At 27.1% G+C, this 50,213-nt stretch carries 35 protein-coding genes and 1 tRNA gene; 18 read left to right on the top strand and 18 right to left on the bottom strand.

Going from position 1 to position 50,213, the window contains the following annotated elements:
- Positions 1–64 precede the first annotated feature (64 nt).
- A complete protein-coding gene (locus Q0K52_RS05740; protein WP_297297398.1) occupies positions 65–1,078 on the top strand; it encodes a GntP family permease in 1,014 nt (337 codons plus the stop codon).
- A 16-nt stretch (positions 1,079–1,094) separates the two neighbouring features.
- Positions 1,095–1,925 (top strand): MBL fold metallo-hydrolase, encoded by an 831-nt coding sequence (locus Q0K52_RS05735; protein WP_297297397.1) that lies wholly within the window; start codon positions 1,095–1,097, stop codon positions 1,923–1,925.
- A 71-nt stretch (positions 1,926–1,996) separates the two neighbouring features.
- Here Q0K52_RS05735 and Q0K52_RS05730 read toward each other — a convergent pair whose 3' ends face one another.
- Positions 1,997–3,826: a CDC27 family protein gene (locus tag Q0K52_RS05730; RefSeq protein ID WP_297297395.1), complete on the bottom strand. Its 1,830-nt coding sequence runs from the start codon at positions 3,824–3,826 to the stop codon at positions 1,997–1,999.
- A gap of 570 nt (positions 3,827–4,396) precedes the next feature.
- On the opposite strand from Q0K52_RS05730, the gene Q0K52_RS05725 reads away from it, so the two are divergent.
- The 5 genes from Q0K52_RS05725 (at position 4,397) to Q0K52_RS05705 (ending at position 10,092) form a co-directional block, all read left to right on the top strand.
- Positions 4,397–5,014, top strand: a complete 618-nt coding sequence (locus Q0K52_RS05725; protein WP_297297393.1) for a carboxymuconolactone decarboxylase family protein — start codon at positions 4,397–4,399, stop codon at positions 5,012–5,014.
- A 153-nt stretch (positions 5,015–5,167) separates the two neighbouring features.
- Positions 5,168–5,419: a DUF167 domain-containing protein gene (locus tag Q0K52_RS05720; RefSeq protein WP_297297391.1), complete on the top strand. Its 252-nt coding sequence runs from the start codon at positions 5,168–5,170 to the stop codon at positions 5,417–5,419.
- Positions 5,420–5,493: 74 nt separating this feature from the next.
- Positions 5,494–7,761 (top strand): tetratricopeptide repeat protein, encoded by a 2,268-nt coding sequence (locus tag Q0K52_RS05715; protein WP_297297389.1) that lies wholly within the window; start codon positions 5,494–5,496, stop codon positions 7,759–7,761.
- Between the two features lie 336 nt (positions 7,762–8,097).
- Positions 8,098–8,700 (top strand): SMC-Scp complex subunit ScpB, encoded by a 603-nt coding sequence (scpB, locus tag Q0K52_RS05710; RefSeq protein WP_335759328.1) that lies wholly within the window; start codon positions 8,098–8,100, stop codon positions 8,698–8,700.
- Positions 8,701–8,826: 126 nt separating this feature from the next.
- Entirely contained in the window at positions 8,827–10,092 is a 1,266-nt protein-coding gene (locus Q0K52_RS05705) for a pitrilysin family protein (protein WP_297297384.1), read from the top strand.
- Positions 10,093–10,231: 139 nt separating this feature from the next.
- Here the strand turns inward: Q0K52_RS05705 and hisC are convergent, their stop codons facing one another.
- On the bottom strand, positions 10,232–11,290 hold the full coding sequence (hisC, locus tag Q0K52_RS05700; RefSeq protein WP_297297382.1) for a histidinol-phosphate transaminase: 1,059 nt from the start codon (positions 11,288–11,290) through the stop codon (positions 10,232–10,234).
- A 316-nt stretch (positions 11,291–11,606) separates the two neighbouring features.
- On the opposite strand from hisC, the gene Q0K52_RS05695 reads away from it, so the two are divergent.
- The 6 genes from Q0K52_RS05695 to creD all read left to right on the top strand — a co-directional run bounded on the left by Q0K52_RS05695 (position 11,607) and on the right by creD (position 23,401).
- Positions 11,607–13,454: a methyl-accepting chemotaxis protein gene (locus tag Q0K52_RS05695; RefSeq protein WP_297297380.1), complete on the top strand. Its 1,848-nt coding sequence runs from the start codon at positions 11,607–11,609 to the stop codon at positions 13,452–13,454.
- A gap of 254 nt (positions 13,455–13,708) precedes the next feature.
- Positions 13,709–15,541: a methyl-accepting chemotaxis protein gene (locus tag Q0K52_RS05690; protein ID WP_297297378.1), complete on the top strand. Its 1,833-nt coding sequence runs from the start codon at positions 13,709–13,711 to the stop codon at positions 15,539–15,541.
- Positions 15,542–15,795: 254 nt separating this feature from the next.
- Positions 15,796–16,644: an Rpn family recombination-promoting nuclease/putative transposase gene (locus tag Q0K52_RS05685; RefSeq protein ID WP_297297376.1), complete on the top strand. Its 849-nt coding sequence runs from the start codon at positions 15,796–15,798 to the stop codon at positions 16,642–16,644.
- Positions 16,645–16,788: 144 nt separating this feature from the next.
- A complete protein-coding gene (gene flgK / locus Q0K52_RS05680; RefSeq protein WP_297297374.1) occupies positions 16,789–18,702 on the top strand; it encodes a flagellar hook-associated protein FlgK in 1,914 nt (637 codons plus the stop codon).
- A 221-nt stretch (positions 18,703–18,923) separates the two neighbouring features.
- Positions 18,924–21,758 carry a methyl-accepting chemotaxis protein gene (locus Q0K52_RS05675; RefSeq protein WP_297297372.1) on the top strand — a complete coding sequence of 945 codons (2,835 nt, stop codon included), beginning with the start codon at positions 18,924–18,926 and terminating at the stop codon, positions 21,756–21,758.
- A 275-nt stretch (positions 21,759–22,033) separates the two neighbouring features.
- Positions 22,034–23,401, top strand: a complete 1,368-nt coding sequence (creD, locus tag Q0K52_RS05670) for a cell envelope integrity protein CreD (RefSeq protein WP_297297370.1) — start codon at positions 22,034–22,036, stop codon at positions 23,399–23,401.
- Between the two features lie 86 nt (positions 23,402–23,487).
- Here the strand turns inward: creD and Q0K52_RS05665 are convergent, their stop codons facing one another.
- The 6 genes from Q0K52_RS05665 to Q0K52_RS05640 form a co-directional block, all read right to left on the bottom strand.
- Positions 23,488–24,873, bottom strand: a complete 1,386-nt coding sequence (locus Q0K52_RS05665) for an MATE family efflux transporter (protein WP_297297368.1) — start codon at positions 24,871–24,873, stop codon at positions 23,488–23,490.
- Positions 24,874–25,626: 753 nt separating this feature from the next.
- Positions 25,627–27,228: a peptide ABC transporter substrate-binding protein gene (locus Q0K52_RS05660; protein WP_297297366.1), complete on the bottom strand. Its 1,602-nt coding sequence runs from the start codon at positions 27,226–27,228 to the stop codon at positions 25,627–25,629.
- Positions 27,229–27,619: 391 nt separating this feature from the next.
- Positions 27,620–28,960 carry an adenosylmethionine--8-amino-7-oxononanoate transaminase gene (gene bioA, locus Q0K52_RS05655; RefSeq protein ID WP_297297364.1) on the bottom strand — a complete coding sequence of 447 codons (1,341 nt, stop codon included), beginning with the start codon at positions 28,958–28,960 and terminating at the stop codon, positions 27,620–27,622.
- A gap of 124 nt (positions 28,961–29,084) precedes the next feature.
- Positions 29,085–29,747 (bottom strand): dethiobiotin synthase, encoded by a 663-nt coding sequence (bioD, locus tag Q0K52_RS05650; protein ID WP_297297362.1) that lies wholly within the window; start codon positions 29,745–29,747, stop codon positions 29,085–29,087.
- 28 nt (positions 29,748–29,775) lie between these two features.
- Entirely contained in the window at positions 29,776–30,777 is a 1,002-nt protein-coding gene (gene bioB, locus Q0K52_RS05645) for a biotin synthase BioB (protein ID WP_297297360.1), read from the bottom strand.
- Between the two features lie 15 nt (positions 30,778–30,792).
- Entirely contained in the window at positions 30,793–31,779 is a 987-nt protein-coding gene (locus Q0K52_RS05640) for a biotin--[acetyl-CoA-carboxylase] ligase (protein WP_297297358.1), read from the bottom strand.
- A 375-nt stretch (positions 31,780–32,154) separates the two neighbouring features.
- Here Q0K52_RS05640 and Q0K52_RS05635 point away from each other — a divergent pair, with 375 nt between their 5' ends.
- On the top strand, positions 32,155–32,610 hold the full coding sequence (locus tag Q0K52_RS05635; protein WP_297297356.1) for an Hsp20/alpha crystallin family protein: 456 nt from the start codon (positions 32,155–32,157) through the stop codon (positions 32,608–32,610).
- 102 nt (positions 32,611–32,712) lie between these two features.
- On the top strand, positions 32,713–33,135 hold the full coding sequence (locus Q0K52_RS05630; RefSeq protein ID WP_297297354.1) for an Hsp20/alpha crystallin family protein: 423 nt from the start codon (positions 32,713–32,715) through the stop codon (positions 33,133–33,135).
- A gap of 133 nt (positions 33,136–33,268) precedes the next feature.
- On the opposite strand, the gene Q0K52_RS05625 is transcribed toward Q0K52_RS05630, so the two are convergent.
- The 5 genes from Q0K52_RS05625 to Q0K52_RS05605 form a co-directional block, all read right to left on the bottom strand.
- The gene (locus Q0K52_RS05625) at positions 33,269–34,558 is read right to left on the bottom strand and encodes a dicarboxylate/amino acid:cation symporter (protein ID WP_297297352.1); all 1,290 of its coding nucleotides are present in this window, start codon (positions 34,556–34,558) and stop codon (positions 33,269–33,271) included.
- A gap of 201 nt (positions 34,559–34,759) precedes the next feature.
- Complete coding sequence (locus Q0K52_RS05620) at positions 34,760–36,028, bottom strand: MATE family efflux transporter (protein WP_297297350.1); 1,269 nt, start codon at positions 36,026–36,028, stop codon at positions 34,760–34,762.
- A 247-nt stretch (positions 36,029–36,275) separates the two neighbouring features.
- Entirely contained in the window at positions 36,276–37,244 is a 969-nt protein-coding gene (locus tag Q0K52_RS05615) for a beta-ketoacyl-ACP synthase III (protein WP_297297348.1), read from the bottom strand.
- Positions 37,245–38,076: 832 nt separating this feature from the next.
- Positions 38,077–39,555: a DUF4026 domain-containing protein gene (locus Q0K52_RS05610; protein WP_297297346.1), complete on the bottom strand. Its 1,479-nt coding sequence runs from the start codon at positions 39,553–39,555 to the stop codon at positions 38,077–38,079.
- Between the two features lie 89 nt (positions 39,556–39,644).
- Positions 39,645–40,343, bottom strand: a complete 699-nt coding sequence (locus Q0K52_RS05605) for a M48 family metallopeptidase (RefSeq protein ID WP_297297344.1) — start codon at positions 40,341–40,343, stop codon at positions 39,645–39,647.
- 480 nt (positions 40,344–40,823) lie between these two features.
- On the opposite strand from Q0K52_RS05605, the gene Q0K52_RS05600 reads away from it, so the two are divergent.
- Positions 40,824–42,665 (top strand): methyl-accepting chemotaxis protein, encoded by a 1,842-nt coding sequence (locus Q0K52_RS05600; protein ID WP_297297341.1) that lies wholly within the window; start codon positions 40,824–40,826, stop codon positions 42,663–42,665.
- Positions 42,666–42,711: 46 nt separating this feature from the next.
- Here the strand turns inward: Q0K52_RS05600 and Q0K52_RS05595 are convergent, their stop codons facing one another.
- Positions 42,712–43,080 carry a heavy-metal-associated domain-containing protein gene (locus Q0K52_RS05595; RefSeq protein ID WP_297297339.1) on the bottom strand — a complete coding sequence of 123 codons (369 nt, stop codon included), beginning with the start codon at positions 43,078–43,080 and terminating at the stop codon, positions 42,712–42,714.
- A gap of 161 nt (positions 43,081–43,241) precedes the next feature.
- Between Q0K52_RS05595 and Q0K52_RS05590 the strand changes: the two genes are divergently transcribed.
- Positions 43,242–43,862, top strand: a complete 621-nt coding sequence (locus Q0K52_RS05590) for a hypothetical protein (RefSeq protein WP_297297337.1) — start codon at positions 43,242–43,244, stop codon at positions 43,860–43,862.
- An 8-nt stretch (positions 43,863–43,870) separates the two neighbouring features.
- Positions 43,871–43,943, top strand: a tRNA-Thr gene (locus Q0K52_RS05585).
- A 94-nt stretch (positions 43,944–44,037) separates the two neighbouring features.
- On the opposite strand, the gene Q0K52_RS05580 is transcribed toward Q0K52_RS05585, so the two are convergent.
- The 4 genes from Q0K52_RS05580 to Q0K52_RS05565 form a co-directional block, all read right to left on the bottom strand.
- Positions 44,038–45,492, bottom strand: a complete 1,455-nt coding sequence (locus Q0K52_RS05580) for an HD domain-containing protein (protein WP_297297335.1) — start codon at positions 45,490–45,492, stop codon at positions 44,038–44,040.
- Positions 45,493–45,569: 77 nt separating this feature from the next.
- Positions 45,570–45,944 carry a YkgJ family cysteine cluster protein gene (locus tag Q0K52_RS05575; RefSeq protein WP_297297333.1) on the bottom strand — a complete coding sequence of 125 codons (375 nt, stop codon included), beginning with the start codon at positions 45,942–45,944 and terminating at the stop codon, positions 45,570–45,572.
- A gap of 42 nt (positions 45,945–45,986) precedes the next feature.
- Positions 45,987–48,650, bottom strand: a complete 2,664-nt coding sequence (locus tag Q0K52_RS05570) for a hypothetical protein (protein ID WP_297297331.1) — start codon at positions 48,648–48,650, stop codon at positions 45,987–45,989.
- A gap of 6 nt (positions 48,651–48,656) precedes the next feature.
- On the bottom strand, positions 48,657–49,397 hold the full coding sequence (locus Q0K52_RS05565) for a hypothetical protein (protein WP_297297329.1): 741 nt from the start codon (positions 49,395–49,397) through the stop codon (positions 48,657–48,659).
- Positions 49,398–50,213: the final 816 nt, after the last annotated feature.

Raw genomic sequence — 50,213 nt, 5'->3', positions numbered from 1 at the left:
CGAAGTCCGCAGAGCGTGTGCGGCGGGAAAAAGTTGACTAAAAAAATGACAAAGTTAAAAATTTTTGGTATATATAACTGGAATACCGGTATTCTGCGATTCAGGATTTGTAATTTTATCACCTATATCAAAGGCATTAGCTTCAAGATCAAAAATATCATTGGCTGTTATGGGTACTGCATTAAGCGGAGGATTATATGCTACACATTGTTTGGTTCCTCCTACACCTGGCCCTATAGCAATGGCTGGAACTTTAGGTGCTAATTTAGGATTAGTTATTTTAGTTGGACTTCTTGTATCAATACCTTCTGTAATAGCTTCTATTATCTATGCTAAAAAAGTGGCAAGCAAAATATATATAGATGCTAATACTGAAGATAATGTTGATGATTTGATGGATAAATATGGTAAACTTCCTGGAGCTTTACATTCATTTTCTCCTATACTTCTTCCTATAGTATTAATAGCTTTAAAGTCTATAGCTGATTTCCCTTCAGCACCTTTTGGAGATGGAGCAGTAAAAACTTTCTTCTCTTTTATAGGAACACCTATTATAGCACTTTTGCTTGGAATATTTTTATCTATGACACTTCTAACAAAAGTGAATAAAGATGAAATATTATCTATTATATCTGAAGGTATAGTAAATTCAGCTTCTATATTGGCAATTACTGGAGCAGGCGGTTCTTTTGGTGAAATATTAAAAGCTTTGCCTATTGCTGACATATTAAGCAGTTCTTTGCTTCAATTTAATATAGGAGTTTTCCTTCCATTTATAATTGCTATGTTATTAAAAACAGCTATGGGGGCTTCAACTGTTTCTATGATAGTAACCTCATCTATGATGCTTCCTTTAATGGGTACTTTAGGATTTACTTCAGAGATACAAAAAGTTTTAGTAATAATGGCTATTGGTGCTATGACAGTATCACATGCTAATGACTCTTATTTCTGGGTAGTTTCTCAATTCTCTAATATGACCCCTCAGCAGGCTTATAAATGTCAAACAGGTGTTACATTGGTTCAGGGTTTGACAACTATCATAATAGTATTTATACTTTCTTTAATATTTAAATAATTAAGGAGTTTATTGTATGGTGTCTGTAACTGTTTTAATGGAAAATAGTCCTGCTGTTAATAAATCTCTAAAATATGAGCATGGACTTTCTTTATTTATAAAAACACCAAAAAATAAAATATTATTTGATTTTGGATCAAGCGATATATTTTTATATAATGCTCAAAGAATGGATATAGATTTAAATGATTTAGATGTAGTTGTATGCAGTCATGGTCATTATGATCATAGCGGCGGTTTTGCTGATTTTGTCAGTAAATATAAAATAAAAAAGTTTATAACTGGTGAAGGTTTCTTTGAGCCTAAATATAGAGCTGATGATTCAAAGTTTGCATATATAGGTAATCCTTTTAATAAACAGCTTTTACTAGACAATAATATAGAACATATCGAATGTAAAGATGTATACAAGATAGATGATAATTGTTATGTATTTAGCGGTTTTAAAAGGACTACTCCTTATGAAGAAGCATCATCAAATTTTGTATGCGGAAATTTAAATGAAGATATGAAAGTTGATAATTTTAATGATGAAATTTGTTTAGTTATAAAAACTGACAATGAACTTTGTTTATTAACCGCATGTTCTCACCCCGGAATAGTTAATATGGTAAAATCTGTAGGTGAATATTTTAATTCTAATGTTACAAGCATATACGGCGGAATACATTTAGTAGAGGCTGATGGTGAAAGAATAAAAAATACAATTGCAGATATGAAGAAATTAGGATTAAAAAAAGCAGGTTTTTGTCATTGTTCCGGAAATAAGGTAAAAGAAGTTGTAAAGAATGATGATGCTATAGAGTCTTCAGATTTTTGTACAGGCGACAGTATAATTATTAGATAGTTATTTGGTTTATTTTAAAATATAAAAGGGCTGCATAATTTTTGCAGTTCTTTTATATTTTAAATATTATTTTATAAATAATTTTCCATTAATTTCATCAATATAAAATAAAGCTCTATATCATAATTTTTATAATAAGATTTCATTAAATTTAATATACAAACAGAAGTGTATTCAAAAGCATTTTCTATATTATCGACTATTCTTTTTATATTTTCTTTATCATTATTATCTATAACATCACAATAATATATTTCTTTACTATTTTCCAAATTCTTTTCTATAGCTTTTTTTACTATCTCTTTATAGTATAGGAAATTATCTATATTAAAAGAATCAAAATATAAATAAGGCTTTTTTTCTGTATTGGAAGAATATAAATGATATAAATCTGACTTTTCTATATCTTGGAATAATATATTAAAAAAGTTATTAATATCTTTCTTCTTTGAATCACAATCATTTCTATTAGTTTTGGTATTATTATCACAAAAGCCTAACATAGTATTGTATATCATTTTTACATGCTGTTTATTTTCTACTTTTTGTGGTTTTATAACTTCAGTAGATGCTGAGGCTGTATTTTTGTATGAGAATGTTTTGAAATAGTTATTATAATCTTCTTTCATCTTCTTCAGATGTAAATTATGATTTTTCTCTTTTTGTTTTTCCTGCTTTAATAATATTTTATACTGATTCATATATTCATGATGTTTATCTTTTTGCCCCATCTCTAAATATAGTTTAGCCATCAATTTATATGTTTCAGATTCATTGTCTTTAAGATCCATAGAATTTTTCAAATAAAATAATGCTTTTTTATGATTGCCTATTTTTAAATAAGAATCTCCAAGCCATAATGATATTAAATAATTATCTTCATCATTATTTAGTTTTATTGATTTTTCTAAATATTTTATAGCTTCTTCATATTCGCTGTCTATGTAATTAATATATCCTATCCAATAATATGCCAAATAATTATTTTCATTATTGTTTTTTTCATTTATTTCTATAGATGATAATAAATAATGTATAGCATTCTTGTAGCTTTCTGTTTTAGCATAGCATATTCCAAGATATAAATAGTTTAAATATTCATGTTCTTGTACTTCTGATAATTTTATAAAGCATTCTAATTCATAATCTATATCATTATCATATCTTATAGCTATTTCTCTTGCCTTTTCAAAGCATTCTTCGGATAAACTTTCCTCATCTATAACTTTATATAGCAGCCCTAAAGTAAACCAAGTATCAAATTCATTATCTTTTAATTTTACAGATTCACTTAAATGTTCCAATGCCTTATCATATATTTGAAGAAGAAAATATGTATTTCCCAAATAATAACGGCTTAAATAATCATCATCTTTGAATTGTACAGATTTTTTTAAATATTCAACAGCATCATTATAATTTTTCAATTGAATGTAGCAATATCCTACATATCTATATACTAAATGATCCTCTATGCCTACTGCTTTTGATAAATATCTTAATGCTATACTGTAATATTTGTCATTAGTTCCTATTTTAGCATAGGTAATGCCTAACCATAAAGAATAATATTTATTTGTGCTGTCTAATTTATATGCACTTTCAAAACATTCCAATGATTCTTCTAATGAGTCGAATATGTCATAACATCTTCCCATATAATATTTATACATAGCCTTATTTACACTAGATTTTTCTAATGAAATGGCTTTTAAAAAATACATCATTGCTATATCGTAGCGGTCTAATTTATAAGAGCAGTATCCGGCTTTAAATATAGCTTCTATATTATTAGGGTCAATATTATTTAAAATATTGCTGCATAAATTAAAAGCATCATCATAGTTTTGATTTTGTATATATTCATCAATTTCTTGTAAGTATTTACTTATATTATTCATAATCTCACTTTAAAATAATTAGGGTAGTATTATAAGATATAATTTGATAAATTTAAACTACTCATGTATAATTATAACAATAACTATGAAAAAATAATCATTAATTCTTTCTATAAAAGATAATATTTTTTAAATTTTTTATATAAATTCTATTAATAATAATTTTATGATTAATAATATATACCTAAATAACTATATTTTGTTAAAAATAATTTTTTTTAATTTTAGATATCTGCAGGGCTTTGCCCCGCACCCCAGTTCTTTTACCGAGTAGGTACCTTTCGGTATTGGTATAAAAGAACCAAAACAACTTCATTTTTTACCTAAAACTAGGGTTTTATACCACATATTTAATACATATTCTTAAAATATAAAGTTCTAGCAATTGCGTTTTCGCAAAGCGTATCCGAGCTTGTCGAGGATATAGCTGCTTTTTTGTGCAGAAAAAAGTAGATAATTTTATATAAAGTCTATCAGTTGACAAACTTAAAAATTTTCAGTATATATAAATTTTATTAATAAAAATAAAAATTAATAATAATATAATAATTCAAAATGGATAATTTAATAATGGACAATATAAATTTTGATATACAAAGTACTAAAGATAATTACTTCAAAAGTTCAGAAGAAGCTTACATTAATCCGCCTAAGAAAATACCATTCTTTTTGAAACTGCCTATGTGGATAGCTAAAAAGAAAGTGAAAAAAGACTTACTTCTTCCAAAGATTTTGGCTTGGAATCCTAAAACTGCAATAAGTTCGGGTGTAATGGAGGCACTCATAACTCATGATGATAAAGAAGTACCTAAAAGGCTTTTGAAACTTATAAGGATACAGATTTCAATAGATGTGGCATGTCCGTTTTGTATAGATATGAATAGTTTTGAATATGATAAAGAAAATGTAACCGAAGAAGAAATAAAATATTTACAAAATAAAGATATAGATTCCTGCCCGACTATGTCAAATAAGGAAAAGATTGCTTTAAAATATATTTCAACTATAACGAAAACGCCTGTAATAATATCCGAAGAATTAATCACAGAAGTAAAAAAAGAGTATTCAGAGCGTGCTATATTAATATTAGCTTCCACTGCGGCACAGGTTAATTATTGGGCTAGGCTTATAAGAGGTTTAGGAGTTCCTACTGCTGGTTTTACTAATATATGTAAAATTAATAAATAGGTCAAAAATATTATAAATTATGTTTTGAAATAAATAATCAATATAAATGATATTAATAATTTCTCTTATATTGTATTTATATAAGTTATATTGACAAAAGAAATATTATAAGTTTTAATAAAAATATAATAAACAAAATGATAACTATAATATATGAACCTAGAAGTTAAAGTAACAGCGGGAGCTAAATCCAACAGTTTTAAATTCGAGAATGGGGCCTATTCCATTCGTATTATGGCTAAGGCTATAGACGGTAAAGCCAATAAAGCTATAATTGATTTCTTGGCTGATGAGCTTAATATCAAAAAAAGAGATGTTGAAATATTAAAGGGTGAGAAAAGCAGTAAGAAAATTATTGCTATTAATATTGATGATAAGTCACTTAAAGAGTATTTTAATAAATAAAAAATTGCATTTTAATGTTGACATAATATACATATTCATTGTAAAATATCTATATATTTGTATATGAGGTTTTTATGTATAATACAAAAATGGATTATCTTTTAAATGAAGCTTCTATCCGTATGAACAATGAAGATTATGATCAGACATTAGAAATTCTTGATGTAATATTAAAAAAAGTCCCTAAAAATTACAGAGCGAATTTATATAGAGGACAATTATGCGTAGAGCTTAAAGAATATGAAGACGCTATAAGATATTTTGAAGAAGCTAGAAAAGTAGACATAAAAACTTTCAAATCATATAATTTATTGGGTATAAGTTATCATGCTATAAAACAGTATGATAAAGCTATAGAATGTTTTAATGAAACTCTAAAAATTACTCCGAATTCTTATAAGGCTTATAATTTACTTGGAATAAGCTATTTTGAAAAAAAAGATTATACCAAGGCTATAGAATATTTTAATAAGGCTATAGAGATAAATCCTAAATATGATAAGGCTTATAATAATTTGGCTTTATTCTATTATAAGCATAAAAAATTTAATGAGGCAATAGAGTTCTTTGAGCATTCAAAGTCTTTAGATGAAATGGTTTTCAAAGCTTATGATATGCTTGGAATGAGCTATTACAAAATAGGCAATTATGATAAGGCTATAGAATGTTTAGCTAGATTTTTACAGTATAATACAAAATCATATAAAGTGGCTAATACATTAGGAGCGGTTTATTCTTTCTTAAAAGATTATGATAATGCTATAAAATATTTTAATAAGGCTATAGAGATAAATCCTAAATATGCAAATGCCTATAATAATTTAGCTTTAGTTTATTTCAATAGAAAGATGTTTGATAAATCAGCTTTATATTTTGATAAGGCTAAAAGATTAGATTTGAATGCATTTACCGATTATAATAAACTTGGAATAAGCTACTATTCTAAAAAATATTATTATGAAGCTATAGAATGTTTCCAAAAAGTTATAGAAAAAAATCCTAATGCTTATAAGGCTTATAACTTTATAGGTATATGTTATTCATCTAATGAAGAGTATGACAAGGCTATAGAATATTTCAATAAATCTATAGAAACTAATGACAGATACTACAAGGCTTATAATAATTTGGCATTGGCTTATTATAATTTGGGTTATTATGATAAGGCAGTAGAGAATTTCAATAAGTCTTTGGATATTAATATAAATAATCCTGATTCCTATAATGGTATAGGTTTAGCTTATTATTATTTGGGTGAAAAAGAAAAGGCTTTAATTTATTTGAATAAGGCAGTAAGTATTAATCCTTCATATACAAATGCTTATGAGGCTTTATTTAATATATATTTTGATTTTGAAGAATATGACAGTGCTTTATATTTTGCCGATAAGGTTATGGAGATAAAACCTGATGTATCATTTAAATATTATGACAAATTAATTGATATATGCTTCATTAATAAACAGTATGATAAAGTTATTGAGTATTCTAAAAAAACTGATAAAGAAATTGATTATAATATACTTGCTTTATCCTACTATCATTTAAAAGACTATGATAATGCTTGCATATATTACAATAAATTAATAGAAAGAGAAAAATCATCTTTCAAATTGTATAATAATTTGGCTATTATTTATTATTTGAAAAAAGATTATGAATCACTTTTAAATACATATAATAGCTATATAGATAACTTTGAATTAAGTAATGTACAGTTTGCAAGCTATAATATATTTTTATTATCTTATACTTTATTAAGAAACAATATAATAAAGTACAGCGACTTCTTATCTTTATTTGAGAAATCTTTGAATAAAAGTATAGAACATTATAAACTTCATAATTCAAATGTGAATTCAAAATTATATAAAAGTATAGTTTATAATACAGATTCGCTAAAAATATTATTAGAGCATAAGATTCAATCAATTAATTCTTTGGATTTTCTATTCGGATCAATAGATGATAATAAATTAAAAGCTGTAAAACCTGTAATAGAGAAGTTAAAATTATCTTTATTTGATAACTCTATAACTGATTTAGATAATCATACTATATGTGTAGAATATTATTCAGAAAATGCCACAGTAATAAATATTAACAATTATAATCAAAATAATATTTATGGTAAAAGTGCTAAGTTTATAAATGATATAGATGAAATTCATTATGAGTCTTTGATTTCAATATTCAATTCAGAAAGCAGCGTAGCTTTATTAGACGGAGATATAAAAATAAAAGCGATATATTTCTCTAATGACTTTGATGATGCAGATATAGAGATAATCAGACGCATAATAAATGATGAAGATATAAAACTCTATAAATCAGACATTTAAAGAAATATTATATTATTTTGGTATAATAAAGTTATATATACATAAATCATAATTGTAAAATAACATTTCAGCATATAAGATTAGTATATAATAATGCATATAAATTTAATAAATGTATAAAAAAATTCCAAATATAATTAGATTTACATAACTCATATTAAATAAATATGCATATTCTTGAAAAAAGTTTCAACTATGTTATAATTTCGATATATAAAATAAAAAAGGATTTTCATTTTATAGGATATAAATATTATGGACGAAATTAAAGAAACAAAAGAAATTACTGCAGTAGAAGAAAGTACGGAATCAAAAGAAAACAATGAAGCTGTAAGCATGGAGGCTCAGGCTGAAAACAAAACATCAGAAAAAAATGCTTTTGAATTAGACGATTCTATACTTTCTAACAGAGAAGAATTAGAAAAAGTTATGGAAGCTATCATCTATGTTGAAGGCAGCGTTCCTATAAGCAGACTCAGAACTCTTTTTAAATGTGAGAACTCTGATATAAGAAACTATATAGAAAGCATCAATGCTAAATATAGAAGTGCTAATAGTGCTATAGAAATACTTGAAGTAGGCGATTCTATTATCATGACTATCATACCTTCTACGTTTGGTACATTATCGGCAATATATGATAAGAAGCGTAAGAAAAAAATTTCAAAAGCAATGCTTCAAACTTTATCTATCATAGCATATAAACAGCCTTTAACTAAAGCTGAAATTGATGATATAAGACAAAGCGACAGCGGATATCATTTAAGAGCATTGATGGAAGACGGTTTCATTACTTGGAAAGGAAGAAAGGATTATTTGGATAAGAGACAAACTTATGGAACTACAGATAAATTCTTAATTCATTTCGGCATCAATAGTTTAGATGATCTTCCAAAATTAAGAGAATTAAAAGATTTAGAATTTAATAAAAACGACTAATATATTTTATTAAGGACTTTGCTAAAAAATAGTAAAGTCCTTATATCTATGCTTATATCATTTTTATAATTATACTGTCGAAAATTATACAATTAATAAATAATATAAAAATTTTATGGAAAAAACATGGTAAAAAGATTAACGCTTGAAAATGGAATTAGAGTTGTCTTAGAGAATATGCCTATATTAGATACAGTTTCTATAGGCTTTACTTTTTTGACAGGCAGTGCTAATGAGAGTAAAGAGGAAAACGGATACACTCATTTTATAGAGCATATGCTTTTTAAAGGTACTGATACTATGACTTCTAAGGATATTATTAGAAAAATAGAAGGTGTAGGCGGTATATTTAATGCTTTTACTTCAAGACATTTAACTTCTTTTTATATAAATATAATATCTAAATATTTTGACAGAGCTATAGATACTTTAGAAAATGTTATGCTTCATTCTGCTTTTAAAGAAGATGATATAAACAGAGAGAAAAAAGTTATCATAGAAGAATTAAAAATGTCAAATGATACTCCGGAGGAAATATCAGCCAATCAATTCTTTGCTGCTGCTTATAAGGGCACATCTATGAGCTTTCCAATAGGAGGAACTATTAATAATATAAAAAGTATTAATAGAGATAAATTATATTCATATTTTAAAGAGCATTTTAATTCTAATAATTTGATTATTTCTATAGCGGGCAACTTTGATATAGAAACAATAGTTGACAGACTAGAAAAAATCAAATTGCCTAAAAAAAGCCCAACAGTTAATGGGGATTTGCCATTTTACTATAAAACAGTTACTAAAGAAAAACAGGAACTTCATCAAGTATATTTTTCTCTTATTACTCCTTCATACAGTGCAGCAAATAGTAAAGAAAGATATGCTATGAATATAGTTAATGATATATTCGGCGGAAGTTCTTATTCAAGATTATTTCAGGCTATTAGAGAAAATAAAGGACTTTGTTATAATATATACAGTTATAATTCAAGTTTCATCAATGGCGGTAGTTTTGAAATACATGGTTCTACAAGTTTGGATAGATATGAAGAAACTATAGAAAGCATATATGCTGAAATAGAAAAACTTATTAATGATAGAGTATCAGAAGAAGAACTTGAAGAAGCAAAAGAAAGTTATAAAAGTTCTATGGCATTTAGTAAACTTAATGCCGAATTCATAATGAATAAGAATGCCAGAAGCGAATTATATTTATCAAAGTATGTTTCATTCAAAGAAATTTATAATTCAATAGATAGAGTAGATTTGAAATTAGTTAATCAAGTTATTGATGAAAAACTAATAAATAAAAAATTCTTTTTAACATCAGTAGGTTCTGAAGGTACAAAAGATATAAGTAATGCTTTGAGTAAGAAATTGAAACTTAATTAATTTATTTATATTTATTAAAGCAGTTTTTATTATTAGATTTTGGGTATTTTGATTTTTTATCCCTCATTATAGTATCAAAACTATAGCGAGGGACAAAAATCTGCAAATATATTTTTTATAACTATATAGCAAAATAATTTTATTTAATTATCTCTTTTATCTTTTCTATAAATATATTCATTTCTTCATCAGTACCTATTGTTACTCTTATATAATTATCTATTAATCTAGTTTTGAAATATCTTACTAATATTCCTTCTTCTCTTAATTTTAGATAAATATCTTCAGCAAATTTATTTTTATGAGATATGAATAAGAAATTTGATTTAGAATCAGGTACTATAAATCCTAATTCTTTTAATATAACTTTTGTTTTTTCTCTAGTATTTATAACTTTATTTACGCTTTCTTCAAAATAAGCTTTATCTTTCATAGCTTCTATTCCGGCAAGTATTGAAAGTCTGTTTATAGTATATGAATTGAAAGAGTATTTAATATTTTTAAGTCCTTGAATTAGATATTCATTTCCAATAGCAAAACCTAAACGCATACCAGCTAATGCTCTTGATTTTGAAAAAGTTTGTATTACAAGCAGATTATTATATTTTTCTGTGAGTTTGTAGGCACTTTCTCCTCCAAAATCTATATATGCTTCATCTATTACTATTATATGGTTTTTATTAGTAGAGGCAATTTCTTCTATTTGAGAAAGGCTTAATAATAAACCAGTAGGGGCATTAGGATTAGCTATAAATATTCCGGAATTTAAATTCTTATAATCATTTATATCTATAGTAAAATCATCTTTTAAAGGTATTTGTACTTCTTTTAAATCAAAAAGTTTAGAATAAACAGAGTAAAAACTGTATGTAATATTAGGATAATAAATTTTATCTCCTTTATTGAAAAAAGCCATAAAAGAGAATGCCAATATTTCATCGGAACCATTTCCTATAAAAATATTTTTTTCATTTATATTGTAGAATTTTGATATTTCTTTTTTTAAATCTGAAACATTAGGATCAGGATAAAGTCTTAAATCATCAAAGTTTGATTCTGTTATAATTTTTTTTACAGCATTAGATGGAGGATATGGAGATTCATTTGTATTTAGTTTTATATATTTTTTATCTTTAGGCTGTTCTCCTGGTGTATATGGTTCTATAGATTTTGCTTTATTGCTTAAAAAATCACTCATAAAAAATCCTTTACATACTAATGGAAGTATTATTATATAAGATATTTTGTTTTATAACAATAATTAATTATCGATATTTTTTTGTATTAAATTGAAAATAGTATGAAATTATCAATGTAAACCGAAAATTTTTTGATTTATTTTAAAAAAATCAAAAAAAATTTTGAAAAATAAATTGACTTTAGGGTGTTAATTGTTAAATTAGTGGTAGTTAAATAATAGTGTTATCGATTTCAAATAAGCAATAAAAATAAAATTAAAAAAAATAAAAATAAACAATAATAAAAAACAAAAAAACAAAAAGAGGTTTTCATCTATGAAGAAAATACACAGCTTATCATTCAAAGTCCCATTTATAATTAGTTCTATTATTTTAATTACAATAGTTACATTGGCTTTTATTTCCATCTGGTCTTCATCAAGAGCCATAAGAAAAGCGGCATTGGAAGGTTTTTCTGCTACGGTTTCAGGTTATTCATCTATGATAGATATGGTGCTTCATGAGCAGAAATTAGCAATAGCAACCTATGCTCAGTCAGCAGCATTAGCTAATGGTATATTGAGAATGGACGATCCTGCAGTACAAAGTGAAGCTTTAAAGAGATTAAAAGATTTTGCTTCAGTAAATACTTATGCTATAAGTATAGGATTAGCAGATATGGAAGGAAATGTGTTGCTTGATAGTTCTAATCCTAAACTTGTAGGAGCTTCTATAGCAGAAATTCATAAACATTTATTTTCGTTTATGAAGTCTAATAATTACAAATTTTCTTTTGATAATTACACAAGTATATCATCTACTACAGGCGGGCAGGCTTTATTGCTTTGCGGAGGATTAAAAAATTCTCAAGGTAATTTTGTAGGTTTGATTTATATAAATTTAGATTTAGAAAAAGTAAATAAAGACTTTATCGGAAATTTAGATATTAACGGACGTATAACAGTTGCTAACAGAGATGGAAACGTTATCTTATCATCAGACAGTGAACGTATAGGAGGAAATTTGCCTGATGTTTACAGCATAATAAAAACAACAGATAAAGGAATAATAGAATCATATACTTATGAAGGTTATGAAGGCAAACGTTCTGCAGCTTATGAAAATGTTGATTTAATGCCTTGGACTGTTGTATTTGCTAAATCAGATAGTGAGATATACAAAGAAATAAAGTACACTATTCTTCGTACTGTAATAATTGGACCTCTTTTCATAATATTATGTACTATGTTAGTATTTATGTATATCAAAAGTATAACAAAACCATTAAATGAATTGGTTGATATATCAAAAGATATTTCTAACGGAGATTTGACATCTACTCATAGAAGCGTACAGCGTAAAGATGAATTAGGTGTTCTAGCTAACTCTTTCTTCGATATGAGAGACAGACTTGCAGATATTATAATCAAAGTTAGAACTTCAGCAGATGAAATAAGAATGAATGCAAAAGAGCTTTCTCAAGGAAGTGTAGATTTATCAAGACGTACTGAAGCTCAGGCAGCAAGCTTGGAAGAAACAGCTTCTTCTATGGAACAAATGGCTTCTACAATTAAATCATCAGCAGATCAATCTATACAAGGTAATAAGATGATGATAGATTCAAGAGATGCTATTCAAAGTGCCGGCGATATAATATTGGATACAACTAAAAATATAGAAGAAGTTTATGATGCTAGTACTAAGATTAAAGATATTACTAAGATAATAGAAGACATTGCTTTCCAAACTAATATATTGGCTTTGAATGCGGCAGTAGAGGCAGCAAGAGCCGGAGATATGGGGAAAGGTTTTGCTGTAGTAGCTTCTGAAGTTAGAAATTTGGCTCAAACTACTCAATCATCAGTAAAAGACATTACTGATTTAGTAGATAATGCTTATGAAAAGATAAATAAAGCAACAGAATCAGCTAGAGAATCTCAGGAGATATTTAATACACTTCAGGATAAGATAGAAAATACAGCTAAGATAATGCAAGACATTAGCTCTACAGCAGTAGAACAGCATGAAGGTGTAGAACAGGTTAATAGAGCAGTTACAGATATGGATACAGTAACTCAGCAAAATGCTGCTTTAGTAGAGCAGGCATCAGCTTCATCAACTTCATTGCTTAATCAGGCGGTAGAACTTGTTGATGCTATGAGTTTCTTTAAGGTTAGAAATTAATTAATATAAACTTTTTTCAATTGTTTAATTTATACATATATTAATAGGCTGCTTTTTAGCTGTCTATTAATATTTTTTCATGAATATTTTAAGGGTTATTTCTTTATAGAAATAACCCTTTTTATTTATTTTATAGTAAATAAATCCTAATAAAAGTAATTAAAATGTAATTTTTTTTTATTTTTATATTTAAATTATTCGAATTAAATATATATTAAAACAATGATTAAAAAATTTTTATTAAGGTTTTATGTATGAAAAAAATGAGCAGTTTATCTTTTAAAGTTCCTTTCATTATAAGCATTATAATTTTCATTACAATTTCTATATTGGGTACACTTTCTGTATTATCATCTACAAGAGCAGTAAAAAGGGCAACATTGAATGGATTTAAATCTACAGTTTCCGGATATGCTTCTATGATAGATATGGTACTGCATGAACAATTATTAGCTATTGATACATACGCTAAATCATCAACAGTATTTAATATTCTTTATACTAATGATGCTAATGTAAAACAGCAGAGTATAAATAGATTAAAAGATTTTGCTTCTGTAAATAGATATGCACTTAATATGGGACTTGCAGATATTAATGGAAAAATAATACTTGATAGTGATAATCCGTCTCTTGAAGGTACATCTATAGCTGATGCTGATCCTGAATTATTTACAAGATTAAAAGCAAATAATTATAATGCTACTTATGCAGATACTACTACAAAGGATACTCTAGATATACTTCTTTGTAAGGGATTATTCAATTCTCAAGGAAATTTGATGGGTATTATTTATATAAATATAGATTTAGGAAAAGTTAATAGCGATTTTATTTCTAATATAAATTTTGATGGAGATATAACAATAGCTAATGATAAAGGTATTATTATGCTTTCATCTAATAAAGATAGAATAGGCACTTCATTACCTTATGTTTATGATATAACAAAAACTACATCAGAAGGTGTTATAGAATCTTATGTCTTTGGAAATAATAAAAATAAAAGATCAGCTGCTTATAAAAATATTAGTATAATGCCTTGGTCTGTTATATTTGCAAATTATAATAGCCAAATTTATAAAGATATAAGAGGCATAATTTTTAGAACATCTACAATAGTGCCGTTTTTTATAATATTAGCTTGCTTTGTAGTTGCTCTTTATATAAAAACTATAACAAAACCATTAATTTCTCTAGTATTATTTGCTAAAGAGATATCTCAAGGCAATTTGATTTATGAACATAAAAATATCAATAGAGATGATGAATTAGGTATACTTGCCAATTCTTTCTTTAATATGCGTGATGTACTGCTTGATATTATAATGAAAGTTAGAGTTTCTGCTGATGAAATAACTAATAGTGCAAGAGAACTTTCAAAAGATAGTGAAGATTTATCAAGAAGAACAGATTCGCAAGCATCTAGTTTGCAGGAAACAGCTTCATCAATGGAAGAAATGTCTTCAACCATTATATCATCTGCAAATAAATCAGTAGACGGAAATAAAATGATGATAAACTCAAAAGCATCTATTGAGCATGCTGGAAGTATAATATTAGATACAGTTCAAAATATAGAAGAAGTTAATGAAGCAAGTACAAAAATAAAAAATATCACAAAAATAATAGAAGATATTGCTTTCCAAACTAATATACTTGCTTTAAATGCGGCAGTAGAAGCTGCAAGAGCTGGAGATCAAGGAAAAGGATTTGCAGTAGTAGCGAGTGAGGTTAGAAATTTAGCACAGACTACTCAGTCATCGGTAAAAGATATCACTGATTTAGTAGACAATGCTTATGATAAAATTATTAAGGCTACAGAATCAGCAAGAGAATCCCAAGAAATATTTAATGATATTCAAGATAAAATAGATGTAACTTCAAAACTTATGGACGATATAAGTACAACAGCATTGGAACAGCAATCAGGAGTTCAGCAGGTTAATAAGGCAATTACAGATATGGATGCGGTAACTCAGCAAAATGCTGCTTTAGTAGAACATACTTCTGCATCGTCTGCTTCTTTGCTTAATCAGGCTGAAGAATTGGTTAATGCTATGAGTTTCTTTAAGATTGGAAATTAATAATAAATTTTTTCAATTGTTTAATTAATACATATATTAATAAGCTGTCTTTTAAAATATTTAATAGAAGGCAGCTTATTATTTTTTTATGGTGTATAAATTATATATTTTTTCTAAAATGTTATATTTGTCAAACTTATAAAGCTTGATTTATTAAAAAAATATCTGTTTATAGGCTTATTTTATCAAAAGAATTTGTTTAACTAATATTAAAAGTTAATCTTATTTACTTATTAAATCTTGGGGAATAATAAATGAGAAATATAAACAGAATGAATGATTATTTTGTTAGATACCTGTTAGCATCGGAAGGAAATGAAGATATACTTGAGAATATAGTAAACTCTGTACTTGAAGATTTAGGATTTGAAGAAGTCCATAATCTGCATATCATTAATCCTCATAATCTTCCTGAAAATATTAATTTAAAAGAATCCGTACTTGATGTTAAAGCCATTACAAAAAGCAATAAAAAAATAATTATAGAAATACAATTATCAGGTAATATAGATTTTTTGAAGAGAATATATTATTATATATCTAGAAATATAGTAAGTGAAGTAGATGAAAAAGAACCGTATGATATAATTAGTGAGGTTATAAGTATTAATTTTGTTGATTTTAATATGGATTTTAATGATGAAGGTAAACCTCATAGATGTTTTAAATTAATAGATATAGAAAATCCTAATGTTGTTTTAGATATGGTACAAATGCATATATTGGAAGTTCCGAGATTTAAAAATATTTTATATAATTCCAATATAGAAGATATAAAGAGAAAAGGAATTTTATCTTGGATAGAGTTTTTTACAGCAAAAGATTTAGATAAAATAAAAGAAAGACTGAAGGAGGTAAATTTTATAATGGATAAAGTAATTAATAAATATGAACGTTTTATATCAAGCGAAGATGAAATGGAAGTTTATAATGCAAGAGATGCCTTTTTATATGGTCAGAAATTAATGTTAAAAAGAGAGCGGGAAGAAGGCAGAAGAGAAGAACAGATTGCTATAGCTAAAAATTTAAAAAAGTCAGGTATAGATATAAATATTATAAGTGAAAATACTGGTCTTAGCATAGAAGAAATAAATAAGTTATAATAGAAATAAAACATCTATACTATTTTTTATTATGTTATCTATTTGTTACAATAATAATAAAAAAAATCTAATCAAATTTTTATTTTATACGATAAGTATAGTAATTAATTTGAAGTAAATTATTTATTATTAAGGAGCATAATAATGTCAACAAGCTCATTTTTTGGTATAGAATTAGGTAAAAGATCACTTCAAAACTTCAAAACAGCTTTAGAGGTTACAGGTCATAATATAAATAACGTTGCTACTAAAGGATACAGCAGACAAAGAGTAGTAATGCGTACTTTTGATAAACCATTAGAAGCACCTAGTTTGAATAGAGCAGAGCGTGCCGGTCAAATAGGACAGGGTGCTGAAATAACTACTGTTGAAAGAATTAGAGATCAATTTATAGATTCTAAAATAATGGCAGAACTTGGAACTGATGGTTATTGGAAAACTAAATCAGATTATTTAAAACAATTAGAGGCTATTTATAATGAGCCTGGTAATTCAAATTTAAGAAGCGATTTAGATGCTTTCTGGGATTCTTGGCAGGAAATGGCTGCTAATCCTTCAGAAAGAGGAACTAGAATGGTGTTGGTTGAGAGAGCAGACAGAGTTAATAATTCACTCAATCAAATGTTTAATCAAATGAATGGAATGCGTAATAATTTGAATAATCTTGTTGAAAGCAAGGTTAATAGAATTAATGATATAGCTAGTTCTATCAAAGATTTAAACACTGAAATAGTAAAACAGCAGGCTTTAGGTCAAAGTCCTAATGATTTATTAGACAGACGTGATTTACTTGTAGATGAACTTTCTTCTATTGCTAATGTTGACATAAAATCTATGGATCCTGATGAGACTATGATTTATATAGGCGGCAGAGCATTAATTCAAGGTAATGTGGTAAGCGAATTAAGTGCTGAAAGAAATATCAATAATGAAGGTATGTACGATATCTATTGGAAAAAAGATCATGTTCAAGTTCAATTTGAAGGCGGAGAATTAAAGGCTTTATTAGAACTTAGAGATGTTGATACAGTTGATGCTATTAATGATTTGGATACTTTTGCTATGAATTTAGCAGACAGTGTAAACGAAATACATAGAAGCGGTTTCGGTTTGAATCAGGAAACTGGTGTTGATTTCTTCACTATGACAAAAGCTACTCCTTCTGTTATAGGTAATTTTGATACTAATAATGACGGACAGGAAGATTCTACTATAATGTTTAAAGTAAGCGGTATCAATTCAGTAGATGCTTCAGATAGTATAGGAAGCAGCGGTACATTAGTGTTTGGAAATAAATCAAGAGAAGGTGCTGATGTAGCTATAGATTATACTGCTCAAATGAAAGTAGGTGATTTAATAGATAAAATCAATTCAAGTGAAGCAAATGTTTCTGCTTATTTAGATGATAAAAATAGATTAGTACTAAAAGCTAAAGGTTTTGATGATTATATGAAGCCTTCATATTTCATTAAACATATAGAAGATTCAGGAGATTTCTTAGTAGGTATTACTGGCGTATTGAATCAGTCTGGAGCTGCTGGTGCTTATAATTGGCAGAATACAGATCAGGTTAATAGACTTGCTGGTGATTTCAGAAACTTTACTACAACTCCAGAAAGACACCCTGCAGGTGCTATACAAGTAAATGATATTATCAGAAATGATGTAAATTACATAGCTGCTTCTAAAGGTATAGATACTACAGGTAACGGCTTTAATGATAAATGGAATGGTGTAGGTGATGGATCTAATGCTTTGGCTATTGCTAATTTAAAAACTAAGGAAATAATGGTTGACAGTAAATCTACATTCAATGATTTTTATACTGGAAGCCTTGCAAGAATAGCTTCAAGAACAGAAAGTGCTAATGCTGAAACTGAAAAGCAAACAGTTGTTATGGAATATCTTGAAAGATTAAGACAGTCTGTATCAGGTGTTAACTTAGATGAAGAAGTAGCTCAGATGGCTATGTATCAGCATGGTTATAATGCTTCAGCAAGGGTTGTAAGTGTAATGGATCAGCTTCTTGATGTTGTTATAAATAGAATGGGTGTGTAAGAATATATAGAACTTTTTAAGGCGGTATCTTTTTATGATATCGCCTTATTTTTTTATACAGTATTGTTTTTTAGTAAAAAATTGCTGAAATAATTTTTGAAATTATTATACTTTTTTAATAATATCACTTTACAGTTATTTGTTTTAAATATATTATAGTAATAATTCTTTAAAAAATATACGTCCGATTCCGATATTAAATTACACAGGAGCATTTTGCAATGGGTATAAAAATTCGTATAATTTTAATAATAGTTGGAGTTATGGCCCTTGTAGCAGCCAGCACTAACTTTTTAAGTAATACTTTAAATACAGAGACTTTTTCTGAGATTACAGAAAGAAGTCTGCATAATAGATTTAGATTGATAGGTAATGAATTTGAATATAATATAATGTCAGCAAGAGAAGAAGCTGCTAAAATAGCTACTACTCTTACTATAAGTTATAATGATATAAAAAATTATACACTTGATGATAGAGATACATATTTTCAGAATTTTTTATCCGCTGCTGTTGGTGAATCTCAGCTATATTTCAACAGAATTTTAAGTATATTATTCCACCCTCAAGTTATGGGAGATGGAACTGAGCCTTTTGCTATTTATAGATATTCTACTATAGATAATAGATTTACAAAGATAGATATTACTAATGAAACTATGTGGATCAATCTTACCAACAATTATGGTACAGTAGATAAGAATATACTATACAGACAAGTATTAAAACCATATATAATTAATGAAAGAGGCAATATTGGTGTTACTTTAAATATGGCTTCTACTATATCTGATATGTCTAATAGCAGTGTTGTAGGATTGGCAAATATAGGTGTATTATTTAACTATTCATCTCAAAATATAAAAGATGTTCTTGATATAGAAGGGTCTGATTTGATTGTAATTGATAAAAGAAATTCAAGTATTATAAATTCTAAAAATACTGATTTAATTAATGCCAGAGTTGATGTTTTGTATCCTGAATATTATGAAATATTTAATGCTACTTTATCTTCAGGGGATATTAGAATAGATGATATAAAATTAGGCAATCAGTCTTACAAATCTTATGTAACAAGTATAGCAGGACTTTTAAATATAGTAATGCTTATTCCTAATTCTTATTATACTTTACAAATTAAGGATATGAATAACTCTATATTCTATACCATAATCATAGCATTTTTGATGGCAATAGTTGCTATAATATTCTTTATTAGAGTTTTATTTGGTTCTATTACAAAAATATCAGATGCTATAGGTAATTCTGTTGATAATAAAGACTTAACTGTTGATATACCTAAAATATCAGGCGGTGATGAAATAGGTGAGATGACAAAATGGGTTGTACTATTAAATAACTCGCTTCAATCCGTATTATCAAGTGTAAAGAGAACTATTTTAACTTCTAAAAAGCAAAGTGATACATTGACAGAAAAAATCAGTGATAACTTGAGTATAATATATGGTATCAATAATAATATTGAAACTATTAAAGACAATGTAAATGATGAGTTGAGTCAGGTAGAAATTGTAGAAAGCAGCAATAAAAACATGCAGGACTATATTGCTACAAATACAAACAGCATTGATTCCATAGAAAAAGATACAAGAGAACTTCAAGGAAAAATCATAGAAGAAGGCGAAAACATAGAACAAATTGCTACAGCAGTTGAACAGATGAGCAAAACAATTGAAAGTATTGATGCTATTATTTCTAAAGTTACAAATAAAGCCAAAGACTTATCAGTAGCATCTATTAAGAGTAAAGAGAAGATGCAGGCTACATCTATGGCTACTGGAGATTTAAGAAATGCTTTAGGTTTCATTTCTAATTTCGTAAGTTCTATTAGAAACATAGCCCATCAAACTAACCTCTTAGCGATGAATGCTGCTATTGAGGCTGCTCATGCTGGTAAATACAGTTCAGGTTTCGCTGTAGTTGCTGAAGAAATACGTAAATTATCAGAAGTATCAAACGAACAGGCAGATAATGCTAATAAAGTACTTCAAAACATAGAAGAAAAGATTATTATTACTACTAATGATTTAACTGAATCTACAGAGCAGTTCGATATACTTACAAGAGATGTACAAGAACTTACTGATATTATGGGTACAGTGCATGTATCTTCTGTAGAACAATTAAAAGCTATTAATGAGATAGTTAACTCCATTACAAAGATATCTGAATCCAGTGAGCATATTAAAACTCAGTATATTGATATGGCTGATAAGCTTGGAGCAATTAAAACTAATCTTGATGCTTTGAATAATATATCTTTAGCTACTTCTAAGACTATGAATAAGCTTAAAAATATATCTGATTCTATACATAGCAGTGTAGAAAGTATTTCTGAAAGTTCTAATAATCTTTCTGTTTCTGCAAATACTATGAATAAATTTGCTGCTGATAACAATAGATTATTAACTGAATTAGAAATAGATATATCTAAATATAAAATTAGAGATGCTAAAACTAAAAAAGAAGTTGCTACTCAAAGAGTTAGAGGTATTACTTTATTAATATTAAAAGAATTTATTAAAACTAAATTTGGTGAAGACGGTTATCAAAAATGGGTAACTGCTATGGAGCCTTCATCTTCTTTAATATTTAAAAATGAAATAGTTAGTAAAGAATGGTATCCTTATATGACTTCTTTCCATAAGCCGTATAAACTTGTTTGTGATTTGTTCTATGGCGGTACTAATACGGGTATTAAAGATATTTCTGAGTATCACTTTAATCAAATTATACCTAGATATTTAAGACCATTGCTTTTCTTTGTGCCTAAACATCTTGCTTTGTCTTATGCTGCTGAACATATATTCCCTGATTTATTTGATCCGGCAAAAATAGATATTATTAGAGCTAGAAGAAAGTTATTGGTAGTACATCTTACTGATTTTACTGAAGATCCTGAAGTTATGGAACTTGCAGTGCTTGCTTGGTCTAGTATGCTTCTTGAATCTATTACTCATATTAGATCTAGTATGGAAATAACTAAGTCTATTAAAGATGGTGAGATTTATACAGAATTCGTACTTAAATGGTAATTTGTAATTAAATTTCATTGAAATATAAAGAGTTGGAAATCAAGTTTTCCAGCTCTTTTTTATTTTTAATATATTCAAATAAAGGCTAAAATAAATATCGAATAATTTTCTTATATTTTTGTAAATCATATTTTTATTTATAGACGATATATATCATAATTAATTTATAGTGAATAATAATATAATTGTTTAGCATAAATATTTTGTATTTTTTGTATTGATATATTATCTATAGTATAATATATTAATTGCTAATAATTCGGAGGTTGTTTGATATGATAAAAAATATTAATGAAATTACAAGGACTTTGGGATTTAAAATACTTATAATAGTTATATTGGGACTTTTGCTTTTAATTCCTATGAGTTTTATAAATAGTGTTGTAAAAGATAGGATTAGTTATAAAAGTGAGGCTGTATCGTCTATAATAGAGCCTGTAGGAGAGACTGCCAATATACAAGGTATAGTTGTTGCCATACCATTTTTAAGTAAAGTAATTGACAGTGAAACTAAAGAAATAAGCTATGTAAGGAAATATATTTTTTACATGCCTAATAAATATAATGTTACAGGCGATATTGAAGTTTCAAGTTTAAGCAGAGGAATATTTAAAGCTCCTATTTTTCATTCACAGTTGAATGTAACAGGAAAATTTGATAAGTATAATGAGGAAATATATAATTTAGATGAAAATAACAATACTATACTTTATGATGAGGCTATGATTATATTAGGTGTAGGAAACAAAAAAAATCTTATGAATCTTCCTAATATATTAGTTAACGGAAATGAAGAACTTAAGTATTATGAAAAAAATATTCATGTAAATTTAAATATGTTTGATAATAAGTTTTTATATACTATTTCAAGAGATAAAATATTAAATGGATTTTATTTTAATATAACTATGGATATTCAAGGAGGAAACTCTTTGATATTAACTCCTCTAGCTTCTGAAAATACTTTTAATATATCTTCAAAATGGAAAGATCCTAGTTTTACAGGAGGATTTTTACCTATAAAAAGAGAAGTGAATAATAATGGATTTAATGCCGAATGGAAAATAGCAAGCTTTAACACTCCATTTACTAAGTATTGGACTAGCGATGAAAATGCAAATAGAACAGACAATATTGATGATTCTCAATATTGGAATGCAAATAGAGATGTTAATAAAGTTGTAGTATCTTTTTTACTTCTTAATGACAATTATCAAAAAACTTCAAGAAGTGTAAAGTATGCAATACTATTTATATTTATTCCGTTTTTTGTACTATTTTTATGTGAAGTGCTTTCAAAGAAACGCATACACCCAGTGCAATATATACTTATAGGTATGGCAAATGCGGTATTCTATTTACTATTGTTAGCTATATCAGAGCATCTTAGTTTTAATTTAAGTTATTTCTTAAGTGCATTGATGGTAACAGCTTTAACATCTATTTATATAGGATATATAATAAAATCTTCTAAGTACATTATTTCAATGGCAGCAGTTGATGCTTTAGTTTATATATTCTTATTTGGAATACTTCAGCTTACTGACTATGCATTATTAATGGGTACATTAGGATTATTTGCAGTTATTGCTCTTGCTATGTATTTCACTCGTAATGTTGATTGGTATGGTGAGAATAATTAATTTATAAAAATTATATAATTTAGGCTTGAAAGTACTTTTTTACTATTTACTTTCAAGCCTTATTTATTTTTTATATTTATATATTTTTATACGCTATGTTCGGATGCAGAATGTGAAGCTATATTAGCGTTCTTTTTCCATTTATTTGAATAATAATATAATAAGCTAAAAATCATACTGAAGAAGTTACCTACAGCCATAGCAGTCCATATTCCCCATAATTCCATTTTAGGGGATATCATATAGGCGAGCGGTACTCTTATGATAATATGGGCACAAAAAGCAAATACCATAAGCATAAAAGTTTTTCCGGCACCATTTATAACGCCATTAGCGGAAAACATTACAGCAAGCATTATTATAGAAGGCATAACAACATAGATATAACTTTTTGTATATTTAAGTACGCTCATATCCTTAGTAAACATTCTTACAATAATTTCAGGAAATAATACAGAAAAAATGGCCATAAATGCTGATATTCCTACTGACAATTTTATTCCTGCTTTGAATATTTCTTTAACTCTTTCCATTTTACCTGCTCCGATATTTTGTGCTACCATAGTGGCAATACCGGCAGATAATGCTAAAAGCGGTAAGAATGATAATGAATCAACTCTCATAGATACAGCAACAGAAGCAGAAGCTGATTCTCCATAAGTATTTATAAGTCTATTTAAAAATAACCAGCTTATGGATACTATTAATTGCATAGCAGCAAATGGAAGTCCTATTTTGAACATTAATTTAGTTATATTAAAATCGAATGCCAAATCAAAAGGATTAGCTTTTACAATACTGTTTTTCATTTTCAAATATACCATACTAATAGCAACAGAAACAAATTGAGAAAAGGCAGTAGCATAAGCTGCACCGTCAAGTCCCATAGCAGGTATTGGTCCTATACCTGCTATCATAAGCGGATCTAATATCAAATTCAAAACTGAAGAAATAGCTAAAAATATCAAAGGTCTTACTGTATCTCCAATTCCTCTAAGCAAAGCTGAAACTAGAAAATAATAAAACATGAATGGGAAACCTATCATACTTATTCTGAAATAGCTTACAGAATATTCCATTATACTATCTGCAGTGTTTAAAAATTTCATCATAGCAGGAGCAAATATATATCCTATAATTGCCAAAGCTAGAGAAGTTATTAAACTTATAGTAGTTGAAACTCTAGAAACATATATTACAGAATCTTTATCATTAGCACCGAAATACTGTCCTATTAAAATATTGGAAGCTACTGTAACTCCTGAAGCTATAGCCATAAGTATTAATATGATAGGAAAACTTACAGCAATGGCACCAAGACCTTTAGGTCCTATCATTTGACCTATCCAAATAGTATCAACTATATTATATGCAATATTTAAAAGGTTTCCTAATATCATAGGTATAACTAAGTTTATCAGCCCTTTGCTTACATTACCTTCGGTAAGCTCCAACATCTTATCTTTTTCCATAATTATCCTCATATATAATTTTGATAGTTTTTTAATTGTTTTATTTATCATTATGTTTTTATAATAAATTGTCTTGAAATATATTATTTTTTCAAAACAAGTATATAACTTTTTTATTTAGTTTTTATTTAGTTATAGAAAAAAGTTTAAAAAGTATAAAAGCATTCAAAAAATATAAATATAATGTAGAATATTATATTTACTATAAAGCAAAATAGATTTAATCATATTCCAAGCAAGAGATAGAAAAAAATTACATTTTACAGTAATAATATCAAATGCAGATAGCGGTAATTTCATAAAAATCCCTATATGATTATAAATTAAAAAATGAAATATATGTTTTCTATTAAAAAATAATTAGTAAATCTTATATTCTTAAAAAAATAAAGTCAATATAAAAAGAGATTTTATTGATAATTTTTTATTAATTTTTATAAATTTGTATATAAAATATAGATATTTTCATATTTTATATGTAATATATGTTGTATATTTGTGTAAAACATTATAAAAAACGTTTTAAAGGTTTTATAGAATTATTAAAAATCCCGCCCTTTATTCTTTTTATTTAAATTATGATTTTTTGCTTTCATTATCTTTATAGCTTAGTCAGAAATTAGAACGCCCGCCCAAGTTTGAATTAACTTAAAAATGCATTTAACGCACGGTAAAAATAATTTTCAATATAAATTGATTAATAATATAATTTAATTATATATAAAAATTCATTTACCGTGCGTATAAGGAAACTCATTCTAAATATGCATTAAAAAATCTATATAAACCTTGTGAATCATATTCTATTCCTTTTAGCTTTGGAGAAACAAGTAAGGCCTCGGAATAAAAATATATTGGTATTATAGCATTATCATTCATCAAGATATTTTCAGCATCATGCATAGCTTTCATTCTTATATTGTTGTCTTTATTTGTTGAAGCCATATCTATATATTGATTGTATGCATTATTCGAGTATGAACCATAATTGTTAGGCGAATCACTTTTAAAAAGGTTTAAAAAGTTTATAGGATCATTATAATCAGCATACCATAAATAAACAGCAATATCAAAATTCTTATCGTACATATTTTGTAAATATGAAGCCCATTCATTTTTTGTTATTCTTATATCAATATTTAAATTTTCTTTAATCATACTTTGAACAGCATCAGCAATATTTATATCAAATTCTCTTGTCGCTATAAGCAAATCAAGTACAGGGAAATTCTTGCCGTCAGGATATCCTGCTTCAGCTAATAATTTTTTTGCTTCTGCTATGTTATTTTGATATTCTTTAGTTTTTATATGCTCGCCTCCATTTTCTCTAAAATCCCCATAAACATCATTAATACCGAAAGGAACAAAACTTCCTGCTGGAGATTCTCCGCATTTAGTAATTGACTGTACAATATATTCTCTGTCTATTGCTAAAGATAATGCTCTTCTTATTCTATTATCTTTTAATATTTCTTTGTTTAAATTAAATCTGTAATAGTATGAAGCAGCCACTGGAACAATATGAACTATTCCTTTTTGTTTTAAACTTTCAATATTATTTCTAGGAAAAGGTTTAGCAAAATGAATTGAATTATTAAGCACTCCAGCAAGTGAAGTATTAGGTTCTTCCATTAAAAGAAAAGTTAATTTATCAGGCTTTATATTTTGATTATTCCAATAATTAGTATTTCTTTCTAGTATTATATTTTTATCAGTATTTCTTTCTGTCATTTGAAAAGCCCCATTTCCAATATATGTTTCAGGCTTTAAACTCCATTCATCGCCGTATTTATTTATTATATCTTCACGTACAGGATAGAAAGGTGGATATGCAGCAAGTTCAAGAAAATATGCAGTAGGGTAGTTTAATGTAACTTCAAATGTATAATCATCTATAGCTTTAACTCCTAATTCTTCTATAGCTTTTTTACTTTCTATTATGTCTTTTGCATTTTTTATAACTTCAAAATAAAAACTATATTTGTTTGCAGTTTTAGGATCAACAGCACGCCTCCAAGTATAAACAAAATCTTTCGCAGTTAAATTTTTTCCGTCATTCCATTTAGCATTAGTTCTTAAATGAAAAGTGTATACCGTTCCGTCATCATTTATATCCCAACTTTTAGCAGCTCCTCCTATTATTTTATTATCAGCATCTTTTTTTGTAAGTCCTTCAAAAGCATGAAGAATATATATCATAGTAAGATTATCTGTATTTAAAGTGGGATCCATAGTTAAAGGTTCTGGAGCAAGATTTATAATAATTTCATTATTTGTAATTGTTTCTTTTTTTGTACATGATGTAAATATAATTAAGAGCATTAACAAATTAGCAGTAATTATTTTTTTTAGCATTCGTTTTTCCTTTGCATTTTAATTTTATAAAAAGTACACTTCTATTGCAGTATTTTTTACCTAATTTAAGAGTATAGGTATAAATAAATTAGTATTGTATTAGTTTATACCTAAACAACTATACTTTGTCAAAAATAATTTTTTAAATTTAAATATCTGCAGGGCTTTGCCCCGCACCCCACTTCTTTTGGTGCCCCAAAGAAGCAGGCACAGCCCGCCTTCGGCGAAAGACTGCATTTGGGCTTTAATTTAATAAATTATATTACATGTAAAACAATTTTAGTATGATTTAGTACTAATTTTACATTTGCACTTTTTGCAACTTTGACGAAGTCCGCAGAGCGTATGCGGCGGGAAAAAGTTGAGTAAAAAATAACAAACTTAAAAATTCTTAGTATAGTATATCATTTATAGAAGATACACATAAATCAACAGCCTTATCTATTTCTTCTTCATTGATTATCAAAGGCGGATTGAAATAAATTACATTTCCTAAAGGTCTTAATAAAAGTCCTCTTTGAAGTGCTTTTTTGTATATTTGATAACCCATTCTAAGTTTAGAATCAAAACCTTCTTTTGTATTTTTATCAGTAACTAATTCCATAGCATTGATAAGACCTATATTTCTAATCTCTCCTATGTTTGGGTGATCAAGTAATTTTTCTTTTAATTTATTATTTAAATATTTTGCTCTGACTTGTGTTTTATTTATGATATCATCTTCTCTTAAAATCTTTTGTACAGCCAAAGCAGCAGAACAGCCGAGAGGATTTCCGCTATAAGTGTGACTATGCATAAAAGCCTTGCCTTCATTATAGTCAGCATAAAAGGCATTATATATTTTATCTGTAGTTATAGTTATTGCCATAGGCATGTACCCACCTGTTAAGCCTTTTGAAATACACATTATATCGGGAGTAATATTGGCATGATCGCATGCAAACATTTTTCCTGTGCGTCCGAAATTTGTAGCTATTTCATCAACTATAAAAACTACATCATATTTATTACAAAGCTCTCTTAATTTTTTTAAGTATAGAGGAGGATATATTCTCATTCCGGCACTTGCTTGAAGTAAAGGCTCTACTATAACAGCACAAATTTCATCAGAATATTTTTCAAACTTTTTTTCAGCATCTTCAAAACATTCGCATTGGCAAGTTTCTCTGTTTTTACAGTATTTACATCTATAACAATCAGGAGCTTCTATATGTATTGTGTCCATTAACATTGGTTTGTATATTTTAGCATATAGGTCTAAGCTTCCAACGGATAATGCACCAATAGTTTCACCATGATAACCGTCCGTAAAACAGATAAATCTTGTTCTTTTTGTATTTCCTATTTGATGCTGATATTGAAATGCCATTTTTAATGCAGCTTCTACTGATGAAGAACCATTATCAGAAAAATTGAATTTAGTTAATCCTTCAGGTATTATTTTTATAAGTTCTTCGCATAATTTAATAGCACCTTCATGAGAAAAATTTGCAAATATAACATGCTCAAGTCTGTCAAGCTGTGCTTTAATATTTTCATTTATTTTTTCATTGCAATGTCCAAGTAAATTGCACCACCAAGAACTTACAATGTCAATATATTCTTTTCCGTTTTTATCGTATAAATAAATTCCTTTTCCTCTGTCTATGATGATCGGAGGAAGTTCCTCATAATCTTTCATTTGAGAACAAGGGTGCCATATATATTTTAAATCTTTTTGTTCTAATGTCATAATAAGTTCCTTTTTTAAATATACACGGGGGAGTAAAATAGGTCCCCCGCATATTCTTTTTGCAAATAGGGAGAGAAAGCAAAAAGAATTTAGAATCTATTAAAATAATTATTAAGAATAACAATTATTCAAAAAGCGAAATTAAATTATCTATTTTTAATATATTTTCTGTATTAACTATTCCAACTACTTTTATATCAGTCATTTCTTCTATCATTTGCTTATTATCTTCATGCATAACATTTGATATTTCAAATTTATTTAATATAACTCCATTGATTTTTAATTTTCTTTTCATCATATATTCTATTGTAAGTACTGTAGAATTTATTGTACCAAGTCCGGCATCGGCTATTATTATAGAAGGTATATCAAGTTCTTTTATGATATCTTCTAAAAATATTTTTTTATCTTTATCGTATCTTATAGGGCATATTATACCGCCGCTTCCTTCAACTATCATATAATCATGCCTTTTAGAAATATTTTTATATGCCTCTTTTATTACTTGCATTTCAACAGGATTCCCTTCTATTTGAGAAGCCAAGTGAGGAGAATAGGCATGTTTGTAAGTATAAGATACCATTTCATCATAAGAGTCTGTTAAATTAGCTTTTTCTTTAACATACCAAGCATCACTGTCAGTTATTTCATTGCTGCCGCTTAAAGCTCCTTTATAATATCCTATATTCAATCCCTCATCTTTTAATTGTTTTGCAATCAATGCTGATACATAAGTTTTACCTACATCAGTTCCAGTGCCAGTTATAAAAAGTGCTTTAGCCATAATATAATATCCTATAAAAAATAATTTTTTAATCTTCTGTTAATTGTACTTTGTATCCTAATTCTTCAGCCATTTGCTTATCTGTTTCTATAGAAATACCCATAGTTGTGAGCATATCGCCGGTAATGGCTGCATTTGCTCCGGATAAGAAACATGCTTTTCCTTTATCTTTTAAAAGTCCCCTTCCTCCAGCAAGTCTTATGAATGCTTTAGGATTAATAAATCTATATATAGCAACTATTCTTTGCATATCATCTTCAGTAAGAGGTGTAATATTTTCAAAAGGAGTATTGGCTATTGGATTTAACATGTTTACTGGTATAGACATTATACCAAGTTCTTTTAATTCAAATGCCATGTCTATTCTGTCTTCCCAAGTTTCTCCCATTCCCATTATACCGCCGCTGCATACTGTTAATCCTGCTTTTTGTGCTGCTTTTATTGCATTTATTTTTTCATCATAAGTATGAGTTGTACAAACTTCCGGAAAGAAATTTCTTGATGCTTCTAAATTGTTATGAACTCTTTTAAGTCCTGCTTCTTTTAATTTTGAAAATTTTTCTTCATCAAGCAATCCTAAAGATGCACATACATATCCGTTTGTTTCTTGGTTAATAGTTTCTATAGCATCATAAACTTTATCAATATCTTCTCCTTGTAATGCTCTGCCTGATGTTACTATAGAATATCTTAAAACTCCTTTATCAAAATCATTTTTTCCCTGCTCTAATATTTTTTCTTTTGGGAGTATATTGTACTTTTCACATTGTGTATCATAATGAGCTGACTGAGCACAAAATTTACAGTTTTCTGAGCATTTTCCGCTTTTAGCATTTATTATAGAACACATATCAAATGTATTAGCACAAAAATATTTTCTTATACTATTTGCTGCAACAGATAATTCATCTAAGTCTACATTAATTAATTTCATTGCTTCTTTTTTTGTTATATTATATCCGTTAATAATTTTTTCTCTTAATTCATTTAAATTTACTTCTTCTCTTATAATCTTTTCTATATTGCTCATATTTACCCCCCATATTTATGATAATTTATGATTTACGCTTCCAGACAATAGTCTGTCAATTTTTCCATCATTAAATTCTACTATCAAAGCAAAATTTCTATCTATATCTAAAACTTTTACTATATTTTCTTCTCCTTCTATATTTATAGAAACTTTTTCTCCTATCAAAAAAGAACGCTTTTTGTATTCATCATAGAAATTGATATTGTTAAAATAATATTCCCATAGATTTTCTAATATTTTTGATATTAATAAATTTCTTATATCAGATTTATTATTATTTTCTAAATGTATAGATGATGCTATATGTTCTATTTCTTTTGGGAATCCTGATTTAGGAAAATTAACATTGATTCCTATTCCTATAATGGCATAATCAATTTTTCCGTCCTCAAAGCTGAAAGCACCTTCAGTTAATATTCCGCATACCTTCTTTTCATTTATAAATATATCATTAACCCATTTTATTTTTGTATTTGTATTTGTTATTTCTTCTATTGCTTTTGATACTGCCATTGCTGCTGCTGTTGTTATGAAAGAGTTATTAAAAGTCTTTTTTTCTTTTTTAAGATTTAAAATTATACTCATATATATACCGGTTCCATAAGGTGAAAAGAATGATTTTCCGTTTCTTCCGTATCCGCTTGTCTGTTCTTCAGCCAAAATTACAGTTCCGCTTTCGGCTCCATTTATTGCTAAACCTCTTGCTATAATATTTGTTGATTCTACAGTTTTGTATATTAAAAGATTAAATTTATCAGCATGTTTATGCATATTATTTTTTATTATTTTTGATGATAAAATATCTGTTTCTTTAGAAAGAGCATAGCCTTTATTGGATACAGCATAAATATCATATCCTTCATTTTTTAATGCTTTTATTGCCTTCCAAATTGCTGCTCTGCTTACATTTAATTGATTTGCTAATTTTTCACCGGATATAAATAGACCTTTATTTGATTCTAATATTGATATTATATTCTCTTTTATACTTCCTTTCATAAAATTATGATAACATAAAGAAAATTAATTGTCAACTTTAAATATTGTATGCGGTTTACAATTTGAATACCTTTAATTGTATAAACTATATACATTGGATTTTTATTGTCTATTAAGTAGTATAATAGATATACAATGTATTAAATTTATTGTATTAAAATTGTACGGATTAATTTAGTGATAATGGCTTTGTATATAAAAAAATAGTTCAAGTGTATTATTAATAAACAATATTTAAAAAATAATTGGCACAGTTCTTGCATATATATTAGTGTAGCGATGATAACTCAGAAAAAAGAGTTAAGATAAATTAAATAGATGAAATGCTATATAAAAATGATAAATAATGAAAGTTAATATAAAGGAGTTTTAATTATGACTAAAAGATTATTTTTACCTGCTTTACATTCTATGTTAGATGATTTTAGAACTTTTGATGATGCTTTTAATAGCTTATATAACAGCAATAATGAAGAAATGAGAAAATTATCTCATTACAATATAGAAGAAGATGATAAACAATATGTTATAGAAATGGATATGCCTGGAGTAAAAAAAGAAGATTTAGAAATAGGCATAAAAGAAAATGTTCTTTCTATATATGCTGAACGCAAAAGAGTAAACAAAAATAAAGTTGTTGATGCTCAAAATGCAGAAAATGCTGAAAAAGATAATGAGGTTGTAGTTTCAAGATATGAGCAAAGTTTTAATATCAGTACAAAAGGTATTGATGTTGAAAATATAGAAGCTAATTTGAGTAATGGTGTTCTCAAAATAACTCTTCCAAAGAAAGAAGAAGTTAAATATGAGAAAAAAATTAATATAGGTTAAGAGTCTGATATTTAATTAATGAAAAAGTTAATTAAATGCGAGGTTTATGGAAAATTGTAAATAACAATTAATAATAAATAAAAAAATTAAGGAGATTTTAATATGTCAAGAAGAATATTTGTACCAACTTTAAATTCACTTTTTTCAAATAGATATAACAATGTAGGAAATTACAATCATTTTAGAGATTATGAACCTAGAGTATCTGAATATAGAATAGAAGAAGATGAGAAACATTATATTATAGAAATGGATATGCCTGGAGTAAAAAAAGAAGATTTAGAAATAGGCATAAAAGAAAATATACTTTCTATTTCTGCTAAACGTAAAAAAGCAGTTAAAGCAGAAAATGGAGAAGCAAAAGAGGAAGTTATTGCCAGATATGAACAAAGCTTTAATATCAGCACAAAAGGTATTGATGTTGAAAATATAGAAGCTAATTTAGTTAATGGTGTTTTGATAGTAACTCTTCCAAAGAAAGAAGAACTTAAATATGAAAAGAAAATAGAAATTAAAGGAGAATAATAAAAATATAGAAATACCTAAAAATTAAGACATTAAGAAATAAAGACATTGTAACTTTAATTCATAAGATATAATCCATAATATAAAGGCTGTACGAAGTATTATTACTTCATACAGCTTTTTTATTATATCTTTATTCCCATTTAGTCATATCCATTTGTTTAGTTACTTTGGCTACAACTGCAGTTCCGCATAAATCACCTGATATATTTAAAGCGGTTCTTCCCATATCAAGCAATGAATCTATACCTACTATCATACCATAAGCAGCAGCTACATTGGTATTTGAGTTAATATCAAGTCCTATAGAATTTAATACCATTAGAAGCATTATAGATCCGGCACCTGGAACTCCTGCAGTACCGACTGCAGCCAATACAGATACTATAACTACTGTTAATTGAGAATCAAAGTTTAAAGGAGCATTGCTGGCATTGGCTATGAATATTGAACAGATACCTAAATATATTGCAGTTCCATTCATATTGATAGTAGCACCTAATGGCAAAGTAAAACTGTAAATACCCTGATTAATTCCCATTTTTTCATCTGCTACTCTCATAGATATAGGCAATGTTCCGCCTGAAGAACGTGTTACGAATGCTGTAAATAAAGGTTCTGATATTTTATTTAAGAATTTTTTTGGATTTATTCCAAATGCTAAATTTATTAAACTGTAAACTATTATTAATTGTATGGCAAAGGCAATATATATTGTATATGTAACTTTTAATAATGAACCTAAAGAACTAGGGCCGTTTTGAGCAAACACTGTGAATATTAAAGCAAAAACACCAATAGGAGCATAATACATTATCCAACTTACAACTTTTATAATGATATTAGTACAGCCGTCAAAGAATCTATATACTATCTCAGCATTTTCTTTTGTTTTTTCATTGTCCCTACAAAATGCCAATGATATACCGAAGAATATTGCGAAAAATATTGTAGGAAGTACATCTCCGTCACCGTTAGCAAATGATGAGAATGGATTTGTAGGTATAGTGGCAAGAAGCGTGTCTACAAAGCTAGGTTTTACGAATTCTTTTGTTGCTGCTAAAGTAAGGTCTAAATCCAATCCTAAACCAGGTTTAAATATATTTCCTACAACTAAACCGAATACAGATGAAATTATTGAAGTGCCTATATAAAATACTAATATTATAATTCCAACTATTCCTAAATCTTTAGGAGATATGCTTGAAACACCGCTTATTAAAGTGAATATAATTACCGGCATTACTATCATTTTTAATAGTCTTATAAATATTTTACCGACTGGATCTGATATGGCTATAAGTTTTGCTGTTGTTGCTTCTGATGCTGCTGATGAAACTATCATTCCAAGTATAGCACCAAGTATTAAACTTGCTAATATAAAGAGCAGCAATTTACTTTTAGCATTTTTTAGCTTACTCATAATAAAAATTACTTTAATAATTATTTTTTATATTATGGTATTAAATGTTAAAAAATCAATATGGTATAAAATTATATTACATACTAATGTAAAGAATATATATTTTCTTTACTTAATTTATTTGTTATGAATTTAAAAATTAATTTACAAGCGTATACATGAAAATTATATATGCATACGCTTTTTTGATTATTATATTTTTTATAATTTATTTTCTTTTATGAACTTATAAAAATAAATTATACCAATTAATGCCGGAATAATAGGGGAGATTGACATAGAAATATATATGCCTAAAAATCCTATAATGCTTTCTAAAACTTTTGATAATACAACTTTAAAAATTATAGAATCTATAAAAGAGTTAATAAAAGTTATATATGATTTTTGAATGCCTATAAGAAAACTGTCAAGCATATACATCAAAGCATAAATAGCTCCGTTAAATGAAGCACAAACTTTCAAATAATATATTATATCATTTATTACCTTTTCTTCTCCGCTATAGAATATACTTATAATATTTCTGGCAAATATATGAATAAATAAAATAACAATCATTGTTGCAGTTATATCAAATACTATAGAAAATTTAACGTTTTTCTTTATTTCTGTATAATTTTTCTCGCCTATATTTTTTGAAACTAATATGCTTAATGATTCACCTATAGACCAAGAAATCATACCTATGAAAGTGTTAATTTTTAATCCTATAGTAAATCCTGCTATAACATCATATTTATTCATCATTATATTTACTAAAAAATATGATATGTTTATTATTAGCATTTGAAATATGCATGGAAAAGATACTTGTATTAATTCTTTTATTATCTTCATATCGATTTTAAAAGTTATATTATCTTTTATAAAATATAATGATAATAAGAAACTTATAATCTGCGATATAACGGTTGCTGAGGCTGCTCCTTTTACAGATAATTTTAATATATAAACAAATATAAAGTCTAATACTATATTAACTAAAGAAGCTATAATTATAAAGAATAATGAAATCTTTTCTTTACCGCTTGATTTTATAACTGATGATATTGAACTATATAAGAATGCAAATATTACACCAAAGAAAATGATTTTAATATAATCATAGGCATAATTAAAAGATTCTTCTGGTATATTCATAAATAATAATATTTGTTTTGAAAATATTATTCCAAATACAAAAATTATTATAGAGGAAACGAATGATAGAAATAATAAGCTTCCTATACTTTGTTTATATTTTATTATATCTTTAGAGCCTCTGTATTTTGATATTATAACAGAGCCTCCTATTGATAAACCTAAATGTATTGAAGTTATAATAAACATTATAGAAGCACAGTTTCCTAATGCTATAACTCCATTATCTCCGACTGAATGTGAAATAAATATTATATCTGCAATACTATATAGATATTGAAGTATATTTGAAATGAATAAAATAAATGAAAATTTTATTAAATACATGAAACTTTCCTTGAAATTTAAACTAAAAATTAAACCTATAAAAAATATATTTTATAGACCGCAATGAACTGCAGCATACTGAAAAATTTTTAGTATGCTCCAAACAATTAGATATTGCCGGAGCTTAATTCAATAACAAGTTTCATAATTAAATCATATTTTATTTTTATTAATTGTCAATAAAAAAGGATAGCTTATTGCTACCCTTTAAGAAAAAATTTTATTCAAAAATATATATATGATAGTTTTACCAAATCATCAAAGTTGAACCCCAAGTGAATCCTCCTCCAAATCCAGTAAGGAGAACTAAATCACCGTCATTGATTTTATTATTTTCCAAAGCGTCTGTCAAAGCCAAACCTATACTAGCAGAAGAACAGTTTCCAAATTTATTTAATACAACGCTTACTTTTTCCATAGGAAGTCCTATTCTTTTAGCAACTGCCTGCATGATTCTTAAATTAGCTTGGTGAGGTACAAAATATTTAACATCGCTTAACTGTTTTCCTGTGCTTTCTAAAACTTTATCTATACTATTTGAAAATTCTGTTACTGCTCTTTTGAAAGTTTCAGAACCAGCCATATGTATTTTAAACTCTGGTGCTTCTAAATCATCAGCTCTTATAGGACAAACACTTCCGCCGTTAAGCACAATACTCATATCTGGTTCGCTTTGCATATGAATTCCTATTATGCCTTTTCCATCATCTCTTGTAGTGATTAATGAAGCTGTAGCAGCATCTCCGAAAAGAATAGCTGTTCCTCTATCTTTCCAATTTACATCTTTAGTTAATTTCTCACATGAAACTATAAGAACATTATTGCATTGACCGCTTTCTATTAAAGCTGTAGCTGTATTTAATGAATATATATATCCGGAACAAGCAGCTGACAAATCCAAAGCAAAACAATGTTTAAGACCTAATGCCATTTGTATTTGTCCTGCCATAGAAGGGAATATATAATCTTTTGTTACTGTAGGTACTAAAATAGCATCTACTTCTTTTAAATCAACGCCTTTTTTTTCTAAGTTTTTAACTGCATTTAATCCCATTTCAAATATGGTTTCATCTTCTCTAGCCATATGTCTTGTTTTGATTCCTGTACGTGTTGTGATCCATTCGTCGTTAGTATCCAATATGCTTTCAAAATATTTGTTGTCTAATATTTTTTCTGGTACATAATATGCTATGTTCTTAATGTATGCTCTTTTCATATGATTCTCCATTAAATGTAGTTAAGTATAGAATTTTCATTTTAATAGTTTAGTAAAAAATAGTAAAAAATCTATAGTTAATAGTAACTATTTTGTTGAAAATACTACCATAACTATAACTATATTATGATAATTTGATATTATTATTGGATATTAATAAATATTTACAGTGTTTTTATATTGAAAAATAAAATTTTATTTATATATCCCGCCCTTTATACTTAATGAATAATTTTTGATATTTTAATACATATATATCCTTAAATAATCTAATTAGAAATTACAGCACCCGCCCAAGTTTGAATTAACTTTAAAATGCATTTCCCCGCACGGTAAACTAAATTAACAATATAATAAAATCTTAATTACAAACTAATCTATATTTTTTGCTTTATTCTGCGTGCGGTAAGTGCACAACAAATTTAAACAAATCTTGGGTGGGCAGCTAAAATAACAGTTTATATTTAAAAGAAAATAATACAGAAATATCAGATAATATTTTAAAGCCTAAAGGGTGGGGTGTGTAAATAATTTTTTTAGCTTATTTAAAATTCCCCGCCCTCTATCCTTATTAATATAATTTGATATCGTTGTTTTTTTATTTCTTTTATGTTTTTAAAGAATTGATAACACCCGCCCAAGTTTAAATTAAATTTAGAGTGTATTTACCGCACGTAGAGCGAAGCTAAAAAGATAGATTTATTTGAATTAAAATTTTTATTATATGAAAAATTTGATTTACCGTGCGTTGAAAAAAGTTTTTAATATAAAATAAAAAACAATGAACCTAATAAATAAGCCCATTGTTTTTTGTTATTTTAAGTATTAATTTTTATTCTTCAAATAATAAATATATGTTGCTTGAATTGTATTGAGCATTTTCTGAATATATAGTCCAATCTGTAAGTCTTTCTATACTATGCATTCCTCTTTCCCCTTCATGCATACCTAAATCTTTATAAGGCTCATTTATTAAAGTAGCATCAAAATATCCGTCATTAGTAAAGCCATGAACATCAAACCATAAATGCTCTAAATCATTAGGATTTTCTTCTGTTTCTCCATAACCTAATTTTACTAGGAAAGAAGTATTTTCATCACCTTTATTTTTATCTAATAATTCAAGGAAATGTTCGAGTTTTTCAAAAGCAGCCTCTCTCATAAGTGAAGTTTCAAAATAACTCATCATAAACATAGGATTATCAGTTAATTCTTTTTTATAATAATCTATAGAATGATAATTTCCTTCATTGTCTACAGCAACTAATATTCCAGAAGGAGTATTATGTACTCCGTCATTTCTGTCTTTAGAACTTCCAGTAATATCATTACCAATATTAAGCTGTTTCAAAGCTTCTTCCCAAGGAAGCCAGCAAACATAAACATTATAAGCAGGGTTGAATTTAAATCCTGGTTCAGGAACACCTCTTTCTATAAACATTTTAGCACAAGTATTTAATAATTGACCATAAGGAACATTAGGATCTTCAACACCTACTATTTCAAGTTCTATACAACCTACTCTGTAAAGTCCATGTGTATGGAACCAATATTCCACTTTGTTAGGGTCTTTATCATCATCATAAACAGCATGTATAGTATATAGATAATCCAAAGAAGGAGGCAAAGCAAATGTAGATGTATATGAAAGCCAATCACCAGAATGAGCAGTATAACAAGCCATATCTAAAAATATAGAACATTCAGGTACTAAACTGTCTAATAATTGTAATTGTCTTTGATAGTCTGTAAGAGGGTGATTATCGAAAGTTGTTGATACATGAACTGCATATTTACATTGACAAGCCTCTTTATAATCTTCTTCTCTTACTGTGTTTACAGAGAATATTTCAGGAACATTTTCTGTAACAGTAGAAGCATCTACGAAAGCTATATGGAAACTAAGTTCATCATTATTTTGTTCTTCTTCATTATGAGAGTGTCCGCAACCGCAGCTATGTTCCTCATCATGTGAATGTCCGCCACAGCAGCCATGCTCCTCATCATGAGAGTGACCACCGCAACAGCCGTCATGTCCGCATCCGCAATCATGTTCTTCTTCTTCCATAACCATAGGTAAGTATTGCAATTTTATTGATAATTCCCATATTGATTTATCTCTTATAAAATTAGATTTATCTATTTCATTAAATTCCATAACCATATATTCATCAGATTCTGAAAGTATATCTCTAACTTCATTAATAGTCATGTTATGATCATATTCTTTTGAAAATACAGCAGCCATCCAAGATTCTAATTTTTGCTCGCCGCTTGAGAATATATTATATAGTTTTTCGTTATAATTCATTATTTATTACCTCATAATGTTAAATTAATATTTATCCATAATAGTGTTTTTTAGTATAGTATAATCTGTATTTTTTTCAACATATTTTATTATAAATTATTAAAAAATGTATCTAATATCTTTTTTTCTTTTTTCCATTCAGGCATATAAAGGCTTACTATATTATGAAATCTTTTACTATGATTAGCCTCTATTAAATGTGCTAGTTCATGAATTACTATATATTCCACAGCACTTTGAGGATATTTCATAAGCTCCGAATTAAATGTAATATGCTTTTTTATAACATCACATGAGCCCCATTTACTTTTAAGTTTTTTTACTGTGAAACTGTTAATCTCTAAATTCATTATACTGCAGTATTTTTTTAAAAGTGTGTCAAATAATTTTAAAGCCTCTTTTTTATACCATATATCAAGTAAATTATGCTTTCTCCTTATATCGCTATTTTTAAATTCTTCTTTTTCTTTTATATTAACGTACATATACATCATTTTTCCGTCTAATATAATATTTTCTTCTCTGCTTTTTACTACTTTTAATAAATATCTTCTTCCTAAATAATAAATTTCATCACCGCTAACTAATTCTTTTTTGCTTATATCATAAATACTTTTTTTCTTTATGTCTTCTTTCTTTTCTTCTATCCAATCTTTTCTTTTTTCTATAAGTTCATATATGTATTTTTTAGTAACTCTTTTTGGGGCAGTTACATATATATTTAAATCTGGCTTCACTCTTATGTATATATTTTTTATTCTTTTGTATTCTATAATTATTTCATTCATAGCTATATTATATACTAAAAATTATTAAGTTTGTAAAAATATTTCTTTCTTTTGGTTATGTAAATATCATAAGGTTTATTAATATCTTACATTTATTTCATATATTATAATTTATAAAAATAGAAGTGTATAAATTGTTTAATATAGAATATGTTTTTATGAAAATTTGAGTTAAAAAATCAGCGGACACTCGCATGCCCGCTATTAAGGTAAATTATGAAGAAAAAAATTTATAAAATTAGATACAAATCAATTCTGTTTACATTATAAATATATAAAAGTTTGAAAAAAAGTGTCAAAAAATTTTTTTTTATAGAAAATTTTATTAAAAAAATAATTAAAAAAAATAAATGTAGAATATTGATTAAAATGATAAAAAAATGTACACTCTATCTAACTATTAAGATTATGTAATTTTTTCGTAAATATTTTTTTAATCAATAATTTTAAAATATTAAGAATCGGGATTGGAGTTATAGTATGAAAAAAATAGATAGTTTATCTTTTAAGATACCTGTTGTAATATCTTTAATTTCTTTAGTTATTATAATTATTATATTAACTATTTCTAATACTATTGCTAGTAAAGGATTAAGCAAAAGCAGACTTCAGGGATTTCAAAATACAGCAAAAAGCTATGCTAAACTTTTTGATGCTATTTTGATAGACCAAATATCATTAGCAAAAACTTATTCTGTGGCACCTGCTGTAATGAATTCTTTATTAAATAGAAATGAAGCTACAGAAAATGATGTTTTACAAGCTTTAGCGTTATTTAATGGGGCAAATGAATATTCAATAAATATAGCTGTAATTGATTTAAATGGTGATATTATAGCAGATGCTTTGGGTAATTCTATAGGTGATAATATAGCTGAAACAAGACCTAATTTTTGGACTAAATTAGAATCAAATGGCTTTGAATATACTTATGATGAAGAAATAGTCAATTCTAAAGATACAGGCAATAAATCATTAGTTTTAGGCGGTGCTATAAAAAGTTTAAATGGAGATTTATTGGGAGCCATTCTTGTTGTTGTGGATTGGAAACTTATACATGATAATTATTTTACAGATATAGATCTTGGAAAGACAGGAAGAATATTAGCAATAGATGCTAATTTGATTGATATAATGGATAATATTTATGAGCAAATAGGTTCTAGTGTGGTTCCGGATTATAAAACAGTATTTGATAATAATTTAAATCAAGGTACATTATCATACGTTTATATGGATAAAAAAAGAACAGGTTCTTATTGCAGAATGAAGTCTATGAATTGGATAGTTGCTATGACTATGTTTGATAGTGAGATATATGAAAATAATAGAATAGTAATAGTTATAAGTTCTATTGTTGGAGTAATAGCAGTTATTTTATTCTCAATATCAGTATATCTATTTATAAAAAGACTTATGGGTCATATAAATAGTATAATAAAAGAAGCTAAAGAAATAGAAATTGGTAATTTAACTTATGTATCCAATGAACATAAAAGAAAAGATGAACTTGGAATCTTATTTAATTCATTCAGTAATATGCGTAAAAAACTTACAGAAATCATTACTCAAGTAAATTCTTCCTCTCAAAAGATCAGCAGTGCGGCTCAGGAATTGGCTAATGGAAATGCTGATTTATCAAGAAGAACAGAAGCTCAGGCAGCAAGTCTTGAGGAAACAGCAAGTTCTATGGAAGAGATGGCTTCAACAATAAAATCTTCAACTTCTCACTCTGTTGAAGGAAATAATATGATGAAAGAATCTATGGAATCTATTAAAAATGCAGGAGCTATTATTGTTGAAACAACAAAAAGTATAGAAGAAGTAAATGAAGATAGTGAAAAAATAAAGAACATTACAAAAGTAATAGAGGATATTGCCTTCCAAACTAATATATTGGCTTTGAATGCAGCAGTTGAGGCAGCACGTGCTGGTGAACAGGGTAAAGGTTTTGCGGTTGTAGCAAGTGAAGTTAGGAATTTGGCACAAAACTCACAAACTTCAGCTAAAGATATAACTAATTTGATTAATATTATTTATGAAAAAATTAGTAAATCAGCTGAAAAAGCAAAAGAATCTCAACAGATATTTGAAGATTTAGAAAAGAAATTGGAAGAAACTTCAAATATAATGCGTGATATTACAGAAACAGCAATAGAACAGCAATCAGGTGTTGATCAGGTGAATATAGCAGTTTCACAAATGGACACTGTAACACAGCAGAATGCTGCTTTAGTAGAACAATCTACAGCAGCAGCTGATTCTCTTTTGAATGAGGCTAGAGAGCTTGAAGAAGCTATGAGATTCTTTAGATTGAAATAAATTTGATTTTTGTATATAAATATTAAAAACGTCTGGTAATTTTTTATCAGGCGTTTTTTATATAATATCTATATCCAGAATCTTTTATAACATTTTCAATATCTTGATCGCTTAATTCTTCTTTCATAAGTATAATTAATTCTTCCTTATCAAAATTAACTTTAGCATATACATTTCCAAGTTTATTAAAATTATTTTCTATCTTTTTGGCACAATTACTGCAAGTCATTCCGCCTATTTGTAATATTTTTTTGTATGGATAATGATTTTTATTTTTATCAGCTACTTTTACTTTTGATATGTTTTCATTTCCTCTAGTACCGCAGCAGCTTCCAGATTGTATTTTCTTTATATAGCTTATTACAAAGATGATTGATATTAATATTATGATAGATATTATAATTATAGCTTCCATTAATAAATTTCCTTTAATTTTTTGAATTTTATCGGTAAAAAAGTTTTATTATTCTAACAAAAATAGTATATATAGTCAATTTATTTGTAAGAAAAAATTCAATTTTAAGCTTTAATATTCCGTATTTTAATGATAGTATATTTCATATAAGGAATTATAAAATGAATAGATATGCATTATTAATTTCATTTTTATCAGTATTTTTGGCTTCAAATATCTTGTATTCACAGGAAGAAGCTGGTACGAATGATATATTCAAAAGCAGATTATTTTTTTCAGAAAGAGATAAATTAACTTCAAAAATGAATCTATATACATCTTGGAAATACACTTATAAATATTTAAGGGATAATAGTTTTAGATTCTATAAAAGAAACGGAAGAACTATGACATTGCAGTTTAGATATAAGTATCCAAGTGCAATATCAATAACAAATGGCATGCCTATAACATTTTCATTTAATGACGGAAGCAGTATTGAGCTTACTAATATACAAAAAGTAATTTATAGTCCTTATTTAATGGGAAGATTCAAATATTATGATGTAGAAGTTAGATATAAATTCAATGATGATGCAGAGTTTGATGGTTTTGCTAATGCTGCAATAACAAATATAAGATTTAATTTTATAAATGAGTTTGGAGAAGAAGCTTATGATGATATATCAATATCTTCTCTCACTACAAGCAATTGGCAGAGTATATTTACAGCCTTTAGAGATGGCGTTCAGAAGCTAGAGGAATTAAACAGCGGTGACTACGCTACGAATGATATGAATTAAAATAAAAAGCCAGCCTAGCTCAGTTGGCAGAGCAACGCATTCGTAATGCGTGGGTCGTGGGTTCGATCCCCATGGCTGGCTCAGATAAATTATTTTTAAATTAGTTTTTTCTTAAAAAATATATTGGTATACTATATAAAGTTTATAGTAACATAAAAAAGCACAAAAAATAAGATTATATTAATTTACAAGCCATTAAATCCTGTTCTATAGAATTACTTAAGAACTCTACAAATACATCGTATAGAATAGGGTCTAATTTAACATGCTTTTCTATAAAATCTTCTCTCATAATGTTAAGAGCTTCTTCCGGAGTAAATGTTTTTCCGCCTCTGTATTTACGTGCTGGGTCAATTAAAGCATCGTAAACGTCTATTATTTCAAGCATTTTAGCAGGGAAATAAGCAAAAGCCTCGCATTCATCTATAGTCTTAGCATCATAAGTCATTATTCTTTGTATTTGGAAACTAGGGTGTTTTGCCAATTTTAATTTATATAAATGATCATAAGGACCATAACCTAAACCATAATATTCATGGTGTAAAGCTACAGTCAATATAACTTCAAGAGGATATTCTGAAGTTTGACTTACTAAAGCATAGCTGTTAAATAAGTGTTTTTTTATTCTTTCATAATCTCTTCCGTTAGCACCTTCAAAATAATCCAAATCTTTAACTTTACCTATATCATGAAGTAAAGCACCAACAGAATAAAGATTCATTTCTCTGTCTTCTATGATTTTAATACCTTTATCAATACAGTCTTCAACAGTAGCTAGATTTTTGCATATATTATCTTTGCTGAATACTGCTTCAACTTGTTCATAGAATTTTTTATATTTATTAGTATATGAAGTTCTTATTTTATGTACTAAATGTCTTCTGTTTATGAGGTTATTATAAAATGCTATAAAATTGACATAAGAAATAAATACCCTGTTAGAGTGAGACATTATACCGCCGTCAGAATAGTTTCTAAGTTCATCAAATACTTTTTGAGTTTCAGTATTTTTTGAAAGCATATCAACTATAGTTGTAACTAGGTTAGTAGTAGTTTCTGTTATTTCTTGGTTTTCTATTTTAGCCTGTTCTTGAGTAATTTCTTCGCCTTTAATTTTTTGTATACTCTCAAACATTGTTACTTTAGCGATAAGACCTACATCATTACCAACATTAACAATTTGCTGAGCAGTATTTTTATTGATACCTTGTTCTTCATCAACTACAATTTGTTTAAGCTCTTTATTGTATGTTTCTATTGTGCTTACTTTTTCTCTGTAAGTCATTTTAGAAATTTCAGAAATTCTTTTACCCATTTCTTTTTCAGATTCTTTAGGAGTTCTGAAAACATAAGGAGCAGCAGCTTGAGTACTTGATGTAGATGAATCAGTTTGAGTTATTGATTTGAACTCATCAATAAATACTGCAAAATTTTTAGGAATATATAGTTTTAGGTTATTATATTTTTCATTGTCTATAATAAGACTTAATTGTTCAGTTGGAAATGCTATAAGATTTTTTTCTTTATCAACTCTAAATAGAGGTATATTATGTGAAATTAATTGATCTTTAATACTTTTTAGATCTTTTACCGTTAAAATATCATATTTACTTATTAAATCATTACTCATTATCCGATTTTCCTAAAACAAAATATATTGGCTGACTATATTATATAATATATTAAAAAAAAATAAACAATAAAAGACTATTTTTTTATAGATACACCATGGCAGGGTCTATTAAATTTACCAGCAATTAAGTTTCCATTTTTATCCATATATTCATTCCAATACGGAAAAGTTCTGCATTGTTCTGGTTTAGCCTCATGTATTATACATTTATTACTTTCATCTAGGAAAGTACAGCCTTTTTCTCCGGTAACTTGAATATAATATCCATACCCTTCATCGTATTCTAAATATTTGTTAATAAATACTATAGGGGATATATTTAAAAAATTAGATGCTTTTTTTATATCATCATCAGTAAAAAACACATAACCAGGTTCTTTACAGCATATACCGCAACCGGTGCAGGAAAATTCTAAAATAGCATTTTTATTTTTAGCGAATCTTTTCATAATTTTTTTATTATAGCTGATTTATTTTAGGAGTGATAATTATTATTTTATAATTGAATTTGCTTGAGATTTGATTGTATTTGCTAGGTCTTGTTTACCCATTCTTGAATATATGTCTGATACCTTTATATAATCATTATACAATGCCTTTTTTTCAGCGTCACTCATATTCTCAACTTTTTTTTTTCCTCCATTAGGCAATTTTATATCAACATTAAAAACTATACTATCAGGATTTTTTATTAATTGTTCATTGAGTACGAATATAGTCGGCCATCTCCTTGAGTCCCCCAGTTCCGTGACGGCTATAGAGGAAAGAGTATCTTTCCATTGAGTTTTATAAGTACCTGTATTATAAGTTAAGGTACTGCTATTATTATTTTGTATTGTGCTGCCAGCCGCTGATGCATTAGTATTTGCTGCAGGCGGATTAGGCGGAGGAGTAGGTGGTGTTGGCGGATTTATCTCAGGCTCTTTTGGAGGAGTAGGAGCATTATTTGTCTGAGGTCTAGTTGCTGTGTTATTAGTGCTAGGTCTTGTCGCAGTATTATTAGTTTGCGGTCTAGCTGTATTAGTATTTACTGCTGCGTTATTAGTGTTAGGTCTAACTGTATTAGTGTTTACCGCATTAGTGTTAGGTCTAGTGTTATTAGTTTGTGGTCTAATAGCATTAGTATTTGCTGTATTAGTATTAGGTCTAGTGTTATTAGTTTGCGGTTTAATAGCATTAGTATTAACTACAGCATTGTTAGTGTTAGGTCTAACATTAGTTTGCGGTTTAGCAGTATTTGTATTAACATTATTAGTTTGCGGTCTAACAGCATTAGTGTTTTGTATATCTATTAAATTATTAGTATTATTATTAACTGTTTCATTAGTAACGATATCATAGAAACCGTCATCTTCTATAGTGTTATTTCTTCCAGAGAAGAATTGTACTCCCAAGAAAGATAATCCAAGTATTATTATGATGATACCAACTATAGCAACAATTTTATTTGATTTTTTATTTTCCTCGATAGAGTGGCTAGGAACTACATAAGGTTCAGCTGGTTTTTTCTCTATTTCAGGAAGAGCTGAAGTTTTTAATTCTTCTTCAGTTTCTATAATTTTTATATCTTTATCTTTTAATTCTTGTAATTTTTCATTTTCTGTTTCTTCCTGAGTATTTTCAGCATAACTTTCTATTGAATCATTTTCATTTATAGTATGAGCTTTCTCTATAGCACTGTCAATTTCCTGCTGTTCATATTTAGATCTTTGAACATCTTCGTCGTTTAAAGGTATAACAACTTGTCTTTTGAAAATATCGCTTTTGCTGTAAGTTGCTTTTTCAGTTACTTTTATTTCCTCTTTAGCTTCAGATTCTGTTTCTTCTTGTTTTTCTTCAGCTTCTTCAACAGAAGAAACATCTTCTGTTGTTTCTTCCTTCTCAGTTTCTTGTACTGAAATTTCTTCTTGTTTTTCTTCGATTTCTTCTTTGTCTTCTGTAGTTTCTTTTTCCTCTTCTTGCTTTTCTTCAGCTTTTTCTTTTGCTTCTTCCTCTCTTCTGCGGAATCTTTCAAATGAAAATATAGAAGAGCTATAAGTACTGCTATGAGTTACAGCAGATTCTGTTTTTTCTTCAACTTTTTCTTCTTCAGTTTCTGTTTTTTCTGCTTCTTTTAATTCTTCTGCTTCAGAAGTTGTTTCTTCGGATACTTCTGAAATAGTTTCTTTGTTTTCAATATTTTCAGCTGCATCATCTTTTTTATCTAATGAATCATGTATATCATGTTTTTCTGCTTCAATTTTTTCGTCATTTTCTTTATCTTTCAATGAATGAGCAGCTAATACACTTGCTACTATAGGACTTGATACGCTTGATTCTTTTGTAGCATTTGTAGTATCTGTGCTTTCTATAGTCTCATCATCTACTACTGCAAGACGTTTTTTTACAGTAACAGGTCTTGACACATTTTTTGATTTAGCTTTTATAGCCTCTTTTAATAGAGTGATTGACTCTCTTTCTGTTTTACTTTCTGTATTTTCAGTTTTTATAGAATCTAATTTTCTAACAGGAGTAGAAGTTTTTAATACGATTTTTCTGTCAGCACCTTTTCTTTCTGCTGTAGCTTCTTTGATAAGCTCTTTTAAATCTTTCTTCTCCTCTTTTTTTTCTTCTTCTCTTTTTGTTATAGATAAACTTTCTAAAGGTTTTATTTCAGGTTTATTTTCCTTAACTTCTTTTACATCTTTTTTATCTTGTAAAAAATCTATGGCTTTCTTTTCTTCTTTAGGTTTATTTTCAATTTCTTTAATTGTGTTTTCTTTTTCTTTAACTGCACTGCTGATTATGTTATTATTATCACTTGCTGTATCATCTTTTTTAGCTGCAGTTTTTCTAACTGTAGTTTTTTTAACAGTTTCTTTTGCTTCTGTATCGTCTTTTTTAGCTGCAGTTTTTCTAACTGTAGTTTTTTTAACAGTTTCTTTTACTTCAGCATCATCTTTTTTAGCTGCAGTTTTTTTAGTTGTAGTTTTTTTTGCAGTTTCTTTTACTTCAGCATCATCTTTTTTAGCTGCAGTTTTTTTAGTTGTAGTTTTTTTAACAGTTTCTTTTACTTCAGCATCATCTTTTTTAGCTGCAGTTTTCTTAGTTGTAGTCTTTTTTGTAGTTTCTTTTACTTCGTCTTTTTTGTTTGTAGTAGTTTTTTTTGTTGCCATATCTTTTTACTCTGTAATATTTTGTTTATTTTTGATTAATATGTTTCTTATAGAGTTCATAGTTTTTTCATCAAACATATTTTCTGTAATATTTCCAGTTTTTAATGACTCTACAAGATAATTGTTTAAATTTATATCTTTGTTTAAGTTATATTTCTTAGCAATATAAACAGAATTACACATAAATAAAATTACTCTAAGCTGATTTCCATTAGAGGAATATTTATCTATTAGCTTTTGAGGATCATCTATACCTAAACAACTTAAATTATAACAAACTTTGAAGAAAAGTTTATCAACAGCTTGTTTAACTTGAGTTTCTTTTTTAGCTTTCTTGTTTAGAGTATAAAGTATAGAGAAATCCCTAGCTTCAAAATTACATACAGTGGCAAAAAACTTCTCTTGATGCGGCATAAGATAGTGATGACTTTTCACTTTAGATTCTACTCTAGTAATAAACCCTTTTTCTTCAAGAGTATCCAAAGATTTCACTATAGTAGCATTTCCTCCTATTCCAGCTTCACTTAATATCTGAGAATGAGTTATTTTAGCAAGTCCAATCTCATAGTCGTAATTAGCCACCAAACTTCTGTAAACTTCTTTAGCAGATAGAGGTAATTTTTTCCAAGTGTTGTTCTCTGTTATAGATTTTGGAATAAACGAACACATTGAGGCTATAGATAAGAATGTATCTTTATCTATTGTTTTTAATTCAGCTTTGTTAATAATATCTATGATGTTATCCAAAATCTTACTCCATTTTTAGGTTTATATAATATATCTAATTAAATATAAAATCAAGTTCGTATAAACATAATATTTTTTTTAGCTTATTTTTATAGATAATCAGCTAATTTCCTTTATCGGCTTTGTTTAAAATACTTTAGTTGATATTTTTTTTTATTTATCATTGCATTTATATTGTATTTTTTTAAGAATAATTTTTTTATAGAACAAGTATTTAATTTTCAAGAAAGAATATAATATTCTAATTTATAATAATAATCCTAAACAAATATACCTTCTTAAACTTAAAAAATAAAGTTACATTTTTATTTTTTATATCTTTATTTTTTCAAGTGACACAAGTCTAACACTTTGCTTGACAATTCACCATTTCTTTTGCGATCGAAAAAAGTCTTTTATAGCGAGAAAAATTTTTTAGCTATTGTATTGATAAAAATATATTCTTGATACGTTTTGAAAGGCTATATTTTATATTTAAGTTAATAATTTATATCATAATCTTTAGTATGATTTATAGTTCTAAGTTTACATTTTCACTTTTGCAAATCGCATCTGAGCCTATCAAAGATATAAGGTTATTTGATGAAGTACTAAGAGAGTATGTGTCTGTAAAATAACAACATAAAAATTGACAAATTTAAAAAAAATTCAGAGTATCCTAATATCAAGACCATACTAATTTTCAAGAAAGATTCTAATTATTAAGAATAATCCTAATTGATTTTAAGATTTTTTGAAATGATTTTAAGATTTTTTGAAATGATTTTAAGATTTTTTGAAATGATTTTAAGATTTTTTGAAATGATTTTAAGATTT

This window comes from uncultured Brachyspira sp., assembly GCF_944390845.1.
Classification (GTDB): domain Bacteria; phylum Spirochaetota; class Brachyspiria; order Brachyspirales; family Brachyspiraceae; genus Brachyspira; species Brachyspira pulli.
Note: the sequence above shows the minus strand (reverse complement) of the source record. Positions and strands in the feature narration are given on the sequence as shown.

Coding starts and splice junctions, on each gene's coding strand:
- Q0K52_RS05735 (WP_297297397.1), top strand. CDS start 1,095: ATGGTGTCTGTAACTGTTTTAATGGAAAATAGTCCTGCTGTTAATAAA.
- Q0K52_RS05730 (WP_297297395.1), bottom strand. CDS start 3,826: ATGAATAATATAAGTAAATACTTACAAGAAATTGATGAATATATACAA.
- Q0K52_RS05725 (WP_297297393.1), top strand. CDS start 4,397: ATGGACAATATAAATTTTGATATACAAAGTACTAAAGATAATTACTTC.
- Q0K52_RS05720 (WP_297297391.1), top strand. CDS start 5,168: ATGAACCTAGAAGTTAAAGTAACAGCGGGAGCTAAATCCAACAGTTTT.
- Q0K52_RS05715 (WP_297297389.1), top strand. CDS start 5,494: ATGTATAATACAAAAATGGATTATCTTTTAAATGAAGCTTCTATCCGT.
- scpB (WP_335759328.1), top strand. CDS start 8,098: ATGGAGGCTCAGGCTGAAAACAAAACATCAGAAAAAAATGCTTTTGAA.
- Q0K52_RS05705 (WP_297297384.1), top strand. CDS start 8,827: ATGGTAAAAAGATTAACGCTTGAAAATGGAATTAGAGTTGTCTTAGAG.
- hisC (WP_297297382.1), bottom strand. CDS start 11,290: ATGAGTGATTTTTTAAGCAATAAAGCAAAATCTATAGAACCATATACA.
- Q0K52_RS05695 (WP_297297380.1), top strand. CDS start 11,607: ATGAAGAAAATACACAGCTTATCATTCAAAGTCCCATTTATAATTAGT.
- Q0K52_RS05690 (WP_297297378.1), top strand. CDS start 13,709: ATGAAAAAAATGAGCAGTTTATCTTTTAAAGTTCCTTTCATTATAAGC.
- Q0K52_RS05685 (WP_297297376.1), top strand. CDS start 15,796: ATGAGAAATATAAACAGAATGAATGATTATTTTGTTAGATACCTGTTA.
- flgK (WP_297297374.1), top strand. CDS start 16,789: ATGTCAACAAGCTCATTTTTTGGTATAGAATTAGGTAAAAGATCACTT.
- Q0K52_RS05675 (WP_297297372.1), top strand. CDS start 18,924: ATGGGTATAAAAATTCGTATAATTTTAATAATAGTTGGAGTTATGGCC.
- creD (WP_297297370.1), top strand. CDS start 22,034: ATGATAAAAAATATTAATGAAATTACAAGGACTTTGGGATTTAAAATA.
- Q0K52_RS05665 (WP_297297368.1), bottom strand. CDS start 24,873: ATGGAAAAAGATAAGATGTTGGAGCTTACCGAAGGTAATGTAAGCAAA.
- Q0K52_RS05660 (WP_297297366.1), bottom strand. CDS start 27,228: ATGCTAAAAAAAATAATTACTGCTAATTTGTTAATGCTCTTAATTATA.
- bioA (WP_297297364.1), bottom strand. CDS start 28,960: ATGACATTAGAACAAAAAGATTTAAAATATATATGGCACCCTTGTTCT.
- bioD (WP_297297362.1), bottom strand. CDS start 29,747: ATGGCTAAAGCACTTTTTATAACTGGCACTGGAACTGATGTAGGTAAA.
- bioB (WP_297297360.1), bottom strand. CDS start 30,777: ATGAGCAATATAGAAAAGATTATAAGAGAAGAAGTAAATTTAAATGAA.
- Q0K52_RS05640 (WP_297297358.1), bottom strand. CDS start 31,779: ATGAAAGGAAGTATAAAAGAGAATATAATATCAATATTAGAATCAAAT.
- Q0K52_RS05635 (WP_297297356.1), top strand. CDS start 32,155: ATGACTAAAAGATTATTTTTACCTGCTTTACATTCTATGTTAGATGAT.
- Q0K52_RS05630 (WP_297297354.1), top strand. CDS start 32,713: ATGTCAAGAAGAATATTTGTACCAACTTTAAATTCACTTTTTTCAAAT.
- Q0K52_RS05625 (WP_297297352.1), bottom strand. CDS start 34,558: ATGAGTAAGCTAAAAAATGCTAAAAGTAAATTGCTGCTCTTTATATTA.
- Q0K52_RS05620 (WP_297297350.1), bottom strand. CDS start 36,028: ATGTATTTAATAAAATTTTCATTTATTTTATTCATTTCAAATATACTT.
- Q0K52_RS05615 (WP_297297348.1), bottom strand. CDS start 37,244: ATGAAAAGAGCATACATTAAGAACATAGCATATTATGTACCAGAAAAA.
- Q0K52_RS05610 (WP_297297346.1), bottom strand. CDS start 39,555: ATGAATTATAACGAAAAACTATATAATATATTCTCAAGCGGCGAGCAA.
- Q0K52_RS05605 (WP_297297344.1), bottom strand. CDS start 40,343: ATGAATGAAATAATTATAGAATACAAAAGAATAAAAAATATATACATA.
- Q0K52_RS05600 (WP_297297341.1), top strand. CDS start 40,824: ATGAAAAAAATAGATAGTTTATCTTTTAAGATACCTGTTGTAATATCT.
- Q0K52_RS05595 (WP_297297339.1), bottom strand. CDS start 43,080: ATGGAAGCTATAATTATAATATCTATCATAATATTAATATCAATCATC.
- Q0K52_RS05590 (WP_297297337.1), top strand. CDS start 43,242: ATGAATAGATATGCATTATTAATTTCATTTTTATCAGTATTTTTGGCT.
- Q0K52_RS05580 (WP_297297335.1), bottom strand. CDS start 45,492: ATGAGTAATGATTTAATAAGTAAATATGATATTTTAACGGTAAAAGAT.
- Q0K52_RS05575 (WP_297297333.1), bottom strand. CDS start 45,944: ATGAAAAGATTCGCTAAAAATAAAAATGCTATTTTAGAATTTTCCTGC.
- Q0K52_RS05570 (WP_297297331.1), bottom strand. CDS start 48,650: ATGGCAACAAAAAAAACTACTACAAACAAAAAAGACGAAGTAAAAGAA.